The 57,671-nt window shown below is 55.2% G+C and carries 49 protein-coding genes (2 of these 49 only partly in view); 37 read left to right on the plus strand and 12 right to left on the minus strand.

Features of this window, described 5'->3' with window-relative positions; translation table 11 throughout:
• The 13 genes from ABD851_RS04095 to ABD851_RS04155 all read left to right on the plus strand — a co-directional run.
• Positions 1-609 carry the 3' portion of a M1 family metallopeptidase gene (locus ABD851_RS04095; protein ID WP_344975748.1) on the plus strand. The gene continues 1,035 nt to the left of window position 1, outside the view, so the window shows 609 of its 1,644 coding nt (coding positions 1,036-1,644); its start codon lies off the left edge, out of view; it ends in the stop codon at positions 607-609.
• Between the two features lie 79 nt (positions 610-688).
• On the plus strand, positions 689-1,426 hold the full coding sequence (locus tag ABD851_RS04100) for an MlaE family ABC transporter permease (RefSeq protein WP_344975752.1): 738 nt from the start codon (positions 689-691) through the stop codon (positions 1,424-1,426).
• Between the two features lie 32 nt (positions 1,427-1,458).
• Positions 1,459-2,247 (plus strand): ABC transporter ATP-binding protein, encoded by a 789-nt coding sequence (locus ABD851_RS04105; protein WP_344975755.1) that lies wholly within the window; start codon positions 1,459-1,461, stop codon positions 2,245-2,247.
• A 62-nt stretch (positions 2,248-2,309) separates the two neighbouring features.
• Entirely contained in the window at positions 2,310-3,182 is an 873-nt protein-coding gene (sucD, locus tag ABD851_RS04110; protein WP_344975759.1) for a succinate--CoA ligase subunit alpha, read from the plus strand.
• A gap of 158 nt (positions 3,183-3,340) precedes the next feature.
• Positions 3,341-9,364: an alpha-2-macroglobulin family protein gene (locus ABD851_RS04115; protein ID WP_344975762.1), complete on the plus strand. Its 6,024-nt coding sequence runs from the start codon at positions 3,341-3,343 to the stop codon at positions 9,362-9,364.
• Positions 9,365-9,635: 271 nt separating this feature from the next.
• The gene (locus tag ABD851_RS04120; protein ID WP_344975766.1) at positions 9,636-10,184 is read left to right on the plus strand and encodes a glucosaminidase domain-containing protein; all 549 of its coding nucleotides are present in this window, start codon (positions 9,636-9,638) and stop codon (positions 10,182-10,184) included.
• Positions 10,185-10,209: 25 nt separating this feature from the next.
• Positions 10,210-11,610, plus strand: coding sequence for an SGNH/GDSL hydrolase family protein (locus ABD851_RS04125; protein ID WP_344975769.1), 1,401 nt, complete (start codon positions 10,210-10,212; stop codon positions 11,608-11,610).
• A gap of 13 nt (positions 11,611-11,623) precedes the next feature.
• Positions 11,624-12,907: a GDSL-type esterase/lipase family protein gene (locus tag ABD851_RS04130; protein WP_344975772.1), complete on the plus strand. Its 1,284-nt coding sequence runs from the start codon at positions 11,624-11,626 to the stop codon at positions 12,905-12,907.
• 98 nt (positions 12,908-13,005) lie between these two features.
• Complete coding sequence (locus tag ABD851_RS04135; protein WP_344975775.1) at positions 13,006-14,493, plus strand: MBOAT family O-acyltransferase; 1,488 nt, start codon at positions 13,006-13,008, stop codon at positions 14,491-14,493.
• A 221-nt stretch (positions 14,494-14,714) separates the two neighbouring features.
• On the plus strand, positions 14,715-16,508 hold the full coding sequence (gene aspS, locus ABD851_RS04140) for an aspartate--tRNA ligase (protein WP_344975778.1): 1,794 nt from the start codon (positions 14,715-14,717) through the stop codon (positions 16,506-16,508).
• 19 nt (positions 16,509-16,527) lie between these two features.
• A complete protein-coding gene (locus ABD851_RS04145) occupies positions 16,528-17,019 on the plus strand; it encodes a hypothetical protein (RefSeq protein WP_344975782.1) in 492 nt (163 codons plus the stop codon).
• A 110-nt stretch (positions 17,020-17,129) separates the two neighbouring features.
• Complete coding sequence (locus ABD851_RS04150; RefSeq protein ID WP_344975785.1) at positions 17,130-17,657, plus strand: c-type cytochrome; 528 nt, start codon at positions 17,130-17,132, stop codon at positions 17,655-17,657.
• 187 nt (positions 17,658-17,844) lie between these two features.
• Entirely contained in the window at positions 17,845-19,110 is a 1,266-nt protein-coding gene (locus ABD851_RS04155; protein WP_344975788.1) for a replication-associated recombination protein A, read from the plus strand.
• Positions 19,111-19,139: 29 nt separating this feature from the next.
• Here the strand turns inward: ABD851_RS04155 and ABD851_RS04160 are convergent, their stop codons facing one another.
• Complete coding sequence (locus tag ABD851_RS04160) at positions 19,140-19,775, minus strand: hypothetical protein (protein ID WP_344975791.1); 636 nt, start codon at positions 19,773-19,775, stop codon at positions 19,140-19,142.
• 124 nt (positions 19,776-19,899) lie between these two features.
• On the opposite strand from ABD851_RS04160, the gene ABD851_RS04165 reads away from it, so the two are divergent.
• Positions 19,900-20,451 carry a hypothetical protein gene (locus tag ABD851_RS04165; protein WP_344975794.1) on the plus strand — a complete coding sequence of 184 codons (552 nt, stop codon included), beginning with the start codon at positions 19,900-19,902 and terminating at the stop codon, positions 20,449-20,451.
• A gap of 3 nt (positions 20,452-20,454) precedes the next feature.
• Here ABD851_RS04165 and ABD851_RS04170 read toward each other — a convergent pair whose 3' ends face one another.
• A complete protein-coding gene (locus tag ABD851_RS04170) occupies positions 20,455-22,005 on the minus strand; it encodes an ATP-binding cassette domain-containing protein (RefSeq protein ID WP_344975797.1) in 1,551 nt (516 codons plus the stop codon).
• A 237-nt stretch (positions 22,006-22,242) separates the two neighbouring features.
• Here ABD851_RS04170 and ABD851_RS04175 point away from each other — a divergent pair, with 237 nt between their 5' ends.
• Positions 22,243-23,595, plus strand: a complete 1,353-nt coding sequence (locus ABD851_RS04175; RefSeq protein WP_344975801.1) for a M20/M25/M40 family metallo-hydrolase — start codon at positions 22,243-22,245, stop codon at positions 23,593-23,595.
• Positions 23,596-23,926: 331 nt separating this feature from the next.
• Positions 23,927-25,264, plus strand: coding sequence for a hypothetical protein (locus ABD851_RS04180; RefSeq protein WP_344975804.1), 1,338 nt, complete (start codon positions 23,927-23,929; stop codon positions 25,262-25,264).
• Between the two features lie 46 nt (positions 25,265-25,310).
• On the opposite strand, the gene ABD851_RS04185 is transcribed toward ABD851_RS04180, so the two are convergent.
• Genes ABD851_RS04185 through uvrA form a run of 3 tightly spaced genes read right to left on the minus strand, consistent with a single transcriptional unit; the run spans position 25,311 to position 29,506 of the window.
• Positions 25,311-26,132 carry a DUF6048 family protein gene (locus ABD851_RS04185; RefSeq protein WP_344975807.1) on the minus strand — a complete coding sequence of 274 codons (822 nt, stop codon included), beginning with the start codon at positions 26,130-26,132 and terminating at the stop codon, positions 25,311-25,313.
• Positions 26,104-26,592 (minus strand): DUF6452 family protein, encoded by a 489-nt coding sequence (locus ABD851_RS04190; RefSeq protein ID WP_344975810.1) that lies wholly within the window; start codon positions 26,590-26,592, stop codon positions 26,104-26,106. The genes ABD851_RS04185 and ABD851_RS04190 overlap by 29 nt, the downstream gene beginning before the upstream one ends.
• A gap of 28 nt (positions 26,593-26,620) precedes the next feature.
• Positions 26,621-29,506, minus strand: a complete 2,886-nt coding sequence (gene uvrA / locus ABD851_RS04195; RefSeq protein ID WP_344975813.1) for an excinuclease ABC subunit UvrA — start codon at positions 29,504-29,506, stop codon at positions 26,621-26,623.
• Between the two features lie 82 nt (positions 29,507-29,588).
• On the opposite strand from uvrA, the gene ABD851_RS04200 reads away from it, so the two are divergent.
• The 4 genes from ABD851_RS04200 (at position 29,589) to ABD851_RS04215 (ending at position 32,838) form a co-directional block, all read left to right on the plus strand.
• A complete protein-coding gene (locus ABD851_RS04200) occupies positions 29,589-30,248 on the plus strand; it encodes a heme exporter protein CcmB (RefSeq protein WP_344975816.1) in 660 nt (219 codons plus the stop codon).
• 212 nt (positions 30,249-30,460) lie between these two features.
• Positions 30,461-31,123: a cytochrome c biogenesis protein gene (locus tag ABD851_RS04205; RefSeq protein WP_344975818.1), complete on the plus strand. Its 663-nt coding sequence runs from the start codon at positions 30,461-30,463 to the stop codon at positions 31,121-31,123.
• On the plus strand, positions 31,116-31,352 hold the full coding sequence (locus tag ABD851_RS04210) for a CcmD family protein (protein ID WP_344975820.1): 237 nt from the start codon (positions 31,116-31,118) through the stop codon (positions 31,350-31,352). Before ABD851_RS04205 ends, ABD851_RS04210 begins: the two co-directional genes overlap by 8 nt.
• 58 nt (positions 31,353-31,410) lie before the next feature.
• Positions 31,411-32,838, plus strand: a complete 1,428-nt coding sequence (locus ABD851_RS04215) for a Glu/Leu/Phe/Val family dehydrogenase (protein ID WP_344975823.1) — start codon at positions 31,411-31,413, stop codon at positions 32,836-32,838.
• A 61-nt stretch (positions 32,839-32,899) separates the two neighbouring features.
• Here ABD851_RS04215 and ABD851_RS04220 read toward each other — a convergent pair whose 3' ends face one another.
• Positions 32,900-33,334: a type I restriction enzyme HsdR N-terminal domain-containing protein gene (locus ABD851_RS04220; RefSeq protein ID WP_344975825.1), complete on the minus strand. Its 435-nt coding sequence runs from the start codon at positions 33,332-33,334 to the stop codon at positions 32,900-32,902.
• A gap of 53 nt (positions 33,335-33,387) precedes the next feature.
• Between ABD851_RS04220 and ABD851_RS04225 the strand changes: the two genes are divergently transcribed.
• From ABD851_RS04225 to ABD851_RS04235, 3 genes are all read left to right on the plus strand, one after another.
• Positions 33,388-34,158, plus strand: coding sequence for an AMP nucleosidase (locus ABD851_RS04225; RefSeq protein ID WP_344975828.1), 771 nt, complete (start codon positions 33,388-33,390; stop codon positions 34,156-34,158).
• 213 nt (positions 34,159-34,371) lie between these two features.
• Complete coding sequence (gene queA, locus ABD851_RS04230) at positions 34,372-35,421, plus strand: tRNA preQ1(34) S-adenosylmethionine ribosyltransferase-isomerase QueA (RefSeq protein ID WP_344975831.1); 1,050 nt, start codon at positions 34,372-34,374, stop codon at positions 35,419-35,421.
• A gap of 22 nt (positions 35,422-35,443) precedes the next feature.
• Entirely contained in the window at positions 35,444-36,127 is a 684-nt protein-coding gene (locus tag ABD851_RS04235; protein WP_344975834.1) for a 2-C-methyl-D-erythritol 4-phosphate cytidylyltransferase, read from the plus strand.
• A 78-nt stretch (positions 36,128-36,205) separates the two neighbouring features.
• Here ABD851_RS04235 and ABD851_RS04240 read toward each other — a convergent pair whose 3' ends face one another.
• Entirely contained in the window at positions 36,206-37,180 is a 975-nt protein-coding gene (locus tag ABD851_RS04240; protein WP_344975837.1) for a Gfo/Idh/MocA family oxidoreductase, read from the minus strand.
• A 101-nt stretch (positions 37,181-37,281) separates the two neighbouring features.
• Positions 37,282-38,001, minus strand: a complete 720-nt coding sequence (gene radC, locus ABD851_RS04245) for a RadC family protein (protein ID WP_344975840.1) — start codon at positions 37,999-38,001, stop codon at positions 37,282-37,284.
• Between the two features lie 74 nt (positions 38,002-38,075).
• Here radC and ABD851_RS04250 point away from each other — a divergent pair, with 74 nt between their 5' ends.
• From ABD851_RS04250 to ABD851_RS04260, 3 genes are all read left to right on the plus strand, one after another.
• Positions 38,076-38,390: a DUF3467 domain-containing protein gene (locus ABD851_RS04250; RefSeq protein ID WP_344975843.1), complete on the plus strand. Its 315-nt coding sequence runs from the start codon at positions 38,076-38,078 to the stop codon at positions 38,388-38,390.
• Positions 38,391-38,468: 78 nt separating this feature from the next.
• The gene (locus tag ABD851_RS04255) at positions 38,469-39,545 is read left to right on the plus strand and encodes an Ldh family oxidoreductase (protein WP_344975847.1); all 1,077 of its coding nucleotides are present in this window, start codon (positions 38,469-38,471) and stop codon (positions 39,543-39,545) included.
• A 43-nt stretch (positions 39,546-39,588) separates the two neighbouring features.
• Positions 39,589-40,908, plus strand: a complete 1,320-nt coding sequence (locus ABD851_RS04260) for an aspartate kinase (protein ID WP_344975849.1) — start codon at positions 39,589-39,591, stop codon at positions 40,906-40,908.
• On the opposite strand, the gene ABD851_RS04265 is transcribed toward ABD851_RS04260, so the two are convergent.
• The 3 genes from ABD851_RS04265 to guaA form a co-directional block, all read right to left on the minus strand.
• On the minus strand, positions 40,898-41,830 hold the full coding sequence (locus ABD851_RS04265; protein WP_344975852.1) for a YihY/virulence factor BrkB family protein: 933 nt from the start codon (positions 41,828-41,830) through the stop codon (positions 40,898-40,900). The two genes, ABD851_RS04260 and ABD851_RS04265, sit on opposite strands and share 11 nt — an antisense overlap.
• A gap of 29 nt (positions 41,831-41,859) precedes the next feature.
• Positions 41,860-43,179, minus strand: coding sequence for a hypothetical protein (locus ABD851_RS04270; protein ID WP_344975856.1), 1,320 nt, complete (start codon positions 43,177-43,179; stop codon positions 41,860-41,862).
• A 69-nt stretch (positions 43,180-43,248) separates the two neighbouring features.
• Positions 43,249-44,787 (minus strand): glutamine-hydrolyzing GMP synthase, encoded by a 1,539-nt coding sequence (guaA, locus tag ABD851_RS04275; protein WP_344975860.1) that lies wholly within the window; start codon positions 44,785-44,787, stop codon positions 43,249-43,251.
• 189 nt (positions 44,788-44,976) lie between these two features.
• Here guaA and ABD851_RS04280 point away from each other — a divergent pair, with 189 nt between their 5' ends.
• The 11 genes from ABD851_RS04280 to ABD851_RS04330 all read left to right on the plus strand — a co-directional run bounded on the left by ABD851_RS04280 (position 44,977) and on the right by ABD851_RS04330 (position 55,961).
• Entirely contained in the window at positions 44,977-45,387 is a 411-nt protein-coding gene (locus ABD851_RS04280; RefSeq protein WP_344975863.1) for a 6-pyruvoyl trahydropterin synthase family protein, read from the plus strand.
• A 21-nt stretch (positions 45,388-45,408) separates the two neighbouring features.
• Complete coding sequence (gene folE / locus ABD851_RS04285) at positions 45,409-46,011, plus strand: GTP cyclohydrolase I FolE (protein WP_344975866.1); 603 nt, start codon at positions 45,409-45,411, stop codon at positions 46,009-46,011.
• 46 nt (positions 46,012-46,057) lie between these two features.
• Positions 46,058-46,804: a PPK2 family polyphosphate kinase gene (locus ABD851_RS04290; RefSeq protein WP_344975869.1), complete on the plus strand. Its 747-nt coding sequence runs from the start codon at positions 46,058-46,060 to the stop codon at positions 46,802-46,804.
• Positions 46,805-47,000: 196 nt separating this feature from the next.
• Positions 47,001-47,612 (plus strand): SanA/YdcF family protein, encoded by a 612-nt coding sequence (locus ABD851_RS04295; protein WP_344975872.1) that lies wholly within the window; start codon positions 47,001-47,003, stop codon positions 47,610-47,612.
• Positions 47,613-47,669: 57 nt separating this feature from the next.
• Positions 47,670-48,086, plus strand: a complete 417-nt coding sequence (gene mscL, locus ABD851_RS04300; RefSeq protein ID WP_344975875.1) for a large-conductance mechanosensitive channel protein MscL — start codon at positions 47,670-47,672, stop codon at positions 48,084-48,086.
• Between the two features lie 79 nt (positions 48,087-48,165).
• Positions 48,166-49,101, plus strand: coding sequence for a DUF3078 domain-containing protein (locus ABD851_RS04305; protein ID WP_344975879.1), 936 nt, complete (start codon positions 48,166-48,168; stop codon positions 49,099-49,101).
• Positions 49,102-49,286: 185 nt separating this feature from the next.
• Positions 49,287-50,510, plus strand: a complete 1,224-nt coding sequence (locus ABD851_RS04310) for a DUF3078 domain-containing protein (RefSeq protein WP_344975882.1) — start codon at positions 49,287-49,289, stop codon at positions 50,508-50,510.
• A gap of 147 nt (positions 50,511-50,657) precedes the next feature.
• The gene (locus ABD851_RS04315) at positions 50,658-51,425 is read left to right on the plus strand and encodes a segregation and condensation protein A (RefSeq protein WP_344975884.1); all 768 of its coding nucleotides are present in this window, start codon (positions 50,658-50,660) and stop codon (positions 51,423-51,425) included.
• 67 nt (positions 51,426-51,492) lie between these two features.
• On the plus strand, positions 51,493-52,491 hold the full coding sequence (locus ABD851_RS04320) for an NAD(P)H-dependent glycerol-3-phosphate dehydrogenase (RefSeq protein ID WP_344975887.1): 999 nt from the start codon (positions 51,493-51,495) through the stop codon (positions 52,489-52,491).
• Between the two features lie 38 nt (positions 52,492-52,529).
• On the plus strand, positions 52,530-54,767 hold the full coding sequence (gene ggpS, locus ABD851_RS04325) for a glucosylglycerol-phosphate synthase (protein WP_344975890.1): 2,238 nt from the start codon (positions 52,530-52,532) through the stop codon (positions 54,765-54,767).
• A gap of 189 nt (positions 54,768-54,956) precedes the next feature.
• On the plus strand, positions 54,957-55,961 hold the full coding sequence (locus ABD851_RS04330) for an alpha/beta fold hydrolase (RefSeq protein WP_344975893.1): 1,005 nt from the start codon (positions 54,957-54,959) through the stop codon (positions 55,959-55,961).
• On the opposite strand, the gene dxs is transcribed toward ABD851_RS04330, so the two are convergent.
• Positions 55,958-57,671, minus strand: the 3' portion of a protein-coding gene (gene dxs, locus ABD851_RS04335) for a 1-deoxy-D-xylulose-5-phosphate synthase (RefSeq protein WP_344975896.1). It continues 218 nt past the right edge of the window; 1,714 of the gene's 1,932 nt are visible here — the last part of the coding sequence; the start codon falls outside the window, past its right edge; the stop codon is at positions 55,958-55,960. The genes ABD851_RS04330 and dxs overlap by 4 nt on opposite strands.

Genomic DNA, 57,671 nt, shown 5'->3' on the forward strand with positions numbered 1-57,671 from the left:
ACATCCGCCGACATTGCCGATATGTGGATCCACGAAAGCTTTACCAACTATGCGGAAGGGTTGTATACCGAGTGCCGCTTCGGGAAAAAGGCCGGCGCGGAGTACATTATCGGTACGCGGAAAAACATACTGAACGATGTGCCGGTCATTGCCCATTACGGCGTAAACGAAGAGGGTTCCGGGGATATGTATTACAAGGGCGGCAATATGCTGCATACCATGCGCCAGGTGGTGAACAACGATGAAAAATGGAGGGCCATGCTCCGGGGGCTGAACCGCACCTTCCGGCACCGGATCGTGAATGCCGCGGATATCGAAGGATATATCAACCGGGCATCGGGGATCGACTTCAGCAAGGTTTTTGACCAGTACCTGCGCACCGTAAAAATTCCGGTGCTGGAGTATAAAGTAAAAGAAGGACAGCTGTTCTTTCGCTGGACCCATGTGGTGCCCGGGTTTCATATGCCCGTGCGGGTGACCCTGAAGGCGGGACGGTATGATTTTATTTATCCTACGGAGCAATGGAAATCCGTTGCCTTCCCGCTGAAACGCGCGGACCGGTTCAGGATAGATGAAAACTTTTATGTAGACAAGCAAAAGGCGGATTGAGCTAAAATCGCTAACTTGAGCCGGTTTTGCAGGCGGTGATCCCGGCGTACCGGCCGCCTTTCATTTAATCGAGGCATATATGTTGTTTGCACATATCGGTAAGTACCTGTTGATGCTGAAGGACATGTTTTCCCGGCCGGAGAACTGGAAAATGTACTGGAAGCAGTTTATGCAGCAATGCGTGGATATCGGCGTCGGGTCGCTGGGGATCGTCCTGATCATCTCCGTGTTTATCGGCGGCGTATCCACGGTGCAGACAGCATACCAGCTGGTCAGCCCGCTGATCCCCAAATCCACCATCTCTCAGGTGGTGCGGGATACGATGATCCTTGAATTTTGTCCCACCATCACCTGTATCGTGCTGGCAGGGGTAGTGGGTTCCAAGATCGCTTCGGAGCTGGGGAATATGCGGGTATCCGAGCAGATCGACGCGCTTGAGATCATGGGCATCAATACCAAAGGATACCTTATCCTGCCCAAGATCGTGGCTTCGCTGCTGACCATTCCGATACTGGTGGTGATCTCGGGCTTTGTAGGCATCTGGTGCGGGGAGCTGGCCGGCGTTTTTACCGGCATCCTGTCCTCTCAGCAGTTTATGCAGGGCCTGGTATCCGAGTTCAAGCCGTTCAACGTTGCCTTTGCGCTGATCAAGGCGTATACCTTTGCTTTTATCATATCCTCCGTGTCCTCCTATTTCGGCTATAACGTGGAAGGCGGGGCTCTGGAGATCGGACAGGCCAGTACAAAAGCGGTGGTGGTGAGCTGTGTGTTCATCCTGCTGGCGGATTTCGGACTGGCGGCCCTGCTGCTGAAATAGCCCGTGGCCCTGCTGACAAAAAACGATTATCGATGATTGAGCTTATCCATATAAAAAAAGGTTTCGGAGACAAGGTGGTGCTGCATGACGTCTCCGCAGTAATGGAAGCCGGGAAAACCAACCTGATCATCGGCAGCAGCGGCAGCGGTAAAACAGTGCTGATGAAATGCATGGTCGGCCTTTTTGAGGTGGACGAGGGTCAGATCAAGTACGGCGATCAGAACTTCACGGCCATGAGCGATGTGGAGCGAAAGCCCATTCGTCAGGAGATCGGCATGCTGTTCCAGGGTTCAGCGCTGTTTGACAGCATGACGGTGGAGCAGAACCTGATGTTTCCGCTGGATATGTTTTCCAATATGCGGCTCCGGGAGAAGAAAAAACGGGTGAATGAATGTCTGGACCGCGTAAACCTGAAAGAGGCGCACAAGAAATTCCCTTCCGAGATCAGCGGCGGGATGAAAAAAAGGGTAGGCATTGCCCGGGCGCTGGTGCTGAACCCGAAATACCTTTTCTGCGATGAGCCCAACTCGGGGCTGGACCCCCAGACCTCCATGGTGATCGATAAGCTGATCCATGAGCTGACCGTGGAATACGAGATCACCACCATCATCAACACCCACGACATGAACTCGGTAATGGAGATCGGGGATCATATCGTGTATATGTACCAGGGCAACAAGCAGTGGGAAGGCAGCAGCAAGGATATCGTTTTCAGCAAAGACGAGAAGCTGAACGACTTTATCTTTGCTTCCGAGTTCCTCAAGGATGCCAAGGAAATGCGGCAGCTGGAAATGAGCCGGGGGAAGCAGGAGGGGAGCTGACCGGTTGGGGAAACTCAACTTTTTCACGTAGGTTTGCACAGCTTAAAGAAGATCAAACAGCCATGAGTGTTTTAGTTAATAAGAAGAGCAAGGTGATCGTACAGGGATTCACCGGTACGGAAGGGACTTTCCATGCCACCCAGATGATCGAATACGGTACGGAAGTCGTGGGCGGTGTAACGCCGAACAAGGGCGGGCAGACCCACCTGGAGCGGCCGGTATTTAATACTGTGGAAGAGGCGGTCCGGCAGACCGGAGCCGACGTGTCCATCATCTTTGTGCCCCCGGGCTTTGCGGCCGACGCCATTATGGAAGCTACCGAAGCCGGCATACGGCTGGTGGTCTGCATTACGGAAGGCATACCGGTGCAGGATATGGTAAAGGTAAAAAACTACCTCAAGGGAACGGATACACGCCTGATAGGACCTAACTGTCCCGGTGTGATCACCGCGGGAGAATGCAAGGTGGGCATCATGCCGGGCTTTGTATTCACACCCGGTCGTATAGGCGTAGTCTCCAAATCGGGCACCCTTACCTATGAAGCGGCCGACCAGGTAGTAAAGGCCGGACTCGGCATATCCACGGCTATCGGTATCGGCGGGGATCCCATCATCGGTACGCCTACCGTGGAAGCGGTGGAGCTGTTGATGAAGGACCCGGAAACCGACGGCATCATCATGATCGGCGAGATCGGCGGCAGCATGGAAGCCGATGCGGCCCGCTGGGTAAAGGAAAACGGCACCAAGCCGGTAGTAGGGTTCATTGCCGGGCAAACCGCGCCTCCCGGACGACGGATGGGCCATGCCGGCGCCATCGTCGGCGGCGCCGAGGATACGGCAGCTGCCAAAATGAAGATCATGCGCGAATGCGGCATCCATGTGGTAGACAGTCCCGCCGATATCGGGAAGACCATGCAGGAAGTGCTGCATAAATAAAGTCATAACCAAAAGATAACAGAAGGCGTCTCCTGCAGGCGCCTTTTTTATTTCCTTCGCCCCGGTTTGGAAAAAATGTTTTATTTTCCTTTATGGAAATTGCAGCGGATTTCGTCTATCTCTGGTCTTGATAGATAAAAGCGATTAACTGTTAGATTATGAAAATGCTTCGACGTTGCCTGCCCCTTTTCCTTTTATTGCTGATCAGTAAAAAGATGCTGGCCCAGTCATTCGACTATGATGCCGCCTGGAAGCGTGTAACCGAGCTGGAAGCGAAAAACCTGCCCCGCTCTGCCTGGGACGCGGTAAAGCTGATCTATCAGCACGCCAAAAAAGACCGGCAGGAAGGACAGCAGATCAAGTCCCTGATCCATCAGCTTAAATACCGCGAGCAGGTGGAAGACAGCGCACAGCAGCAAAATTTTGCCGCCCTGGAAGCCGAGATAAAAGCCGCCGACGCGCCCGCCCGCCAGATACTCGAAAGCATGCTGGCCGAGCTCTACTGGGATTATCTCCGGCAGAACCGGTATAAGCTATACAACCGTACAACCGTACAGAACAATCCCGGGGACGACATCAGCACCTGGGACGCCGCCCAGCTGAACCGCGCCATTGCCGTTCATTACCAGGCCTCTTTAGTGCCCGCTGGGCAGCTGCAGAAAACAGCCATAGATACGCTTCCCGAGCTGATCGAAAAGGGGGAGCATACCGCCGCCCTGCGGCCTACCCTGTATGACCTGCTCGCGCAACGCGCGCTGGATTATTTCCGGAATGATGAGAATGGCATCACCCGGCCCGCAGACGTTTTTTCCCTCAGCGACCCGGCCGCTTTTGCCCCGGCCCGCGAATTTGCCCATACGGATTTTAATACCACAGATACCGCGGCTCCGGCTTACCGCGCCCTCCTGCTGTTCGGCCAGCTGATCGCCGTCCATCTGGACGACAGCCGTCCCGATGCGCTGATCGATGCGGATATCCAGCGACTGCAGTTCGCCTGGGAGAAATCGGTTTCACCCGATAAAGACAGTCTTTATGAACACGCCCTGCAGCAGCTGATACAGCAATATCCCCGGAATGCCACCGCCTCCCAGGCCTATTACCTGCTGGCGCAGCAGTATTACAGCCGGGCGCAGCAGTATCATCCGCTGACGGATACCCTTCACCGTTATGATGCGCTGAAGGCAAAAGCCCTGGCGGAAGAAGCAGTAAAGACATTTCCCCATTCCGAAGGAGGGATCAGCTGCGCAGCGCTGCTGCGCGAGATACAGCGGCCGCAGATCACCCTGCAGAGCGAGAAGGTAAATGTGCCGGATAAGCCGTTCCGTACGCTGGTGGAATACCGGAACATAAAAACAGCCTTCTTCCGGGTGGTGAAGGCGGATGCGGACGGGCCGGAAGCGCAGACCGACAGCGGCTACTGGAATAAGATACTGCATCAGCCCGTACTGAAGCAATGGCAGGTATCCCTGCCGGATACCCGGGATTACCAGGAGCATGCGGCCGAAATAAAAGTGGAGGGACTGCCCCCCGGAAGCTACCTGCTGCTGGCAGCCGATGAGGCCGGCTTTTCCCGGGAGACGGCCACCTTGGCCTTATCCGTATCCGACCTCTCCTATACCGGGGATAACAAGGGAAATTACTGGGTGCTGCACCGGGAAACGGGAAAGCCCCTCAAAGACGTGCAGGTGAAGGCCTGGGTATCGCGGTACGACAACAAAGCCCGCAAAAACATAAAATCCCTGCAGGGAAAATATGTCACGGATGCCAACGGGCATTTCAGAGTGACCCGCAAAGAAAAGGACTATGCCGGCATAATGCTGGAGCTGACCCTGGGGAAAGATCATCTTTCTTCTGATAACTATCAGTATATCCCCTATAACGTCAGCGGGAATACGCCGGAGAAAAAGCGTAAGCCCAGGTTATTCTTATTCACCGACCGCTCCATTTACCGGCCGGGCCAGACGGTATATTTCAAAGGCCTTGTCACGCAGCAGCCGGCGCCGGGCGGAAGCTGGCATACGGTCGAAAACTATAAGGGCAGCATATACCTCTATGACGCCAACCACCAGGTGGTGGATTCACTTCCGGTGACCACCAATGCCTACGGCTCCTATGCGGGACAGTTTAAGCTGCCGGAAGGATCGCTGAACGGGAATTTCTCGCTGCAGGACGACAGTCTCGGCGGAACGCAGTATTTCTCCGTGGAAGAATACAAGCGCCCCAAATTTTATGTGGAGCTGCAGCCGCCTTCTTCCGCCTACCGTCTGAACGACTCTGTAAGGGTTCAGGGTAAGGCGGTCAGCTATGCCGGCGCCAGCGTAATGAACGGAACGGTAAAATACCGGGTGGTACGCCGCGCCCGCATTATCCCGCTGGGCTTCCGGTCTTATCTTCCGATACGGCCGCTGCCCCAGCAGGAGATCGCCCAGGGTGAAGCCACTACCGACGCGGAGGGGAATTTTTCGGTGCCTTTCGTCATGCGTCCGGATGAGAACGTGCCCCGGGAGCAGCAGCCCGTATTTCATTACCTGGTATATGCCGATGTTACCGATATCAGCGGGGAAACGCGCAGCGGCACGGCCGATCTGGCTGCCGGCTACCAGTCGCTGGTGCTGGAGCTCGATATCCCGGAAAAGCTGTCATCCGACAGCCTGCAGCGTATCCGCATCCATAGCATGAGCGTCAGCGATACGTTCCGTCCGGCGGAAGTGCAGCTGTCTGTAAAGCAGCTCGAAGCGCCGGACCGGGAGCTCCGCAACCGTTACTGGCAACAGCCCGATCAGTTTGTGATTTCCGAATCCGAATACCACCGCGATTTTCCGTACGATGTTTACCGGGATGAGGACGATCCTGCCCGATGGGTAGTTCTGAAAGAGGTCCTCAGCAAACGGGACAGCAGCCATGCCGACGGGCATTTCCTGGACCGGGCTGCGGGACAGCAGCTCCCGTCAGGATGGTACGCCGTTACCGCGACGGCGGAAGACAAAGACGGTAATACGGTAAAGGCCATACGTTATGTTCAGGTGTATGGCAGCAAAGACAGGAAGCCGTCCGGTCCCGCCGTTTTCTGGCATACGCTTTCCTCCGGCGAGGCCGCCCCCGGCGATAAGGTGGAGCTGCTGCTAGGCAGCGCCGGCGACGGCTATGTGCTGCTGCGGCAGAAAAGCGGGCGGCAGCCAAAAGAGGATCAGCAGCTGGTTTCATTACGCAATGAAATAAAGCGTATATCCGTTCCTGTTAATGAGTCGGACAGGGGAGGCATCCTCCTGAGCTACCTCATGGTAAAGCACAACCGCATCTATAGCGGAGATACGCTGATACGGGTGCCCTGGACAAACAAGCAGCTGCAGCTGAGCTGGTCTACCTTCCGCGATAAGACGCTGCCGGGGGAACAGGAGAAATGGCGGCTGAAGATCGCCGGCCCCGGCGGGCAGCAAGCCACCGCCGAGCTGCTGGCCGCCATGTACGATGCTTCCCTGGATGTTTTCCGGTCGCATAACTGGGCTACGCCCGCTACCTTGTATCCGACGCTTGCGGAAGGCAATGCATGGCATACGGACAATAATTTCAATGCCGTCCGGTCCCGGGATTATTACCGTCCGGATACGGCTGTACAGGATAGCTATGAAAAAACCTATGCGCAGCTGAACTGGTTCGGGTATCCGCATTCCCGTCGCATTGGAATTATGCTCCGGGGCCAGGCGGCAGGCGTGATGGCAAAGAGCGATGCAAGCCCGGCACCGGCACAGGAAGTGGTTGTCGTCGGCTACGGCGCCCAGGAGAAGAAAGCCATCACCGGTTCCGTTGCCATGCCGGCGCCTGCTCCGCCTCCTGCCATGCAGGTCCGGAAGAACCTGCAGGAAACGGCGTTCTTCTTTCCGCAGCTGCATGCCGACGCGGAAGGAAGTATATCGCTGGAATTTACCATGCCCGAAGCGCTGACCCGCTGGCGGCTGATGATGCTGGCCCATACGCCGGACCTGGCCTATGGCTATGCGGAAAAGGAAGTGATCACCCAGAAAAAGCTGATGGTGACCCCCAACCTTCCCCGCTTTTTGCGCAACGGGGATGAGATCAGCATCGCCGCCCGCATCGATAATCTTTCGGAAGCAACGCTGAGTGGCAAGGCCCGGCTGCAGCTGCTGGATGCGGAAACCCTGGAGCCGGTAGGCCGCCTGTTCGGACAGGACAGCGTACAGTCCTTTTCGGTAGAAGCCGGCCGGAGCAGCGCGGTGCGGTTTGCCCTGAAGATACCGGAGGATTTTCACAGCGCGCTCACCTGCCGTATTACGGCCGACGCCGGCACCTACAGCGACGGGGAGGAGAATGTGCTGCCCGTGCTGAGCAACCGTATGCTGGTCACCGAGACCCTGCCGCTGAATATGCCGGAAGCCGGGACAAAACATTTCCGCATGGATAAGCTGCTGCAGAGCGGCGCATCCTCCACGCTGCAATCCTATAGCCTTACTGCGGAATTTACCACCAATCCCGCCTGGTATGCCGTACAGGCGCTTCCCTACCTGGCGGAGTACCCCCATTCCTGCGCTGAACAGCTTTTTAACCGCTATTATGCCGTTTCCGTCGGACGGCATATCGCGCAGACGCAACCCAACATTGAAAAAGTATTTGACACCTGGCGCAAGGACACTTCCGCGCTCCGGAGCAACCTGCAGAAAAATGAAGACCTGAAATCCGTACTGCTGGATGCCAGCCCCTGGGTGCGGGATGCCAAAAATGAAGCCGAGCGGAAACAGCAGCTGGCCGGATTCTTTGATACCGTCCGTCTGCAGGCCCAAAGCACACAGACCCTGGAGCAGCTGCAGCAGCTGCAGACCCCCAACGGGGGCTTCAGCTGGTTCGGGGGTATGCAGGACGACCGTTACATCACCCAGTATATCCTGAGCGGCATCGGTCACCTGCAGCAGCTGGGCATACCCCAGCAGAGCAGCATCATCCGGGGAATAACCACCCGCGCGCTGCCTTATCTCGATCAGCGTATCCGTGAAGACTATCAACGGATACTGCAGGATAAGACGAAAAAGGACGACGATCACCTGAGCAATCTGGCCATCCAGTATCTCTATATGCGCAGCTTTTTCCCTTCGATACCGGTGGGCGACAGCGCCCGGACCGCGTACAACTACTTCATGGCGCAGGCGCAACAGCACTGGACCCGGCAAAGCATATACATGCAGGGCATGATAGCGCTGGTGCTGCACCGCAGCGGATCGGAGAAAACGGCTACCGACATTATCCGCTCCCTGAAGGAAACGGCTACCTATTCCCCGGAGATGGGCATGTATTGGAAAAAGATGAAAGGCGGCTTTTACTGGTATGAAGCCCCCGTAGAAACACAAGCCCTCCTGATCGAAGCCTTTGCGGAGATAGCCCGCGACACCCGGACGGTAGACAGGCTGAAGACCTGGCTGCTGAAGCAGAAGCAGACCCGCAACTGGCCCTCCACCAAATCCACCGCCGATGCCTGCTATGCCTTGCTGCTGCAGGGGAGCAACTGGCCGGAGCAGCAGCCGGAGGTCCGGCTTGCCCTCGGTAAGGAGACCGTTGATTCCCGGAACGAAAAAACGGAAGCCGGTACGGGATATTTTCAGAAAAAATTCCCCGCAACCGCTGTCCGTCCGGAAATGGGGGATATTACCGTACAGCTGGAATCGGGTTCCGCCGCCGGCCCGGCCTGGGGCGCCGTTTACTGGCAGTATTTCGAGAACCTGGACAAGATAACCGGGGCCGCCACCTCGCTGAGCATTCAAAAAGCGCTGTACCGGCAGGAAAATACCGCGAAGGGCCCGGTGCTGGTGCCGCTGAAGGACAATGAAGTGCTGCATGTGGGAGACCGGATCGTTTCCCGGATGGTGCTGCGCACGGACCGGGACCTGGAATATGTGCACCTGAAAGATATGCGCGCTTCCTGTTTTGAGCCGCTGCAGGTGCTGAGCGGTTACCAGTGGAAAGAAGGCGCGGGTTATTACAGCGAAACCAAGGACGCCAGCATGAATTTCTTCTTTGATCATCTGCCCAAAGGAACCCATGTGCTGGAATATCCGATGGTGGTCGGCAGCGCAGGCGATTTTTCAAACGGCATCAGCACAGTACAATGTATGTATGCGCCGGAGTTTGCCGCTCATGCCGGGGGGCAGCGGGTCCGCGTCGAAGAACGTAAATAAAATATTTTTCTTATATTTGCGCCGTCGGGATGACCGGGTTGTCTGCAGGACAGATCCGCCCGTTCGCCGGTCATCCTTTTTTGCTCCGGAAAAAAACCGGAGCCCATTTTTGGAACCATTTTTGCAGAGAAGCGGCGGAACGGCACCGGAATGGCTTTCCATTAAAAATACATAATCTTTAACCTTTTGATAATTAATGGTTTCCGGTTTTGAGAAAAGGGGACTGTAGTATAATTTCCCCGTCCTAACCAGACCGTCAATATCTTGGGAGATGAAATTTTTTGCAATTGTATGCGGGATAGCGGTTTTATTGCTCGGCGGGCAGGGGGTTACCCATGCCCAGCAGCAGCGCTTTACCCCCAAATCGTATATCCGGGAGCATGCCCCCATTGCACAGTCGCTGATGGAAAAGAGCGGTATCCCGGCCAGCGTGATCCTGGGGATTGCCATGCTCGAGTCCGCCAACGGCAACAGCCGGAATGCCCACCTGCTCAATAACCATTTTGGCATCGTAGGCCCCAATCATCTGGATGAAAAAAATACCACCTATCGTTCCAGATACAAAGGATATACCAGCGACGAAGCTTCTTATCAGGATTTCTGCAAGAAGATCCAGAAAAAGAACATTTACCGGCAGCTGAAAGGTAAATCTGACTATCTTTCCTGGATCAAAGGGCTGTACAGCTTCGGTTATGCGGAGGCAGGCGTTGTCTGGATGCAACGCGTGCTGCGGACCATACGGACTTACGACCTGGACCAGTTCGACCAGGCTGCTGATGAGGACGAGGACGGAATGCCCGGAGATGTGACGGCAAAATAGTTCGGATCCGATTTTAACCTATAGTATGTCTTCTGCAGATAACAGGTCTTCTGTTCCTTTTCTTCTTGTTTTTTTTACCCTCATCATTCTCGTTGCGCTGACCTATATACCTACCGGCTTTTCGCTGTGGGGCTGGTCTTTCAACAAGGTAGACCTGCTGTCCGAAGTGCGCAGAAAGCCGCCGTCTGCGGCTCCCCGCGCGGCGGCTCCGGTGACCCGGATGGTGGATTCCCTGAAGAAAAAGGCTGCTTCCGAAGTGGTGGCGGACAAGACGCACATCAAGCGCGACTTCATGACCTATACCGGCATTATCCAGTATGGGGATACCGGCAGCGAAGCATCCGGTATGGTGCATTTTTACCAGGCCCTGCACGATCTGAAAACCGGGAAACGGAAAAAGGTAAGGATCGCCTACTTCGGCGACTCCATGATCGAGGGGGACCTGATCACCGGTACGGTGCGACGGCTTTTGCAGAATTATTTCGGGGGCAACGGCGTTGGCTTTGTGCCCGTCACCAGTATCGTGGCCGGGTTCCGGAATACGGTGGTGCACACCTTTTCCAAGGACTGGGAAGAATACAACTTTAAGGATAAGGAAGCTGGGGGGCGGGACCTCGGTCTCTCCGGTCATGCCTTCTACCCGGAAGCCGGCAGCTGGGTCCGGCTGGCCCCCGTGCACCGGCCTCATCTGGACGAGCTGCACGAGATCACCTTGTTTTACGGTCCTGCTGAGGAGCATCCCTGCCGGGTATCTACGGGGGGAGCCACCTTCGAGCTGGACGGCAGCCACCGGGTAAATGAGCTGGAGCTGAAGGCAGATTCGGCCGCCACGGCGGTCCGCTTTCAGTTTGATCCCACGGGACCGGTGGATATTTACGGTTTTTCCCTGGAGAGCGACAGCGGCATTTTCCTGGATAACTATGCCTTCCGGGGGATCAGCGGGGTGGAGCTTCCCCGCATACCGGAACAGGTGACGCAGGGCATGCAGTCCGTTCACCCTTATGACCTCATTGTCCTGCATTATGGTCCCAACGTGCTTTTTAACCCCCGTATCACAAAGTTCGGCTGGTACGAGCGGCCGATGAAAAAGACCATGGCCTACCTGCGCAGCAATTTCCCGAATACCAGCATCCTGCTGGTGGGAACGGCAGACAAGGCGGCCCGCGTGCAGGGAGAATACCAGACACAGCCGGGCGTGCTCACCCTGCTGGACCTGCAGCATCGCCTGGCCGAGGAATACGGCTGTGCCTTCTGGAACCTGTTCAGCGCCATGGGCGGGGCGGGCAGCATGGTGCAATGGGTGGAGGGTGATACCGTGTATGCCAACAAAGATTACACCCACCTGAACTTCCGCGGGGCGGAGCGCGTAGGAGCGCTTTTGTATAACAGTATGATCAAGGATTTTGAAAGTGAACGCTATAAATAACAGGTTGCGTCATGTGCAGTGGCTGCTATGGCTGGGGATTTGTTGGGCGGGGAAAGCACAGGCGCAGACCCCTTCGGTGGATCAGCACCAAAACTATATCCATAACGACACGGCGCTGTATGATTTCTTCGGGAAGCTGCAAAAGACCGACAGCAATGTGGTAAGGATCCTGCATATCGGGGACTCCCACCTGCAGGCCGGCTTTTTCCCCGGCGAAGCCCGGAAAGCACTGCAGCAGACCTTTGGAAACGCCGGACGGGGTTTTGTATTCCCCTACCACCTGATGAAGACAAACGGTCCCGATGGCTATCGCTGGCACAATACCGGCTACTGGAGAGATGTGAACCTGCTGGGCACCGGCGTCCGCGCCGGGAGCATCGCCGAGGATATACCGGTAGGGCTGGGAGGGTATACCCTGTACAGCCAGTCGTCCGCCGCCGCTTTGGAATTTACCTTTACCGGTGCGGCTGCTGCCGGGGAAACCATCCGCTCAGCCGTGCTGCTCACGGGCGGAGCCGCCGCCGATACCCTCGATATTCCTTACCGTCATGTGACGCTGCCCCGGGGCGTGGCCGCCCTGCAACCGATACAGACGGACAGCCTGGCGGATTTCCGGTACGACAGCGTTTCTTTCTCCACCCCTTCGCGTTCGTTCGAGATCAGCTGGAAGGGAAAGGGTGCGGCGAAGACACCGCTGGAATTTTACGGCGCGGTCCTGTACAGCGGAGAACCCGGGATACTCTACAATGCCACGGGCGTCAACAGCGCCCGTTTCAAGGAATACAACGAAAGCTGGCTCTTTTTCCGTCAGCTTTCCTATGCGAAGGCGGACCTGATCATCATATCCCTGGGTACCAACGAAGGAATGGGAAGGGTGGACCTGACGGAGCTGAAAGAGGACATAGACCGGCTGGTCACCCGCATACATACCGCAGCCCCCGGATCCGCCCTGCTGTTTACCCTGCCGGGCGACGTGATGCTGAGGCGTTACCGGACCGTCACGCGGAAGACCTCCAAGGGGCCCCGCCGGTACCGCAGCAGCGTGCTGGTACACGATCCTTATATAGCCGCGGTACGGGATGCGATGACTGCCTACTGCCGGGAACACGGGCTGGCCTACTGGGATATGTACCGGGTGATGGGCGGTGCGGGCAGCTTTTCCCGCTGGCGCAGCCGCGGGCTGGCCGCCTCCGACGGCGTGCATTATACGGTAAAAGGATATGAGATGCAGGGTGGGCTGATGGCCGCCGCCATCAAAAAGGCCTATGGGCATTTCCTGCTCCGGCAGGGAAAATGATCCGGATCCGCCTGTCTTACGGACAGATGCTGAAATAAACAGCGTGTTTATTAAATTGCACGTTTTTATCCTTTACGCCGGGAAGCCCTGACTGTTATATGAATATCGATCTGCATAAGCTGACCGCAGCCCTGTTGTACAATCCGCAGGACCCGATCCTGTTCAACAGCGGGTTCTTTCTGTATTTTTTTGCCGCATTGCTGCTTTGCTACCAGTTCGTACACCGTTCTCCACGCGGTCGCGTCTGGTTGTTTACGCTTTTTTCCCTCTACTTTTTTTATAAGGCCTGCGGCTATTATGTGGGGCTGGTCATCCTCGCCGCTATTGTGGACTTTAACCTCTCCCGATGGATCTATTATTCGGAAAGCCGGGCGAAAAGAAATGCCTTGCTGACCTTCAGCATCGTGGTGAACCTGGGCCTGCTGTTCTATTTTAAATACACCGATTTTTTTATCGGCATATTGAATGACCTGGAGCTGGGTCATTTCCGGCCCCTGAAGCTGCTCCTGCCGATTGGCATATCCTTTTATACCTTTGAGAACCTCAGCTATACCATTGATGTCTACCGAAGGCATTTCAAACCGGTAGACCGTTTTATGGATTACCTGTTTTTCCTTTCTTTTTTTCCGAAGCTGATGATGGGGCCGATCGTACGGGCGGCCGATTTTATCCCGCAGATCGACAAACCGTATCATGTCACCTCCGAAGATATCAGCAAGGGGTTGTATCTGATCATTGCAGGTCTGTTCAAAAAAGTGGTGATCTCGGATTACATCTATGTGAACTTTGTACAGTATGTTTTTGACGACCCGAGCAAGCACGTGGGGCTGGAATGTCTGATGGCGGTATATGGATATGCGATGGTCATCTACTGCGATTTTTCGGGTTACTCTGATATGGCCATCGGCATCGCGCGCTGGATCGGATTTAAGATACCGCCCAACTTCGACTCGCCCTACCAGAGCAGCTCCATTACGGAGTTCTGGCGGCGCTGGCATATTTCCCTTTCCAGCTGGCTGAAAGATTATCTCTATATCCCGCTGGGCGGTAACCGAAAGGGAAAGACGCGCCAGTATATCAACCTCATGCTCACCATGCTGATCGGCGGATTCTGGCACGGCGCCAACTGGAACTTTATCTTCTGGGGCGGCATGCACGGGCTGGCGCTGGCGGCGGACAAGAAACGGATGGAATGGGAAAAACGGAGACAGCGGCCTGTAAGTCCCGCCTGGCGGACCGTCAAGAAAATCGGCGGCATACTCTTTACCTTTCACCTCGTTTGCTTCTGCTGGATATTTTTCAAGGCCTCCTCCTTCTCGGATGCCTGGACCATGCTGCACCAGATCTTTCTGAACTTCGACGGCGGCACCTGGTCCGCTTTTTATGCGGGCTACAGCACCGTGCTGTGGGTCATGCTACTGGGATATGTGCTGCACTTTATCCCCGCACGGACGGAAGAGCGTGCGGTCCGTGGGCTGCAGTGGCTTCCCTCCTGGAGCTATGTGTTTATCCTGACCGGGCTGATCTGGGCGATCATCCAGGTAAAGACTGCCCAGCCGGTCATGCCGATCTACCTGCAGTTTTAACCCAACCCCCTAAAGGGGGCGTAAGAGGCAAAAGGTGAAGGGTGAAAGGTGAAGGGCAAAAGGTAAAAGGTGCTCCCCTGGCCCGCCTTAGGCAGGGGAATGCAGACGAAGGATAAAAAAACAAACATCTGATATCCTATAAATTCCCCTTCAGGGGTTAGGGGTAAACTGTTTATCTTTGCCGGATTTAACGGTTGTTTTTCCGATTTTTGACGAATCTCATGTACAGAACACATACTTGCGGAGAATTACGAATGTCGCATTGCGGGAGCGACGTGGTGCTTTCGGGCTGGGTGCAGACGGTAAGGAAGCTGGGCGGCATCACCTTTGTGGACCTCCGCGACCGGTATGGCATTACCCAGCTGCTTTTCGGAGAGGAGCTCAACAGGGCGCTGGAAACAAAGCCCCTGGGACGGGAGTTTGTGATCCGGGTGAAAGGTACCGTTACCGAGCGGAGCAACAAAAACGCCCAGATACCCACCGGCGAGATCGAGATCGCGGTGGCATCCTACACCATCCTCAACGCCTCGCAGATCCCACCCTTTACGATCCAGGACGATACCGACGGCGGCGACGACCTCCGGATGCGGTACCGCTATCTGGACCTGCGCCGCAACGTGGTGAAGCAGAACCTGGAGCTGCGCTATAAGGTCAGCCGCGCTGCCCGGAGCTACCTGGACCAGCAGGGCTTTATGGATATCGAGACCCCCTTCCTGATCCGTTCCACCCCCGAAGGCGCGCGCGACTTCATCGTGCCCTCCCGGATGAATTCCGGTCAGTTTTATGCCCTGCCGCAGTCGCCCCAGACCTTTAAGCAGCTGCTGATGGTGAGCGGGTATGACCGCTACTACCAGATCGTAAAGTGTTTCCGCGATGAGGACCTCCGGGCCGACCGGCAGCCGGAGTTTACGCAGATCGATTGTGAGATGAGCTTTGTGGAGCAGGAGGATGTGCTGCAGACCTTTGAGGGGATGATCAGGCATATCTTCAAAACGGTAAAGGGCATCGATTATACCGGGCCGGTGCAGCGCATGACCTGGGAGGAGGCGATGCGGGATTACGGTAACGACAAGCCCGATATCCGCTTCGGCATGAAGCTCAATGACCTTGGCGCGGTGACCCGCGGGGCCGGCTTTAAGATATTCGACGAGGCGGAGCTGGTGAGCGGCATCGTAGCGGAAGGATGCGGGGGCTTTACCCGCAAACAGCTGGACGAGCTGACCGAATGGGTAAAACGCCCCCAGATCGGCATGTCCGGTCTGGTATATGTGAAATGCAATGCCGACGGCACCTTTAAAAGCAGCGTAGACAAGTTTTTTGACCAGGACGGCCTGAAACGGATCGCTTCGGCCTGCAAGGCAAAGGCCGACGATCTTATCCTGATCCTGTCCGGGCGGGAGGCCCTGACGCGCAAGGCCATGAGCGAGCTCCGGCTGGAAATGGGAAAGCGGCTGGGACTGCGGGATAAGGCCGTATTCAAATTATTATGGGTGGTGGATTTCCCCCTCTTCGAATACGTGGAGGCTTCGGAGCTGGCCAGCCATGGCCAGCATGATGTTTCCGGCGGGAAAAGCGGACGCTGGGTAGCCCGCCACCATCCCTTTACCGCGCCCAAGCCGGAACAGACGGCCTTGCTGGGCGATCCTTCCCGGTTTGGGGAGATCAAAGCCAATGCCTACGATATGGTGCTCAACGGCAACGAGATCGGCGGCGGCTCTATCCGGATCTTCCAGCGGGATCTCCAGGAAAAAATGTTTGCTGCCCTTGGTATGGACAGTAAGGAGGCGCAGGAGAAATTCGGCTTTCTGCTCGGCGCTTTTGAATACGGCGCGCCGCCGCACGGGGGCATTGCTTTCGGCTTCGACCGCCTCTGCGCTATCCTGGGCGGCAGCGAGAGCATCCGCGACTTTATCGCCTTCCCCAAGAACAATGCAGGCAGGGACGTCATGCTGGACGCTCCTTCCCCGGTGGATCCCGCCCAGCTGGATGAGCTGGATCTTTTGATAAAAAAATAAAAGACAGAGGAAAAGATTTATGGAAGACAACAGGTCAGGCGGCTTCTGGACATATCGTATACTGGGCATTTTTAATAACTTTATTGCCGTACTCTTTTTGTTCGGCGTGATGGTAAACTTCGGCATTGCGGGTTTTCAGCCCTCCCTGCTGCTGCCTTTGTTTATCGCTTTTTCCATCCTGCTGTATACCAACCTTTCTGTCGTTTTTGCCCGGCAGGTGCTCCAGGCCCGCAAATATCTGCGTACCCGTCTGAAGGACTGGATAAGGGTCAATGCCTATGTGACCCTGATCTACTCTGTATTCCAGTTTTTGCTGCTGCTGGTGGTGCTGACCGGGAGCAATGTGCTGGAAACCATGGGAGAGCGGCTGGGCATGAGCGTGGGCACCGTACGGGGCGTTGCCCTTTTCTGTATGGCCAGCTCGGTATTGCTGGGGGTACATGTGGTGCTCTCCTTCCGGTATCTGCGGCGCTACGGCGCGTATTTCCAGGACCCTCCCGCGGAGCAATAGCGTAATGGGCCGTCCGGCCTTTAAAAAACAAATATTAACGGCTGAAATCTTTTAAAAAAAGGAATTATACCTTAGCTTTACCCCGCAAAAATCGAAAAACACTTGTTCCTATGAAGACAATTCTGAAAGTGGCGCTCCTGTGTGTAGGAGCAGGGTTGTATGCCTGCGGAGGCGGAAGCTCTTCCAATACTAATACCGATAGCAGCAGTGCGCCTGTGAGCAACGCGGGCAGCGATGAGAGCAGCACTACCATGAACAACGCGTCCAGCTCCCTGGACCTGAATGCCAAAAGCGACAGCAAAGGGGTGGGGAAATACACCGACAAGGAAATAAAGCTGGGTCCCCTGGATGCTGCTTTGGCCAAGAAAGGGAAAGACCTTTTTCAGACCAAATGCGCCATCTGTCATAAGCCCACAGATGAGCGGCTCATTGGCCCGGGTTTGAAAAACATTACCAATATCCGGACGCCCCAGTGGATACTGAACATGATGTCCGATCCCACGAAGATGACCCAGGAAGATCCGATCGCCAAGGCGCTGCTGGATGAATTTAAGACCCAGATGACCTTCCAGGGCGTGAACGAGGAAGAGTGCCGGGCTATCCTGGAATTCCTGCGCCAGAATGACGGCGCCAAGTAAGAAAGACGTAACCGTTTTATAAAAAGGCTGCCCCTCCCCGGGCGGCCTTTATTTTTTAGGAGACGTTTGTCATGCCGGGCTCTTTACGGCTTCCGGCCAAGCGCCGGATCAATCGTGGTGCATCCTTTTTCCGGGTCGTTCCGGACAGCGGGTTTTTTGTACATTCGCGAAAAGCGCGGAGGAGGATATGTCTGTTACACAAATGCCCCTGGCGGAACGCATGCGTCCGCATACCCTGGATGACCTGGCCGGACAGGAGCACCTGACCGGAGCGGGAAGCGTTTTACGAAAAGCCATCGCCCAGGGCCATATCCCTTCCATGATACTTTGGGGCCCGCCGGGGGTCGGCAAGACTACCATCGCCCATATCATCGCCCAGGCGCTGGAGGTGCCGTTCTACACCCTGAGCGCCATATCCTCCGGAGTAAAGGAAGTGCGGGAGGTCATCAGCCGTGCCGGGGAAGAAAGCGGCGCCATTCTTTTTATTGACGAAATACACCGTTTTAACAAGGGACAGCAGGATGCCCTGCTGGGCGCCGTGGAGAAAGGGACCATCACGCTGATCGGGGCCACCACCGAAAATCCTTCCTTTGAGGTAAATGCCGCCTTGCTTTCGCGTTGCCAGGTCTATGTATTAAAGCCGCTGGACGAGGAGCAGCTGCTGCGGCTGCTGCACAAAGCGCTGGACGGGGATGAGCGGCTGCGGGAAAAGCAGCTGCAGCTGCAGGAGCATGCCGCCCTGCTGAACCTTTCGGGCGGGGATGCGCGGAAACTGCTGAACCTGCTGGAGCTGGTAGCGGAAACGCTGGACAAGGGCGCGGAGATCACCGATGAGCAGGTCATGCAGATCGCGCAGCAACGCATAGCCCTGTACGACAAGGGAGGAGAGCAGCATTATGATATCATCTCGGCCTTTATCAAATCCATCCGGGGCAGCGATCCCAATGGGGCGGTGTACTGGCTGGCGCGTATGATCGAAGGAGGAGAGGATGTAAAATTTATTGCCCGCCGGATGGTGATCCTGGCTTCCGAAGATATCGGCAATGCCAATCCTACCGCGCTGGTGCTGGCCACCAATACCTTCCAGGCAGTGAACCTCATCGGTTATCCCGAAGCCCGTATCATCCTCTCGCAGTGCGCCACCTACCTGGCCAGCTCACCCAAGAGCAATGCCAGCTATATGGCCATCGGCCAGGCGCAGTCGCTCGTCGCCCGGCAGGGCGATCTGCCGGTGCCCCTGCATCTGCGGAATGCGCCTACTAAGCTGATGAAGCAGCAGGGCTATGGCAAAGGATACCAGTACTCACACGACTATGTCCAGAGCTTTTCCCCGCAGGAGTACCTTCCCGATGCGCTGGCCGGCACGAAGCTCTATGATCCGGGGAAGAACCCGCGGGAAGAGGAGCTGCGAAAGTTCCTACGCAGCCTTTGGCAAAAGAAGTACGGGTATTGAAAAATAGGAACGTTCTGAACAGGGGCGCCTTATTGCCCATCCTGCACAGGAAGAGAATCGAGCACAGGAGTGGAGGCCAGGCGTTCCATATCTTTTCCACGAACCCTTACGATTTCAGTCCGCACGTTTTTTGCTTTTTGACCGTTCCGATATACGATACCGGAGGTGGGAGTGCGATAGATATCGTACCGGGCAACAATGCCATTGAATCCCGGAATAGTATCCTGATCAAAGTTTTTCAGCAGGAAGTCGATATTGTCCCAGACGTCATAGTTCTGTCCTATGAATTCTACCATTCCGCCGTCTATAATGTGGTGATTGGAGACGGGGAATACAAAAAAGCGGCCGAAGCCCCTGTTGATGTACCGCATCGGTGGGGCGGAGGATGCTACCACCAGCATAACGACGCCGCGGGATGTCCGGATCATCCGGGATTTTTCCCATTCCGGCGGGAACTCCCGCTTGACCTGTTCCGGTGGAAATATCTGTGAAGCAGAGGGATGGTTAAGATGATCCGAACACCATTTTTTTGCCGATGCTATCAGCGCCCCTGGTGCTTCCGTTGTTTCATTGGCTGTCAGATCGCTAATTTCCTTGCTGCAGGAGACGGCCAGTAGAAGCAGCGCCAGACAAGCGGCTGCCAGAAGGTGGAGAGATTTTCTCATACGAATAGCATGATAATAATGACGAATATAAATATTTTTTCTTGACAGGATTGGTTTTTTATATGGAAATAATATCTCGTTGGAATCTTAGATGAAAATCTGACTGTTTTATAGACGCAGCATCGTGAAAACAAAAAATGCAAGCCTTGCGATGGCTACCTTATTTTGTATGATGAGCAATAGTCTTTTAGGTCAGGCTATTCAAAAGCCTGGACAATATAAGGTGGGCCGGCATATTATTTCCGTGGAGGAAAGCAGCACTTATCATTCATTATGGATTACGGAAGACGGCAACATTATTTCTGATATGCTGAAGAATCCCAGAAGCCTGATACGGTTTGAAGGTATGAAATTCTCCGGCCGGGAAACTATCAATAGTACATTCGTGCGCGTATTGGGAATTAGCCGGATAAAGGAATTAATATACGATCCTAAGCAGGTAGATATTCTTGTTATCCTTTATGCAGTCGCCAGTCAGGGAAACGGAAAAGTAGTGGGAGTACAATTTATGATTCCTTCCAGACAGAAAATCCGGCTTACCTCCAAAGAACTCGTTGATCTTACGATCTTTATGAAAAGGCATATTACGCTTTCGCTTCCTCCTAATGTAACCGCAGGTTCCAGGATTGCGCCCTTTTCCCAAACGGTAAAATTCAGCAGATTGCTGAATGAATAAAAATTAGATAACCAGCCGGTCGATCTTCCCGTTCTTCAGCTGCAACGAGCGGGTGACGCAGGCGGGGATTTCCTCCCGGTAATGCGATACGTAGATGAGCGTTTTACCGGGACGGTCGCAGACCGCTTCGATGATCTTTTTAAAGCGCGCCTTCTGCTCCTGATCCAGCCCCTGGCAGGGCTCGTCGAGGATCAGCAGGGGCGGGTTCTTGACCAATGCCCGCGCCAACAGCACCAGCCGCTGCTCGCTGGCGGACACCTGTCTGAATTTCTTTTCCGAAAGGGATGCAATGGCCAGCAGCTGCATCCATTCTTCAGCAAGCCTGACCTGTTCCTCCGTCGGCTTATGCTGCAGCCCCATGGTATCAAAAAAACCGGAAAGCACTACATTTTTGCAGGTGTTGGCCGAAGTGAAATACTGGTGGAGCTCAGGGGAGACAAAACCGGTTTTGCGTTTCAGCTCCCAGATGCTTTCTCCGCTGCCCCGCCTTCTGTCAAAAAGATAAATCTTATTCGCATAGGCCTGGGGGTTATCACCGGTGATCAGGCTGAGCAGGGTGGATTTTCCCGCTCCGTTGGGGCCGGTGAGCGCCCACTTGGAACCCCTTTCCACTTTCCAGCTGATATCGTCAAGGATCATAGTATCGCCGTATTTCACCTTTACGTTCTCCATACGTACGGCAAAGGAAAACCGGTGATCTTCGTTTCCGGCAGGGGTCAGCTTTTCCAGCTGTACCGGATCGATGAAAGGGCCTGTTGCTGACGCTTCCCGCTGCGCTTCCCGGAGTTGCAGATACTGCTTACGTGTAAAAGCGCCTTTCACCTTACCGGCGTCCAGCTCCAGCACATGGGTAATACAATCCGGGAGCTCCTGGGGGGTGGTAACCAGGATGATGGTGATGCCGGCGGCAATGAATTTTTCCAGCAGCTCATGAAAGAAAGCCCGCGTCTGCACATCCAGCCCGGTAAACGGACTGTCCAGCAGCAGCAGCTCCGGCTGCTGCATCAGCGCTGCCGCGATCATCAGCCGGCGCGTTTCACCATTGGAAAGCTTGATTAAGGTCTTGTCCAGCAGCGGCGTCAGCAGCAGCAACGTTTCGATGTCTGCCGGGGTAAAGCGGGGCCGGAGACCGGCTACCTGCCGGCTGACCCTGTCCGCGGTTTGTTCGAGGAACGCACGAACAGTAGGCGCGTCGTCGGAATCATAAGCATGAAAGCGTTGCTGATAATAGAAATCCGTGGTATGGGAGAGGTTGCGGAAATGATGATGATGGGATACTACAGCGATCAGGTTGCGGAAGTTGAACAGCGGATCCGTGATGGTATGGCGGGCTGCATAGTCCGCAAAAAAAGGATAACGGATGCCGCCTCCCGAGATGTTGTATTTGCCGAGCAGGGTATTCAGAAAAGTGCTTTTGCCCGATCCGCTGGGGCCGGTGACCGCCCACTGCTCCCCCCGGTTTAGCCGGAAAGACAGGTCTTCGAACAAAACCTGGTCTGTATAGCGGACCGTAAGGTGATCCATAACGAGAAGGGCTGTATGATCTGTCTGCATGTGGCGTCTTATGTGGAAATTCTTCCGGGAATAACGGCCTCAAACCTATAGCAGGGCAGGGAAAGAGGGTAATTTTATTTGAAAGGGATTACGATGGCTAAATGATGTAGAAGTTTTATAATAATCTGATTTATAGATGATTAGTCAATATGCCTCCCGTTGTTCACCGCCCCTCTTTTGCGGACTGCGCGGTTGCTGCTGTGGTAATAATGGGTAACTTTATCGCAAAAATCAAATATGCGCTGCACGGTGACGGCTGTTTTCGTTTTCCTCCTGGCGGGCCTGAAGACCGGTATGGCACAGGAATTGCCGGATGACAGCGGCATAAGCGCGCTTGTCCGTGCCGTATCGGCAGACAGTCTGAGATCCTATGTGGAAAAGCTGGTCTCTTTTGGCACCCGCCATACCTTAAGCAACCGTACAGACCCGGAGCGTGGCATCGGCGCGGCGCAGCACTGGCTGCTGCAGCAATTCCGCAGCTTTTCCGCTGAAGGCAAAGGCAGGCTGAAGGTGACGCTGGATACCTGGCAGCAACCCGCAGACGGCAAAAGAGTAAACCGTCCCATCGTAATGGCCAATGTAATGGCCGTACTGCCGGGCACGGATACGGCGGACCACCGTGTTTTTATCATCACCGCTCACCTGGACAGTCGCCGTACAAATGTCATGGACAGCACCGGCGATGCCCCCGGCGCCAACGATGATGCCAGCGGGGTGGCCGCCTTGCTCGAAATGGCCCGCGTGATGGGTTCTCATCCCCGGGCAGCTACCATAATGTGGGTAGCGGTAAGCGGTGAGGAGCAGGGATTGCTCGGGGCCGCTCACCTGGCGGAAAAGATGAAACAGGCGCATCGCGAAGTGGCTGCGATGATCAACAACGATATGATCGGACAAAGCACAGCGGGCGGCACGGACCTGCAGGACAATACCCGCGTCCGGGTGTTCAGCGAAGGCATTCCCCGGGCAGAAACGCCTGCGCAGGCCGCCCTCCGCCGGGCCACGGGCGGGGAAAACGACAGTCCCTCCCGGGAGCTGGCGCGGTATATCAAAGCCGCTGCTGATCGCTATGTGGATAATCTTACCGTGAAGCTGATATACCGGAGCGACCGTTTTTTGCGGGGAGGCGACCACTTGCCTTTTACCGAGCGGGGCTATACAGCCGTACGGATCACCGATTATTATGAGAATTATACGCATCAGCACCAGGATGTCCGGAAGGCGAACGGTATAATTTACGGGGACCTGACCCGTTTCATGGACTTTGCCTATCTGCGGAAAAATACCGGTTTGAACCTGGCGGCCGTTGCCGAGCTGGCCGCGGCGCCCTCGGTACCGCAGGAGGTAAAGATGGATGTGCGCGAGCTTTCCAATAAAACGCGGCTGTACTGGAAAGCGCCGGCTCACGGCCGGGTGAAAGGATATTATGTGCTGATGCGTGAAACCGATCAGCCGATGTGGCAACGGCGGTTTTTTACCAGCAGCGAAACATTGATCCTTCCTTATTCAAAAGATAATTATTTCTTTGCGGTACAGGCGATAGGGGAAGACGGCAGCCGCAGCCTGCCGGTGTTTCCCGCGATAGGAAGGTGAAAGGCGGGTTCCCTGACCCCTAATAGGGGAAGAGGTAAAAGATAAAAGGTGAAAGGTGAAAGGTAAAAGGTAAAAGGGCGAAAGGCATATAGCAGTTTAAAGTCTAAGGTTCAAAGTCTAAAGTTCATTTTCGGACAATCAACCTTGGATGTTAAATGCGCAGCATTGGCAACGAAGTTGATTTATTTTTAAATAGTGTTGCCGAACTGCGTTTCACTGAGACCTATGAAAAACATTGTACGCGAAGTAAACTTTGGACTTTGGACTATTGAACCAGAAACCTCAAATCAGAAACGTCAAACCAGAAACCTCGAAACCGGATTTTAACGACATGCGAAAATATCTGTTCATAACGTTTTGCGGATTGTTGGGTATGCTGGATGCGTCTTCTTTGCATGCGCAGGGGATGGCGCTGCCGCAGACTGCAGCGACGGAAAGCGTGGTGATCGCAAAGAACACTACCGCTGATTTCCGGCAGCGGTTTTACGAAGGATTGCTCAAATGGAGCATCCTGAAAAATATTTCCCTGCCGCTTACGGATGCGGACAACGCCTATGACTTCCGGGGCAGCTTCTGGCCCATGGAGCTGATCCTCTATCATACCGATTATGCCCGCGAACGGCTGAAGTATGCTTTTTCCATGGTCGACCGGCAGAACGCAGATTTTCAGCGGGCGCTGGTGGAAGTGGTATATACGAATTTTCCCACGGCCTTCCGGCCCGAGGTGATCCGGCTGATGCAGCGGACCACAAACGCCAAGGTTTTTGCTATCTGCGCCAATTATCTCTGGCGGGGCGGGACAACGCCGGATGCGCTGCCCGCCATTCTGGAAGGACTGCGCAGCCGGTTTGATACGGCGCGGGACAACCCCGTGATCATGATGCTGAAAGCCGATCTGGGAAGAGCGCGGCACGCGCCGCCGCCGCTTCCCGATCTCCGCGACCTGCTGGGGCTGCAGTTTGCGCCGGGCCTGCCGGTGCTGTACAGCTTCCAGCGGCGCAACCGCGATTATCCGGGTATGGTCGTCGTGCGCGGGCCGGACGGGCGCTTTGTCCGCAATGGCGACGGAAGTGTTTTCGCCGTACCCCAGCTGGCGCGTTCCATCTCCAACCTGCCTTTTTACCTGACCAACGGCAATACGCCGCAGGGCGTCTACCGCATGTCGGGGTTCGCCGTTTCCCGCAGCCAGTTTATCGGCCCTACGCAAAATATCCAGCTGTCGCTGCCCTACGAGATCCCGGTGGACAGCTTTGTGATCAACTATATCGGGGCAGACAGCTGCTGGCAGAAGGAGGCCTACCACGATCTGCTGCCCGCTTCCTGGCAGTCGTACCTGCCGGTATACGATGCCTTTTATGCCGGTAAGGCGGGACGTTCGGCCATCATCGCGCATGGTACCACTATCGACCCTTCTTTTTATAAGGGCCAGGTATATTATCCGCAGACGCCTTCCGAAGGCTGCCTGTGTGCGCTGGAAACCTGGTCGCCGGCCGACGGCAGCCGCACCAGCAGCTACCAGCAGCAGCTGGTGGATGCGCTGAAAAGCACCGGAAGTCCGGTGGGTTATGCGGTAGTGATCGAGCTGGACGATAAAGCCGGCCCGGTTCAGCTAAACGAATTGCTGCCTTTCATCCGCAGAGCGGAAAACACAGGAGCCGCTGCTCCGTAATAAGCTTCTTTTTTTCTGCTATGCCATGCTCCGGCAGCATGCGTAGTTATGCCGGCGGGGGAGGCTGCAGCGGCGCTTTCGTGGAGTCCGCCGGTGTTGCCGGCGTGGTCGGTGCCGGCAGCAGTTCCGCCGGACCTTCCGGAGGAGCAGTCTCTTTCTTCGATGGTTTGGGCGCCTTTGGCCTTGGTGTCCAGAGCGGAATTTTATAGCTGATGCTGTAATTGAAATCGAATATGGCGTTGTGCATGCCCTTGCCGTAACCGGGGATGACGTAGGGCCGTACCTGTTTGTCCACATTCGGAGTGGCCAGCACCCGCAAGCGCAGGCTCCACCCGAGGAACAGGTTTTGCAGCACTTCAGCCTTCATACCTACCACCGCTTCCACCCATTGCGGCATCAGCGTGCGCTTGTCGAAGCTGCCCTCCGTATTGCCCCAGTAGGGGTCGGTAACCAGGTAATAAGGAATGGTTCTTTGCATGCGGGCGATGCCATAGCGGAAGCCGACATAAACGATGCTGTTTTCGAAAGGAAACTGGGGCTTGAGCATGTTGTAATCGATCCCGAAACGGCCGAAGATACCGCTGGAGCGGTAGGCAAACTCGGGTTTGTTATCAACATGCGTCCGGTTCCAGCCGGCATCGACAGCTATGTACAGGTTGCTGTCTATCCGCGCATCCCCGTTGATCTCCACATCCGTGCGGGCAGGTTGTACATAATGCATGGCAATGCGGCTCAGATCGGCCCCGATGCGTATGCCGTATTTCAGGTCGGAGGGATACTGGGCATAGCCCTTCCCCGCCGCAAGCAGCAGCGCGATGGTCAGCAATGCAGGCAGACCTTTAAAAATAAAGTTTAAGGTTTTCGACATTGCTGGTAGTGATATCGGGTCGGTTTATCCAAACGGAATCAATATAGTGCCGGGTAAAATGTACGGAATCCAGCGTATAGTTAGTAGAAAATCCGCATCCGGGCGATATGAAATGTAAGCTGCGTTTATACATTACCGTTATCGTATCGCCTCCGTGGCTTGTGGAATCGGTCTGCAGATAAAAGCGGGTGGTGTCCGCGGTTTGCTTCAGCGGCACAAAAACGCTGTTGACAGGCTGGTTGAGCGCGAGCAGGCTGTCTTCCCGGCCTATGCCGTACATGGTAAGGGCGGGCAGTGTGGTATCGGCTTCCCTTTCATCATCTATCATATAATGAAAGGTAATACCCAGGAAGCTGTCCACCGGCGCATTGCAGCTTTTTGAGTCGTCACAGGACGACAGGCCGCTGATGCCGGCAAGCAGCAACAGGATAGCCGGGATATGGAATAGCTTTATTTTCACGTCGGGCTCAGACTGTTTCGGCTGCAAGTTAGCTTTTATCTGCTTTTAATTCCGTCTTCAGGAACCGGGCCGTATGGCTGGTCTTGTGGCGGGCCACCGCTTCCGGCGTACCGGTGCAGAGGATGGTGCCGCCGCCTTCCCCGCCTTCGGGTCCCAGATCGATGAGATGATCCGCCACCTTGATCACGTCCATGTTATGCTCGATCACCAGCACGGTGTTGCCTTTGTCCACCAGGGTATTGAGCACATTCAGCAGCAGCTGTATGTCCTGGAAGTGCAGGCCGGTGGTCGGTTCGTCGAGGATATAGATGGTTTTCCCGGTATCTTTCTTGGACAGCTCGGTGGATAGCTTTACCCGCTGGGCTTCCCCGCCCGAGAGGGTTACGGCGGACTGACCCAGGGTAATGTATCCCAGCCCTACCTCCTGCAGCACTTTGACCTTGCGGAGCAGATAAGGCACCGGCTCAAAAAATTCCACAGCTTCATCCACCGTCATGTTGAGCACATCCGAAATGGATTTTCCCTTGTACCGGATCTCGAGCGTTTCCCGGTTGTAGCGCCTGCCGTTGCATTTCTCGCAGGGTACATATACATTGGGCAGGAAGTTCATTTCGATGACCCGCATGCCGCTGCCTTCGCACACGTCGCAGCGCCCGCTTTTGACGTTGAAGGAAAACCGGCCGGCGTTGTAGCCCCTGATCCTGGCTTCGGGTACCTGGGCAAAGAGCTGGCGGATATCGGTAAAAAATCCGCAGTAGGTGGCCGGGTTGCTCCGTGGAGTGCGGCCGATGGGAGACTGGTCTATCTCGATGACCTTGTCCACATACTCCAGCCCGCTTATACTGTCGTAGGAGAGCGGCTGCAGCTTTGAGTTGTAGCAGTGGCGGGCCAGTATGGGATAAAAAGTGTCTTTGATGAGGGTGGACTTGCCGCTGCCGGATACGCCGGTCACGCAGATAAAGGTGCCGAGCGGGAAGCGGGCGGTAACATTTTTCAGGTTATTGCCGCGGGCCCCTTTCAGCACCAGCTCATGACCGTTGCCTTTTCGCCGGACAGCGGGTACGGCAATCTCTTTTTTCCCGCTGAGATAGGAAGCGGTGGGCGTTTTCAGCTTCAGAAAATCTTTGGGACTGCCTTCGCCCACGATCCTGCCCCCGTGGATGCCCGCGGCGGGACCGATATCCACGAGGTGGTCCGCCTGCAGCATAATGTCTTTGTCATGCTCTACCACGATAACGGTATTGCCGGTGTCCCGGAGGTTTTTCAGGGCATTGATAAGGCGGTGGTTATCGCGCTGGTGCAGCCCGATGCTGGGCTCATCCAGGATGTAGGTGATGCCGACCAGCTGGGAGCCGATCTGGGTGGCCAGACGGATACGCTGCGACTCTCCCCCGCTGAGGGTCCTCGTAGGGCGGTTCAGCGTAAGATAATTCAATCCCACGTCGAGCAGGAAGCTAAGGCGGTCCCGGATCTCTTTGAGCACGTCTTTGGCAATGGTCACCTGTTTGCGGGACAGCCGCTTTTCTATGTCTTCGAACCAATGGAATAGTCCCTGCAGGTCCTGTTCGCCCAGCTCGTGGATGTTTTTCCCGTCGACGAGAAACCAGAGACTTTCCTTTTTCAGCCTGGCGCCCCCGCACTCGGGGCAGGGAGCCATTTCCATAAAACCTTCCGCCCAGCCGCGGAGGGCATCCGAGGTGGTGTCGTTAAAAAAGCGCTTTACGGTGTTGACCACTCCTTCGTACTCGGTGGTATAGACGGAGGAGCCGTTTTCGTCAAAGTCCAGCTCCATATCCACGCTGGCGTTTTCATCACCGAAAAGCAGGAGGTTTACCACCTTCTCCGGCAGCTTGCTGACCGGTACGGAAAGGGAGAACTTGTATTTCCGCGCCAGCTGCTGAACCTGCCGGAAGGCAAAGGTTTCCCGCGCTTCGCCCAGCGGGGCGATACCGCCTTCGTTGACAGATTTGCTCCCGTCGGGCAGCACTTCCTTCAGGTTGACCTGGTAAATGGTGCCCAGCCCTTTGCAGCGGGGACAGGCGCCATAAGGCGAGTTGAAGGAAAAGGTATTGGGGGAGGGCTCTTCGTAAGAAATGCCCGTATCCTCACACATCAGCTGCTTGCTGTATACCGTATCTTTTTCTTTTTCCTTCCCTTCGGCCAACACGTTTACAAACATCAGGTCCTTGCCCAGCTCAAGCGTTTTCTGCACGCTCTGGCTGATGCGGGCGCGGGAAGGAGGGGTTACCTGCACACGATCCACCACCAGCTCTATATCGTGCACTTTGTACCGGTCCACCTGCATACGGGGGGCCAGGTCTTTTATCTCTCCGTCCACGCGGACCTTCAGATAGCCCTGTTTGCGAAGCTGCTCAAACAGCTCCCGGTAATGACCTTTCCGGCCCCGGACCACGGGCGCCAGCAAGGTGAGCTTGCGTCCGGGAAAATGTTGGTAGAGGTGCTCTACGATCTCTTCCTCGGAGAAGCGTACCATCTTTTTGCCCGTATTATAGGAATAGGCCTCCCCGATACGGGCATACAGGAGGCGCAGGAAGTCGTAAATCTCAGTGACGGTGCCTACGGTAGAGCGGGGATTGCGGTTGGTGGTTTTCTGCTCGATGGAGATCACGGGAGAAAGACCGGTGATCTTGTCCACATCGGGACGCTCCATGTCGCCGATAAACTGCCGGGCATAGGCCGAAAAGCTTTCCAGGTAGCGGCGCTGCCCTTCGGAGTAAATGGTGTCGAAGGCCAGCGATGATTTGCCGCTGCCGCTGATGCCGGTAACGACCACCAGCCGGTTTTTGGGCAGGCGGATACTGATATCTTTCAGGTTGTGTTCCCGCGCCCCGTATACGGCTATGCTTTCATTATCAGGGGCAACAGGGTTTGGGGAACGGGATTGTCTGGGCATAATGTCACTTCAAAAGACTGTAAAGTTAGGGAAACCGCAAACATCTCTATCTTTGGGTCCATTTATAACAACAAATCCCGGGATGCGTTCACTGTCACAGGTCATGACCCTGGTCCGGAAGGAGTTCCTGCTGGAATGGCGGCAGCAGTATGCCTTTTACGGCATCCTCCTGTATGTCACCTCCACGGTGTTTGTCATGTATATTGCCATACGGCAGCCGGAGGCGAAGATATGGAATGCCCTGTTCTGGGTGATCCAGCTGTTTATCACGGTGAACACGGTGGCCAAAAGTTTTCTTCAGGAAAGCCCGGGCCGGATGCTGTATTTCTATACCCTGGTGGGGGCGACAGAGTTTGTGGCGGCCAAGCTGATCTACAATGTGCTGCTGATGCTGCTGATGAGCGGGCTGAGCCTGTTGCTGTATATGATGTGGTTGGGGAATCCGCTTATCAATATCCCGTTTTTTATCGGCATGGTCTGCCTGGGGGGCGCCGGGCTGGCGCTGACCTTTACCATGCTGGCGGCCATTTCGGCCAAGGCGGGACAGAATGCGGCCCTGATGGCTATCATGGGCTTCCCGTTGGTGATCATCCAGGTGATGATCCTGGTGAACGCCACGCAGTCGGCCTTTCTCTCGGTTTATCAGCCGGGTCTGACCCGGATGATCGTTTTACTGGCCGGTATGGATGTACTGGTAGTAGCCCTGTCGGTGATCCTCTTCCCCTTTTTGTGGAAAAATTGATTTTTGTGCAACCCGTCATACGCTTGTTTTGATTTTATACAGGCATATTTCCTCTTTTGGCTTACTTCTTCTAAAAAGCCGCCTCCTTTGGGGATTTGGCAAATTTCGTGTACGTTTGCAAAGTCTTTTTCAGCCGGGGATTAGCCGTTGCCTGGCAGGTTTTTTAAAGAAATGATGGCCTTTTGAAAAAGGATGAAAACGGATATTGACGGATGAAATACTGGTGGAAAATTCTTTGCGTTGTCCTGTTGCTGTATACCATTATCGGTGGTCTGCTGATGCCGGTGCCGGCGCTTGAGATCCTGCACGAAACCATCCGGAACCTGTACTACCATGTGACCATGTGGTTCTGCATGCTGATCATCTTCTTTGTTTCCTTTGCCAGCGCTATCGGTTACCTGCGCAATCCGCAGCCCGCCCGGGACATTGTGGCGGTAGAGGCGGCCCGCGTGGGGCTTCTGTTCGGCACCCTGGGTCTGATCACCGGTTCCATATGGGCCCGCTTTACCTGGGGGGAATTCTGGAGCAATGATCCCAAGGAGCTGTGCGCCGCTATTGCCTGGCTGATTTACCTGGCCTATTTCATCCTGCGGAATTCTTTTACGGATATCGACAAACGTGCCCGCGTATCCGCCGTATACAACATCTTTGCCTTCATCCTGATGATCCCGGTGCTGTTTGTGATCCCCCGTATGACGGACAGCCTGCACCCCGGTAACGGAGGCAACCCCGGGTTTAATACCTATGACCTGGACAGCGATCTGAGGATGGTGTTTTATCCTGCCATTGTCGGATGGACGCTCCTGGGGGCATGGTTGCTGGATCTGCGGGTCCGGATGAAAAAGATTGAATTAAACCGAATGATCCATGCGTAAGCTCAGCGTTCTGTTTCTGTTGACTTTGTCCCTTCTTCCGGCCGCCCTTCCTGTGCTGGCTCAGTCCGGCGCTTCCCCGCAAATGGACAGCGCCCTGCAGCAGAACGGCAAGATCTATGTGGTAGTAGCCGTTCTGGTGGTTATCTTTATCGGCATCGTACTGTTCCTGATCCGCATGGAGCGCCGCATCAGCCGTATGGAAAAAGACCAGCGTTCCGCTTCCTCCTGAGCGGAGGAGCCGGTACGGCATTCCAAACTATCCTGTCCATCTTCCAAAACCATTATGTATGGCCACCAAAGCGCAAGGCTCTGCGTACAGCTTCTTTGAAGGCGTGGAGAAGAACTTCGACAAGGCTTCCCGTTTTACCCGTTGGGAAAAAGGCATCCTGGAGCAGATCAAAGCCTGCAACGCGGTGTACCGCATGCGGTTTCCCGTGCAGGTGGGGAAGGATATCCATGTTATCGAGGCCTACCGTGTGCAGCATTCCCATCACAAGCTGCCCTGTAAAGGCGGCATCCGCTTCAGCGAGGAAGTCAATCAGGATGAGGTCATGGCCCTGGCTTCGCTGATGACCTACAAATGCGCTATCGTCAATGTTCCCTTCGGAGGCGCCAAGGGCGGTATCCGCATCAATCCCCGGAACTATACGCCTTATGAGCTGGAGAAGATAACCCGCCGCTATACCTCAGAGCTGGTAAAAAAGAATTTTATCGGACCCGGCGTGGATGTGCCGGCGCCCGACTACGGCACCGGCGCCCGGGAGATGAGCTGGATACTGGATACCTACCAGAGCCTGCGCCCCGGAGAGATCGATGCGATGGGCTGCGTTACCGGCAAGCCCGTTTCCCAGGGCGGGGTCCGCGGCCGGACAGAAGCCACCGGACTCGGTGTATTTTACGGGCTGCGGGAAATCTGCAACAGCCCTGAAGAAATGAAGCAGGTAGGGCTGTCGACCGGCCTGGAAGGGAAGAAGGTGGTGATCCAGGGGCTGGGCAATGTGGGTTATCATGCCGCCAAATATTTTCATGAAGCCGGCGCCATTGTCATCTGTCTGATAGAATGGGACGGGGCCATCTATAACCCCAAAGGACTGGATCCCACGGAGGTGCTGAAATTCCGCCAGGAAACGGGGTCCGTCACCGGGTTTCCGGATGCCAAAAACCTGAAGAAGAACACCGACGGGCTGGAGCTGGAATGCGATATCCTGATACCGGCTGCGCTGGAAAGCGTGATCGACGCCCATAACGCGCCCCGTATCCGCGCAAAGATCATCGGGGAGGCCGCCAACGGACCGTTGACGCCCGAGGCCGACGATATCCTGCACCGGAAAGGCATTACCGTGGTGCCCGATGTATTCCTGAATGCGGGCGGGGTAACGGTATCCTATTTCGAATGGCTGAAAAACCTGAGCCATGTCCGCTACGGACGCCTGGAAAAGCGGTTCAGCGAAAACATGAATGTGCATATTATGAACAACATAGAGTCGCTCACCGGTAAAAAGATATCGGAACAGGAGCGCCGCTTTATCGCGCATGGCGCCGACGAGGTGGACCTGGTCTATTCGGGGCTGGAGGAAACCATGTGCGCCGCCGTGCAGGAGATACGCGCCATCCGGAACAGCGACCCCAAGATAAAGGACATGCGTACGGCGGCTTTTGTCTGCGCTATCGACAAGGTCGGCGAGGCTTACGCCCAGCTGGGCATCTTCCCCTGATACCGGCCCGCTTCTTTTTGGCGATGCCCCGGTCCGGCAACCCGGGGGGGCGTCTGGCGCTTCACCCGTATGCCGGCAGCCGGTCCAGGAAAGCCCAGTCGGCCGGGCTGCGGCGGATACAATAGGTCCGCTTCCCGTTGGTAAGGACCAGGTATTCCACCGGCAGGGCCATGTTGTAACGCAGGATCTGCTCCAGCGTGGCCGGCGTGATCTCCACCGCTGCTTCCTTGCATTCCACCATCATCCAGGGCCGGTCGTCTTTGTAGACGATAATGTCGTACCGCTTGTTGAGGCTGCCCAGCTGCAGGGCTTTCTCGATACTGATCAGCGCGGCGGGATATCGCAGCGCGAGCGTCAGGTAGGCGATGAAATTCTGCCGTACCCATTCTTCGGGACTCAGCAGGACCATCCTTTTGCGGATGCGGTCGAAGATATAGGTCTTGCCGTTTTCCTCGCGGACAGTGAAATCGGGTTCGGGAAAGGGAATATGGATCATAGCAGGGACCGGTGTAAATAAAATACATTATTTTTAGATGCCCAAAAAGTAGCATGAAAACCAAGGAAGAAATCGTCAGCAACTGGCTGCCCCGGTACACCGGGGAGCGGCTGGATCGTTTCGGGAAATATATCCTGCTCAGCAATTTCAGCAATTATGTCTATCTTTTTGCCGAGCAGCACAAGGTGAAGGTAAAGGGGGAGGGCCGTCCCATGCAGTGCGCCACGGCCGAAGGCATCAGCATTATCAATTTCGGGATGGGCAGCGCCAGCGCCGCCACCATCATGGACCTGCTGAGCGCCGTCAGCCCCAAGGCGGTGCTTTTTCTCGGGAAATGCGGCGGGTTGAAAAAGAAAAACAAGATCGGTGACCTGATCCTGCCCATTGCCGCGATCCGCGGGGAGGGCGCGTCCAGCGATTATTTTCCCCCGGAAGTACCTGCGTTGCCGGCCTTTGCCCTGCAAAAAGCCATCTCCACCACCATCCGGGATCATGCGCTTGATTACTGGACGGGCACCTGCTACAGCACCAACCGCCGGGTATGGGAGCATGACGGTGTTTTTAAAAAATACCTGCAGCGTATCCGCGCCATGGCCGTGGATATGGAAACCGCTACCGTCTTTACCGTGGGCTTCTATAATCACATCCCTACCGGCGCCCTGCTGCTGGTATCCGACCAGCCGATGGTGGCCGAAGGAGTGAAGACCACCGAGAGCGACAAAAAGGTGACTTCCGAATATGTGGAAACCCATCTCCGCATCGGTATCGACTCGCTGAAGCAGCTGATCAACAACGGCCTTACCGTAAAGCACCTGCATTTTTAACCCCTCTAAGGGGAAGTTTAAAGTTTAACGTCCAACGTCTAAGGTTTCATTCCACAGGTCAACTTTAGACATTAGGCTTTGGACTTTAGACTACTGAACCTCAAATCAGAAACAAGAAACCGGAAACTTCCGTTCCGGCTCCGCAGGTAAAATAAAATCCGCTTCATTGGCCGGAATCCCGTACCTTTGCAGACTTAAAATTCATTCCGTAAAATGAAGTTATCCCAGTTTAAGTTTGACCTCCCCCTGAATCTTATTGCCCAGCACCCCAGCAAAGCCCGCGAAGAAGCCCGCCTCATGGTCGTGCACCGGGATACCGGTAAAATTGAGCACAAGATATTCCGCGATGTCATGAACTACTTCGACGATCAGGATGTCATGATCGTTAACAATACCAAGGTATTTCCTGCCCGCCTGTATGGACGGAAAGAAAAAACCGGCGCCAAGATCGAGGTGTTCCTCCTTCGTGAGCTGAGCCGGCAGAATCGTCTCTGGGACGTAATTGTAGACCCCGCCCGGAAGATCCGCGTCGGAAACAAGCTGTATTTCGGAGAAGACGACAGCCTGGTGGCCGAGGTGATCGATAATACCACCTCCCGGGGACGTACCATCCGCTTTCTGTACGACGGTCCGGATGAGGAATTCAAAGACCTGCTCGATGCGCTGGGGGAAACCCCGCTGCCGAAATACATCAAGCGTAAGCCGGACGACACCGACAAGGAAAGATACCAGACGGTATATGCCAAATACGAAGGCGCTGTGGCCGCCCCGACGGCCGGCCTGCATTTCAGCAAGGAGCTGATCAAGCGGCTGGAGATCAAAGGCGTGAAGTTTGCAGAAGTGACGCTGCATACCGGCCTTGGCACCTTCCGGCCCATAGAGGTGGAAGACCTCAGCAAGCACAAGATGGATGCCGAATATTTCCGTATTGACGAGCAATGTGTAAAGATCGTCAACCAGGCCAAGGAGACCGGGCACCGCATCTGCGCCATCGGCACCACTTCCATGCGGGCGATAGAGTCGTCGGTGACCGCAAGCAGTCTGCTGAAACCGGATGAGGGCTGGACCAACGTGTTTGTGCATCCGCCCTATAAATTTTCCATCGCCAATGCGCTGATCACCAACTTTCACCTGCCCAAGACCAGTCTCATCATCATGGTGTCCGCCTTTGCCGGCTATGAGCTGATCATGGAAGCTTATCAGGTTGCCATAAAAGAGAAATACCGGTTCTTTAGCTACGGCGACGCCATGCTGATCATATAGCCCGCCGTTTGCGCTGTATACCATGTCTGCAAGAAAACGGATCGCTGTTATCGTAGCCGGGGGCAACGGCACCCGGATGGGCAGCGCCCTGCCAAAGCAGTTTCTGCCGCTGTGCGGGCGACCGGTTTTGTATCACACATTGCGGACTTTCCTGGATGCTTACGGGGATATGACGATCGTGCTGGTCCTGCCTGCCGAGCATAGGGAGCATGCCGACGATGTCCTGAAGATGCTGGACCATACGCCGCGTATCCGGCAGGTCGCCGGCGGCGATACCCGTTTCCAGTCTGTGAAGAACGGTCTGGGAGAGATTAAGGATCCTGCCGTGGTTTTTGTACATGACGGCGTGCGGCCGCTGCTGAGCGTGGCGCTGATCCACCGCTGTTATGATCAGGCGCTTACGGGTGGCAGCGCCATCCCTGTGGTGCCCGTCAGGGACAGCATCCGCAGAAAGGAAGATGGCCGCAGCGAGGCGGTGGACCGCGATAAATTCTGCCTGGTGCAGACGCCGCAGACCTTTCTTTCCGAGATACTCCTGCCGGCCTTTGCACAACCCTATCAGCCGCACTTTACCGATGAAGCTACTGTTGTGGAAGCCGCCGGGCATACCCTGTGCCTGGTATCGGGAGAAGAGCGGAACATAAAAATCACTCATCCCACCGACCTGCTGATCGCGGAGCGTCTGCTGGCCACCCCCAACCCCTAAAGGGGAAGGTTAAAGGTGAAGGGTCGTAAATGATGTGCTAATTGCTTCATCATCAAATCTCCAAATCATCAAATTAGCTTATTGACTATAGCTCTTGTTGATCTTTTCGAGGATCTGATGGGCAATGTCCAGCGCCTGGAAGCCGTCGAAGACGCTTACGGCCACGGGCTTGTTGTGCAGGATGCTGTCGCGGAAAAGCTCCAGCTCCATCCGGATGGCGTTGGTTTCCTTTACCGGGGGATTGGCCAGTGAAATCGCCCTTTTTCCCGAACCGGTTTCGATCTCAAAGGTAAACAGGCCCTTTGCCTCTCCCGGCGCGCTCAGCTGGATCACTTCCGTTTTCTTGTCCAGGAAGTCGATGCTGATATAGGCGTCTTTCTGAAAAAGCCGCATCTTCCGCATCTTTTTCAGGGAAATACGGCTGGAGGTCAGGTTGGCCACGCAGCCGTTGTGGAATTCGATACGCACGTTGGCGATATCCGGAGTGTCGCTCATCACCGCCACACCGCTGGCCGATATCCGGTTGATCGTGGAATTGACCACGCTCAGGATGATATCGATATCGTGGATCATAAGGTCCAGGATCACGCTGACGTCGGTGCCCCGGGGATTGAACTGGGCCAGGCGGTGCACTTCGATGAACATGGGCTGCAGCGGGGTATCCTTCAGCGCCAGGAAGGCCGGATTGAAGCGTTCCACATGTCCCACCTGGAACTTCACATTGGCTTCGGATAACAATTTCATCAGCATCCGTCCTTCTTCGGTGGTATGCGTCATGGGCTTTTCCACAAAGACGTGCCGGCCATGCCGGATGGCCTGCTCACATAAGCTGAAATGCTGGGTGGTGGGCGCTACGATATCCACGGCATCGCAAACCTGTATAAGGCTGGCCGGGTCGGTAAAACGCTTCAGCCGGTATTGCTCTTCAACGGCGGCGGCATTGGCATCGTCCGGGTCGTAGAAACCCGTGATCTCCACGCCCTTCAGGGAAAGCCATTGGGTAAGGTGGATCTTGCCCAGGTGTCCGACCCCCAACAATCCGATCTTTAACATGTACAAAAATAACGGGTGAAAGAAAACGATCCCTCTCAGGGTCATAAAGGGATGCAAGTTAAGCGCTTGTGCCTGAAATAGGAAATAAATCGACGGCTGTCCTACAGCAGCCCTTCGTCGGCAAAGCTGAAGAAGCCGCTATGGGAAACGATGATGTGATCCAGCACTTTTATATCGAGCAGGGCGGCGGCGCTGGCGATCTTTTTGGTAAGGTGGTGGTCTGCGCCGCTGGGCTGGAGGCTGCCGGAGGGATGGTTGTGCGCCAGCAGGATGCTGACGGCGTCATGCTCCAGCGTTTTCCGGAGCACGATCTTGGTGTCGACCACGGTACTGGTGGTGCCGCCGTTGCTGAGCACTTCGAAATGCCCGACCCGGTTGGAGCGGCTGAGGAACAATACGGCGAATACCTCGTGTTTCAGATCGGCCAGCAGCGGCTGCAGCATCGCGGCGGCGTCGCGGCTGGTGCGGATCACGGGCTTGTCCAGCAGGCTCCCGGCCTGTCTCCGCCGGCCCAGCTCCAGGGCGGCGGCTATGGTAATGGCCTTGGCGGAGCCGATGCCCTTTTTCTTCATGAAATCTTTTACCGGTATACGGCCCAGCAGCACCAGCTGCTGCTCCACATCCGCCAGGAGCTCGCGGGCCAGGTCCAGCGCTGATTTCCCGCGGTTGCCGCTGTTGATCAGGATGGCCAGCAGCTCCGCGTTGCTGAGCGCCTGGGGGCCTTTCAGCAACATCTTTTCTCTTGGTCTGTCGTCTTTTGCCCAGGTTTTGATGCCCGAGAGGGGTTTTATGGCGGGCGGTTGGAGGATATCTTCGGCCATAGCAAAAGCTTTCTTTAAAGCTAATCAAAATTTCACATTTACACTACCTTTGTACCCTTAAATTACTTACCCTGATGGAAAATACCCCAAACCAGGAACAGCAGCTGAATATAGAACTGAGCGAGGAGATGGCGGAAGGAACATATGCCAACCTTGCGGTGATCACCCATTCCACGGCTGAATTTGTGGTAGATTTTATTAATGTAATGCCCGGTCTTCCGAAAGCAAAGGTCAAGTCCCGCATTATCCTGACCCCGCAGCATGCCAAGCGTTTGCTGAAAGCCCTGGCTGATAATGTCAAAAAATACGAATCGGTGAACGGTACCATCCAGGACCAGGATCCCATCAATATTCCGATGAACTTTGGCGGACCTGCGGCCCAGGCGTAAGCCCTGCGGCGGGAACGGGCTGCCGCGTTCCGGGTTACTCCCGGTTTTCAGCATTGTCTTTTATTCTCATTATACCTGATGGAAATACGGTTTTCTTATTCCCGGCTGCTGAGCTTTAGCGAGAGGGTGTTCTGCGCGATGGGCTGCTCCGAGGCCGACGCCGCGTTGGCGGCGGAGGTATTGTTGTCGGCCGACCTGCGGGGAGTGGACTCCCACGGGGTGGCGCGGCTCTCCGGCTATGTACGGCTATGGGAAGCCGGCCGCATCTGTGCCACGCCGGATATCCGCATCGTCCACGAAACGCCTTCTACCGCTACGGTGGATGGCGGCGGCGGACTGGGGCTTGTGGTAGCCCCCTTTGCCATGCGGGTGGCCATGGACAAAGCCCGGCAAACCGGAAGCGGCTGGGTAAGCGTGCGAAACTCCAATCATTTCGGGATTGCCGGCCGCCATGCCATGCAGGCCCTCGGGGAAGATATGATCGGCATTGCCATGACCAATGCCAGTCCCCTGGTGGCGCCTACCTTTTCCCGGGAGCGGATGCTCGGCACCAATCCCATAGCGGTAGCCGTTCCGGCCGGGGAAGAACCGCCCTTTGTAGCGGACTTTGCCACCACCACAGCTGCCAACGGCAAGCTGGAGATGCTACAGCGCCGCGGGGAACAGGCGCCCCTGGGCTGGGTGCAGGACGCCGCGGGGCAGCCCAGCACGGACCCGCATGTGCTGAAGCAGGGAGGGGCCCTGCTGCCCCTGGGCGGAGACCGGGAGCACGGAAGCCATAAAGGCTATTGTATGGGAGCCATAGTTGATCTATTTTCGGCCGTGTTTTCAGGGGCGAATTACGGTCCCTGGGCGCCCCCTTTTGTAAGTTTTCTGCCCCTTGCCGACGATCCCGTGGGAGAAGGGCTGGGTCATTTTTTCGGGGCCATGCGGGCGGACGGTTTCCGCCCGCTGGAAGATTTTAAACAGCATATGGACAGGTGGATCCGCCGCTTCCGCAGCGCCACCCCGGTAGCCGGGCAGGAACGGGTATTGATCCCGGGCGATCCCGAACGCGAAGCCGAGGGGGTTCGCCGGGAAGCCGGTATAGCACTGCTGCAACCCGTGGCGGCAGACCTGGGGCAGCTCGCGGAAAAGTTCGGTCTGGAATTATAGGGAAAAACACTTTAAAAGTTCAAACAGGAAATCCATACACAAAATGAAGATTTTAAAATTTGGCGGAACATCGGTAGGGGCGCCCGAACGTATGCATGCTGTGGCAGCGCTGATCACGGCAGAAAAAGAACCCGCCATCGTGGTGCTCTCCGCGCTCTCCGGCACCACCAATGCGCTGGTGGAGATCGGTCATGCGCTCGCCGAAGGCGACAAGCAGCGGGCCAACCGGCAGATCGATGCCCTGCGGGCGCATTACGATAAATTTGTGGCCGCGCTGGTCAAAACGCCGGCAGCGCTGGAAAAGGCAAAGGCCATCCTCGAAGAGCACTTCGAGTTCCTGCATATCATCCTGAAAATATCCTACAGCGAGGCGCTCAACAAGGATATCCTGGCCCAGGGAGAGCTGCTTTCCACCAAGCTGTTCAGCACCTATCTCCAGGAGACCGGCGTGGAAGCCGTGTTGCTGCCGGCGCTGGAGTTCATGCGTATCGACGAAAACGACGAGCCGGACATACCCCTGATCAAGACCAGGCTGAACGCCCTGCTGCGTGAGCACAAGGATGCCAGGCTGTTTGTGACGCAGGGCTATATCTGCCGGAACGCCAGGGGAGAAGTGGATAACCTGAAGCGCGGAGGAAGCGATTATACCGCATCGCTGCTGGGCGCCGCCATCCATGCCTCCGAAGTGCAGATATGGACGGATATCGACGGCATGCACAACAACGACCCCCGCGTGGTAAACCACACCGTTCCCGTGGAACAGCTTTCTTTTGAAGAGGCCGCCGAGCTGGCCTATTTCGGAGCCAAGATCCTGCATCCGGCATCCATCTGGCCGGCCCAGCATTTCAATACCCCGGTGAAGCTGCTGAACACCATGCAGCCGGATGCCAAAGGCACCCTTATTACCGAGCTGCCGTCGGGCGACGGCGTAAAAGCCATTGCCGCCAAAGACGGGATCACGGCCATAAAGATCAAATCCAGCCGCATGCTGCTCGCCTTCGGTTTTCTCAGGAAGATATTTGAGGTTTTTGAAAAATACCGCACGCCCATCGATATGATCACCACTTCCGAGGTGGCCGTATCCCTCACCATCGACAACCTCGTCCGCCTCGACGACATCCTGAAAGAGCTGGAGCCTTTCGGGAGCATAGAGCTGGACCATGATCAGACCATCGTAAGCATCGTGGGAAATGAGGTGGCTTCCACGCCCGCTATCCTGAAAAACATCTTCGAATCGCTCCGCGACGTGCCCCTGAGGATGATCTCTTACGGTGGCAGCAGACACAACATCTCCCTGCTGGTGGGCAGCAGTCATAAGGTACAGACGCTGCAGCAGCTGAACAAGGGACTTTTTAACCTGTAGCGCCGGGAGGCTCGGGCTTTACCTCGGTGGTCTGCACCCTTATGGCATAACGGTTGGGTATAATACCTCCGCCGTAAAGCCGTGCATATACCTTGGTCAGCTCTGCGCCAAAATAGAGAATGGCCGCGGAATAGTATACCCAGGCCAGCACGATCACCAGGGAGCCGGCAGCGCCGTAGCTGTTGTTGAACTTGCTCCGGCCGATATAATAGCTGATGGCGAACTTGCCCAGCAGAAAAAGCAGGGCTGTGGCCGTGGCCCCGACCAAGCCGTCTTTCCAGCGCATATGCGCATCGGGCAATACCTTGAAGATAATGGCGAATAACAGTGTGGTAATGCAGAGCGTGATCGCAAAGTTCAAGGTATAGGTGAGGTAGATGGTGGTTTCAGGCAGCAGCCGGCCGAGCTGGTTCAGCAGCAGGTCCAATACGGTATTCAGCAGCAGGGACACCAGCAGGATAAACCCCAGGCTGACCACCATCGAAAAAGAGAGCAGGCGGTTGAGCAGCATTTTTAAGAATCCTTTTCCTTTTGGGGGTTGGGCTTTCAGGTGCCAGATATGGTTGATGGAATCCTGTATCTCGGCAAAGATGCCCGTGGCGCCGAAAACAAGGGCCACCACCCCGATAAGGGTAGCTGCGCTGAAGCTTCCGGTAACGGAGGCGTTGGTGATGATGGACTGGATCTGGAGGGCGGCATCGGGGCCGACCAGGTCCTTGATCTGTTCGTAGACAGTGCCGGTGGCTGCTTTTTCGCGCAGGAAAATACTGCAGAGGTAGGTGATCACGATAAGCATGGGGCCGATGGAGAAAATGGTATAGTAGGCTAATGCCGCGCTCATCCGCATCACCTTATCTTCCAGGAATTCGGTGAATGCCTGCCGGAGCACGCTGCCTGTTTTGGAGAACAGTTTGCTGCGCATGGCTATAGGGTTGAATGATCGGTTATCGTTCAGTTCGCCCGGCTAATGACTCCGTCGCGGATCCGGATAAAATACAGGTGCTTGTTCTCGAAGTAATCGGGAACCTGCTCATCCGATGCCGCTTCTTTTTCCCTGTATACGGGCTGAAAATTATACTCGGTCGCGAAGCGCCCGGCATTTCCGTTCATCTCGGGGTTGAAATATAGCCCGTCTTCCTGTAGCCGGGAGCCAAAATAAAGGAACGTCTCAAAGCCCTTGAAGGCCATGTCCGAAGGGCGCGCATGGTATTGCTCAAAAAAGCGGAGCATAAAGTCGCGGCTCAGGGCGTCGTTCCGGATGTCGGCATAAGGTGTGGAGTAATAGATGGAAAGTCCTTTATAGACCGGCTTCAGCAGCTCCCGCTGCGCGGCAAGCGTAGGCATGCCAATGACGTTGATCGTGTATTTGCCGGTAAGCTCAGCCAGTTTTTGCAGGATCGTTTCGGCCTCGTCGACATACAGGGCCGTAACGATAACCACGTTGTTCTTCTCGGCAGAAAGCATGGCTGCCAGCTGCCCGGTGCTGGTGCTGTCGTCCCAGTCCATGCTTTTTACCGGTACCTTACGTCCGAATTTCATCTGCTGCCAGGCGTCCCGGATGTATGACATGTTTTGCTTTTCCTGGGCAGTATTGCGGTGTAGCACCAGTATCTGCTGGTTGCTGAATTTTTGCTGGGCAAAATCCTGTATGGCATAGCAGTGCGTGCGGAGGGTGCTGTTGATGATGGTGAGAAAGGGATTCTCGGTAATGGCCCCGTCGTTGGGATAGGTGGCCGATATGAAGTTGATCTCCCGCTTCAGCGCAAATCCGGCCAGGCGCTGGAACTCATCCGCATTTACCGAACCGATGATCAGGTCGGTGGAGTCCAGCTGTCCCTGCAGCACCTGCTGCATGGAAGGGCGTAGGGATTTGGTGTCGTAAAGATGCAGCTGCAGGTTAAGCCCTCTTTGCCGGAGCGAGTCCATGGCGATGAGTGCGCCTTCATAAAACTCCAGTCCGGGGAGCGCGTACCGCGGCACGGCTTTGCCGCCCGCAAAGCCGCTGTCGGCCGTCACCCTGTCGAGATACAGGGGGGAGAACAGGGCGACGCGATAAAGCGGTTTGCGTACCTCCCGGGCAAATGCCGGTACGTTAAAAGGAGCCCGGGCAACCGGGTTTTTATGGGGCTTTTCCTGGGGAACCGGTTTTTTCTCGCGCGGCGGCGGAAGACTTTCGCTGATACCTTTGCCGGCTTTCCGGAAGAGCGAGCAGCCCGTCATGAAGATGACGAAACCCAAAAGCAGCAGACTGTAGGCAGCAGTTTTTTTCATCCGTTAATTTTTTGTCCTTTAATGACTGTCCGCTTTTTTCTCAAATATCCCCCGTGCCTTGTTCAAAAATCATTCCCATTCGATGGTAGCCGGCGGTTTTGAGCTGATGTCGTATACCACCCTGTTGATTCCTTTTACCCTGTTGATGATATCGTTGGATACCTTGGCCAGGAAGTCGTAAGGGAGGTGGGCCCAGTCGGCCGTCATGCCGTCGTGGGAAGTCACCGCCCGCAGGGCCGCCGTATATTCATACGTGCGCTCGTCGCCCATCACACCCACGCTTTGCACGGGCAGCAGGATGGTGCCGGCCTGCCATACCTGGTGGTAATTTCCGCTGTCTTTCAGGGAGCGGATATAAATATCATCGGCCTCCTGCAGCAGCGCGATCTTTTCGGGGCTGACGGCGCCGAGGATACGGATGGCCAGACCGGGGCCGGGAAAGGGATGCCGTTCCAGGATAGCTTCGTCCACGCCGATTTCGCGCCCGATGCGCCGTACCTCGTCTTTAAAAAGAAAACGCAGGGGCTCTATCAGCTGCAGGTGCATCTTCTCGGGCAGCCCTCCTACATTGTGATGGGATTTGATGGTGGCCGAGGGGCCGTTTACAGAAACGGATTCTATAACGTCCGGATAGATGGTACCCTGACCCAGGAAGGCAATGTCTTTTATCTTTTCGGCCTCTGCCTGGAAGACGTCGATAAAGAGTCCCCCGATGATCTTTCTTTTTTCTTCGGGACTGGATACATCCCGGAGCTTTTCGTAGAAGAGGGCACTGGCATCCACGCCCCGGATATTCAGGCCCATATGGCGGTAAGAATCCAGCACCTGGTCAAACTCGTTTTTACGGAGCAGCCCGTTGTCCACGAATACGCAGTACAGGTTGGGACCGACGGCTTTGTGGATGAGGGTGGCGGCCACGGTAGAATCCACTCCTCCGCTGAGGGCCATGATCACCTTCCGGTCTCCGGCCTTTTCCCGGATATGGTTCACGGTTTCGGCTACGAAGGCGGCGGCGGTCCAGTTGCGGGAACATCCGCAGATGGCTGTCAGGAAATTTTCAAGGATCTTTTTGCCTTCTGTAGAGTGGGTAACTTCGGGATGAAACTGCAGGCCATATAGCGGGTAAGCTGCAGCAGTAGTGCTTTTGAAAGCGGCAACGGGGATGTCGTTCGTTATGGCGGCCACCCCGAAATGGTCCGGCAGGCGGGTGATGGAATCGCCGTGACTCATCCAGACCTGGCTGCTGGCGGATACCCCGCGGAACAGGGGCTCCTCCGGATCGGGGTGCTGCAGCGAAGCGCGGCCGTATTCCCTTATTTTGCTCCGGGCCACCTCGCCGCCGAAGTCTCTCGCCATCAGCTGCGCCCCATAGCAGATACCCAGCACCGGAACGCGGGCCGCCGCCATGGGTATGTCCCACGAGGGAGCGGCTGCATCGTTGACCGAAGCAGGGCTGCCGGAAAGTATGACGCCTTTCACCCCGCTGTCCGGGACAAAAGGCTGCAGGCAGGGGATGATCTCGCAGTAGACGTTTAATTCCCGGACACAACGGGCAATTAATTGCGTATATTGGGAACCGAAGTCGACGATAATGATCTTTTCTGTCATGGTGCTGCAAAACTACAAGATTTATTGTCATTTTCGGGTAACCTGATCCGTCTCCTGCGCCGGTTGGCCTTTCCGCGCTGTGTTTTTCTACCCTGCGCGACCAGCGCCGGCAGGGTGCCGGAAGCCAGGGCCCGGCGCTGCCGCCCGCCTTTATCCCGGATTTGCTAACTTTGCGCTAAATACCCGGCTATGATCTACCTCACGAGGAAGGAACATTTCAATGCGGCGCACAAGCTCTATAACCCGGCCTGGAGCCGGGAAGAGAACGAGGCGGTATTCGGCCTTTGCGCCAATGAGAACTGGCATGGCCATAACTATGAGCTGTATGTGACCGTAAAGGGAACGATCAGCCCGGAAACGGGGTTTGTGTACGACGCCAAAAAGCTGAGCCAGCTGATAAAAACGTATGTGGTATCCAAAGTGGATCATCGCAACCTGAACCTGGATGTGGAGTTTATGCAGGGACGAATCTGCACCACGGAGAACTTTGCCATGGCCATCTGGGATCAGCTGGCGCCTCATATAGACGGAGGGGCCAGCCTTCATTGTATAAAGCTTATGGAAACCGAACGGATATACGTCGAATATTACGGCAAATGATTCACTTCACATTTTATTTACATGCCATATACGCATATTGAACAGTACGACGAAGAAACCACTTCCGCGCTCAGGGATCATTATCAGCAGCTCATCGGGCTGCTGGGAGAGGATCCGGATCGCGACGGCCTCTTGAAGACGCCCGAGCGCATGGCCCGGTCCATGCAATACCTCACACAGGGCTATCATATGGATGCTCATGCCATCCTGAACGCTGCCAAGTTTACCGAGTCCTACAGCGAAATGGTGATCGTAAAGGATATCGAGCTGTATTCCCTTTGCGAGCATCACCTGCTTCCCTTCTTCGGGAAGGCCCATGTGGCTTATATCCCCAACGGCTATATTACGGGCTTAAGCAAGCTGGCCCGGGTGGTGGATGTCTATGCCCGGAGGCTGCAGGTGCAGGAGCGGATGACCCACCAGATACTGGATGCTATCCAGGAAACGCTGCAGCCGCTGGGAGTAGCCGTTGTAATTGAGGCACAGCATTTGTGCATGATGATGCGTGGGGTACAAAAGCAGAATTCGGTGACCACTACCTCTGCCTTCTGCGGCCAGTTTGAAGATGAGCGTACCCGTTCGGAATTCATTCGCCTGATCGGCGCTAACCTCACGCGGAGATAACGCGCGGGGGGATGCGCCCACCCACTAACCAATACCATACTCCTCCATGGAAAAGTTCAGTTTATCCAAGATATCCACCCGGGCTCCGAAGAAGGCCGATAAGGAAACTTTTAAAGCAAAGACAGCCAGGCTCCTGGAGCAGCTGGACGAGCTGCAGTATCTCCTCTATGCCGAAAGAAAACACGCCTTGCTGGTCATCCTTCAGGGCATGGATGCCGGCGGTAAAGACGGCGCCATCCGGCACGTATTCGGGAAGCTCAACCCCCAGGGCGTGCAGGTACAATCCTTCAAGGTGCCCACCTCGGAGGAGCTGGAGCATGATTTTCTATGGCGCATTCACCGTTATACCCCCGCCAAGGGAATGATCCGCATATTTAACCGCTCTCACTACGAGGATGTGCTCGTTACCCGCGTCCATAAGCTGATCAGCGACAAGACGGCCCATCAGCGGATGGAGGATATCAATCATTTTGAAAAGCTGCTGCAGCATAACGGCACGCATATATTAAAGTTTTATCTTCACATATCGAAGGAGGAGCAGGCCGAGCGTCTCCAGGAACGGATAGACGACCCGAGAAAGCAGTGGAAATACAATGCCAATGATTTTAAGGAGCGGCAGCGCTGGCACGATTATCTGGGTTATTATGAAACGGTCTTTGAACGCTGCGGTCCGGATATCCCCTGGACCATTGTGCCGGCAGACCAGAACTGGTATAAAGAATATGTGATTGCCCGGACGGTATACGACACGCTGAAGAAGCTGCATATGCGGTACCCGGGGCTGAAAGGATAATAATAGATTTGATGATTTGATAATGTGCTGATTTATTTCGTGCACAATGATCTTTAGAGGTCTCAATGAATGCTAAGCATTTGATAATTATTCCACCGTCAAATCAACCAAATCATCAAATTAACCTTAGGCCCAGGGTTGCCGTGACCAAAAGCAGGTCCCGGCGGGGGCGACCAGCGGCTGATAAACGACGGTTATGTTGTATGATATAGGGATAGCGCTGGCAGGGGCCGGGTTGTTTCTGGTGCTGTTGGTAGCGGGCTGCTTTTACGGAGTAAAGCGGTTTGCAGCTCCTTTTTTATACGAAGCGGCAGACGATCTGGCCGCTGAGAGAACGGGTCTGGTGCTGGGCACTTCCCGGCTGTTGCGGGGGAGTGCAGCGGTAAACCGGTATTACCGTTACCGTATGGACGCCGCCGAAAGGTTATACAAGGCCGGAAAGCTGCCGGTGATAATCGTAAGCGGGAGCGGCCGGCAGGCCGCAGATATGCAGCGTTCCCTGGTGGAACGGGGTGTTCCGGAGCCTGTGATCCTGCCGGACAGGGCGGGCAGCCGCACCTGGAAATCTTTGAGGAACTGTAGCGCCCTGAGCGGTGAGCGGGGGATAACGGTGATCTCCCAACGTTTTCATAACGAGAGGGCGGTCTTTATCGGCAGGATGCTGGAAATGGATGTTATCGCCTTTGCCGCCTCGCCGGTAACCGGTATGCCGGCTGTTAAGATGTTTGTACGGGAGCTGCTGGCCCGTGTAAAATGTGTGGGAGAAGTGTTATGGTGGCGGGCATTCCGCCGCAGCAGGGAGAAATGAACGAGAGGTATTCATTTACGTCATTTACTTATCTTGCATAACCTTAAAACGTAAAACATGTCGCTATTAAAAGAATTCAAAGAATTTGCCATGAAGGGCAACGTGGTTGACCTGGCGGTAGCCGTTGTCATCGGTGCCGCCTTTGGCAAGATTGTCACCTCGCTGGTCAACGACATCATCATGCCACTGGTAGGGCTGCTCACGGGAGGGATGAACTTCAGTGATAAGAAGGTCATCCTGTCACAGGCCGTGACCGACGCTGCCGGCAAGGTGATCAAGCCGGAAAATGCTATAACCTACGGGGTATTTATTCAGTCCGTTATTGATTTCCTGATCGTTGCCTTTGCCATTTTCATGGCCATAAAGGCCATGAACAGCCTGAAACGGAAAAAAGAAGAAGCGCCCGCTGCTCCGCCGGCTCCGACCGCTACCGAAGCGCTGCTTACGGAAATACGCGATCTGCTGAGAAAATAATATTCTTTTCATCATCTTCGCCCTGGTCCGGCCTCAGGCCGGACCAGGGATTCATTTTTTCATCAAAAATCTTATGATCATGAAGAAGTTTTTTTTCATCAATGCCCTATTGTTATTAGGCCTGTATACGGCCCGGGCGCAGGACCAGACGGTGCAGGGCCTGAAAGACGCCGCCGGCAAGACCATTGCCATCGATGATACCTCCCACAAGACCTGGCGAACCGGAGGTATCTTTAGCGTGAACATCGGCCAGGGCGCCCTGTCCAACTGGGCCGCCGGCGGAGACAAGTCCACCTTTGCCCTGAACGCCCTCCTGAACGGGTACGCCTCCTATCAGAAAGGGAAGCACCTCTGGGATAACATGGCAGACATGGCCTATGGTTTTCTGAACACCAACAGCCAGGGGAGCCGGAAGAGCGACGATCACCTCTACCTGACCTCCAAATACGGGTACAAGGCGGCCAAAAAATGGTATTATACCGCCCTGGTCGACTTTAAAAGCCAGTTTACCCGGGGCTATCTGTATGACGATGCGGGAAGGACCTATAATTCCAATTTCCTGGCCCCCGCCTATGTGCTGGTTTCCCTCGGCATGGACTTTAAGCCAAACGATAATTTTGATCTTTACCTGTCGCCCATCTCCTCCCGCTGGACGATCGTCTCCGACGATACCCTTTCCGCCCAGGGGAAATACGGGGTTACGCCGGGTAAAAAAGTGCTGAACGAGATCGGCGCCTTTGTATCGGCCAATTTTCACAAGGACCTGAGCAAAACCATCGCTTATAAAACACGGCTGGACCTGTTCTCCAATTATAAACGCAATCCCCAGAATGTGGATGTGTACTGGACGAACCTGCTGACCATGAAGATCAGCAAATACCTGGCTACCACCATCTCGCTGGATATGATCTACGACGATGACGTGAAGTTTCCCGGGAAGAACGGCGAAGAGCCGGGTACGGCCAAGCTACAGCTGAAAGAGATGCTGGGCGTCGGGTTTTCTTATAAGTTCTGATCACCCTGACCCCGGTACAACTCCGGCCGGAAAACAGCGGCTGTCCGGCACCCGGCTGCCGCCGGTACCGTCTCCTGCGATAGATGTCTGCAAAGCGTGGACGAATAAAAGCTATTTTGTATCTTTAGCCCTTATTTTGGAATAGATATTGCTTTTGATCGTTGATCTGCAATAACATACAGGAGATGAAAAAATATATTGCGTGTGTGGCTATACTGTTGTTTCTCGGGCCGGTCTTGTCCGCCCAGGTGATCAACTACCCTCCGGCGACATCGGAGGATAGCGGCTATGGAGATACCACCGGATTGCCGGTACCGCAGGAGATGCCGATAGATACCCTGCAGCTGAATGCTCCTATAGAAGAGGCCCCTTCAGGGGGCTTTGTGCCGATGATCGAGGGCCGGCATACTGAAATTAAGCAACAGCCAAACTATGATCCCCGCGCAGTGATGACGGAGTTGAATAAGGGCAAATACGGGAAGCCCATCGATACTTCCAAGGAAAAGATTCACTGGCGCAAGGGCGGGACCTTTGCGTTGAACATCAGTCAGGGCAGCTTATCCAATTGGGCGGCCGGGGGCGATCATTTTTCCATTGCGGCCGGATCGGTGGCGAATCTCTATGCCAATTTTGCAAAAAAGCGGCATTCATGGGATAATAATATCGACCTCGCCTTTGGTTATCTCAATACAACCAGTCTCGGCACGCGCAAAAGCGATGATAAGATCGACTTTTACAGCAAGTACGGCTTCCGTTTTGCCAGGCACTGGTCTTACAGCGCCATGATAAGCTTTCGCAGCCAGTTTGCCAATGGTTATCAGTATCCCGACGACAGCACGGTTATTTCCCACTTCCTTGCGCCGGGTTACGTACTGGCCTCGCTGGGTGTGGATTTCCGTCCCGCGCCTTATTTTTCCCTCCTGCTGTCCCCGCTTACCTCGCGTTTTGTCATTGTAGCCGATCAGCGTCTGGCCAACCAGGGCGCTTATGGGGTGGACAGTGCGCATTATATCTATCTGCCGGGTGGTAATTCGCGGCTGATGCTGGAAAAGGGCAAGATGCTCCGTTATGAGTTCGGCGCCTTTCTTTCCGCGCAGTTCAACAAGGAGATCATGAAAAACATTACCTGGGTATCGCGGCTGGATCTGTACTCCAATTATTTTGTAAATCCGCAGAATATCGACGTGGACTGGACCTCCCTGCTTACCCTGAAGGTGAACAAGTATATCACCGCCACGCTCAATACCGAGCTGATCTACGATGACGATGTAAAGTTTATCACCTATGCCACCAATGCAGACGGATCCATTATCAAGGACCCTGAGACAGGGGAGGGCATCATCCTGCGAAAAACGGCCCGGACGCAGTTTAAAGAGCTGATCGGGCTGGGATTTGCGTATACGTTTTAGCCTTCCATGAAGGTGAAGGGCAAAATGTGAAAGGTAAAAGGTGAAGGGTGAAAGGTGGAGGGCATTTAAGTTTAAACTTTAGACCATTGAACTTCAAACCAGAAACCGAAAACTGAACCGGAAGCTAAGAAACCAGAAACTTACCCCGTGAGCGAACCTACCAGTTATAAGATCGTCCTGCCCCAGTTTGAAGGGCCCTTTGACCTGCTTTTGTTCTTTATAGAACGGGATGAGCTGGATATCTATAACATACCCATCACCAAGATCACCAACGATTTCCTGGATTATATCCATCAGATGGAGTCGCTGAACATAGAGCTGGCCAGCGAATTCATCCTGTTTGTATCCATTCTCATGCGGACCAAAGCCCGCATGCTGCTGCCGCGTAAGGAGCTGGATGAGCAGGGCAATGAAATAGATCCCCGGCAGGAGCTGGTGGATAAGATACTGGAGTATAAGCAATACAAACAGGCGGCGCAGGAGCTGGCAGAAAAGGAAGCCATTCGTCTTCTCCAGGCCAAACGCGGCAATATCCGGCAGGAGCTCACCGCTATCGGCGAAGCCGCCGGCGAGGGTACCGAAGTGCAGACCCTTACCCTGTTCAAGCTGATGAAGGCCTTTGAAAAGGTCATGCAGCGTATGAAGGAGCGGCAGGAGCGACCCGAGCATGTGGTTTTCCGGTATAACTATACGATGGAAGAGTCGCGTGAGGACATGCTGGAGATGGCCCGCCGGGAAAAGACCCTTCCTTTTGGTAAGATATTTGAAACCTGCCAGGACCGGCTGCATGCTATTTTTCTGTTTCTTTCCCTGCTGGAGCTGGTACAGCAGGATGCGCTGGCCATCATGGTAGGAGAGGGACGGAATAACTTCATCGTGGAGTACGTACCGCCCGCCGTTTTGCCTTCCCCCTGAAAAAACGTACCTTTGCAACAGCAATTTTGCTTTACAGACTTGGAAAAGCACTGCAAAACAGTACATTTTGAACATACTCAACCGCCTTACTGTTATTGGGGGAGGGAGTTGGGCGACAGCACTGGTTAAGATATTTTCTGAAAGCAGGGTGTCCGTCAAGTGGCATCTGCGTTCGCCTGCATATGCGGACCATGTCCGGCAGCAGGGCCGGAATCCGAATTATTTGAGTTTTTTGCAGCTGAGAACGGATCATGTGGATCCGACGGCTGACCTGGAAGAAGCCATTCTTGCCTCGGATTATATTTTATTTGCCGTACCCTCTGCCTATCTCGAAAATACTGTTGCCGGCATTCGTCCCGAATGGATGGAAAATAAGAAGCTGATCCTTTCCATCAAGGGCATCGTTTCCGGACGCCGCCAGATCCCTTCTGATTTTCTGGGACAGCAATTTGGTATCGGCGCCGACGACCAGCTGGTGATCGGCGGCCCCTGTCATGCCGAAGAGATCGCCCTGGAGCGGAAGACCTATATGACGGTCGCTTCCGGACAGGAGGCCCTGGCCCGCAGCGTGGCAGACAGCATCACGGTGCCTTATGTGAAAACCATCGTCAATACCGATCCGCTGGGCGTGGAGCTTTGCGCCATCCTCAAAAACATCATCGGCATCGCCTGCGGCATCGCCCGGGGACTGAACTACGGGGATAATTTCCAGGCCGTGATCGTGGCCAATGCCATGCGCGAAATGCGGCATTTTTTGCGGGCGGCAGATCCTGTGGAGCGCGACCTGACGCACTCTGCTTATTTCGGCGATCTGTTTGTAACAGCCTATTCTGAGTTTAGCCGTAACCGTACTTTCGGCCAGATGATCGGCCGGGGGTATTCGGTGCAGTCCGCCCAGCTGCAGATGAGCATGGTGGCCGAGGGGTACTATGGGGTCGAAGGCATTTATGAAATGGCCCGCCGGCTGAAGGTGGAGATGCCTGTGGTCGCAGCGGTGTACCGTATTCTGTACGACCGGATATCGCCTTTTGTGGAATTCAGGCTGCTCGAGAACAAGCTGGTCTGAAATGCCGGTCTGCTTTACTTTTTAAAATCAAATTGACTATGATGTTACTGGCAACTGACCTGGACGGCACTTTTCTTGGCGGTAAAAATGTAGCCAAGCTGAAACTATACCGCCTGATCCGGGAAAATGCGGATATACGTCTGGCGTTTGTTACCGGCAGGGGACTTGAAACAGTGATGCCCCTGCTGAACGATCCGATTATTCCCAATCCCGATTTTATCATCAGCGATGTCGGCGCCACCGTGATGAACGGCCGTACGCTGGAACCGGTACAGCCGCTGCAGTCGCAGATCGAGAAGAAGTGGCCCGGTCCGCTGGTGATCCGTAAAAAGCTGAGAAAGGTAAAAGGCCTGCAGCTGCAGGAAGTGCCCCAGCAGCGGCGCTGCTCTTACTATTTTGACGAGAATACCGATATCGAGCAGATACGCGGCCTGGTGGCTGAATACGGCTGCGAGGTATTGCTGTCTGCCAACCGCTACCTGGATATCCTGCCGGGCGGGGTCAACAAAGGGTCTACGCTGCAGCAGCTGGTAAAGATGATGAACTTTTCGGAAAAGCAGATCCTGGTAGCCGGTGATACGCTGAACGACTATTCCCTTTATGAAACGGGATACCGCGGGGTGGTGGTAGGCGCCGCCGAAGAAGCGTTGTTAAAGGCTACCCGCGATAAGCCGCATGTCTACCAGGCAGAACAGGCCGGCGCGGGCGGCATCCTCGAAGCCATGGAGCACTTTCCCGAGTTCCGGGAATTTTACAGCAAGGCCCGCCAGGAGATAGAGCGTTTCCCGCATTCGGGCGCCACGCAGCTGGTCATGCTTTATCACCGTCTTCCCTATGAGCTGCGCGAAACGGGTGGTCGCATCGAGCGGACAAAACCCAAGAGTCCCAATGGTATCATCCCTTCCCTGCTGGGCTTCTTCAGCGCAGGGCGGTCCGGTGTCTGGATAGCCTGGGAAGAAGCCTCGGGGAGAAAAAGCGGCCCCCTGAAAAACGTCTATATCGATGAGGAGGCGTATCCCAACCTGGTAGCCTCGCGGCTGCCCCTCAACAAAAAGGAAGTGGATATCTTTTACAAGGTTTTTTCCAAGGAGGCTTTCTGGCCCGTTATCTTTTCCTTTATCGACAAGGCCCGGTTCAACCATGACCACTGGGAGCATTACTGCCGTATCAACCGTCTGTTTGCCGAGCGGGCGGCGGCGGAAGCAGATCATGGCGCCATCGTGTGGGTGCACGAGTATAACCTGTGGATGGTGCCGGCCTATCTGCGGCAGCTGCGGCCGGATGTCAAGATCGGCTTCTTTCATCATACCGCCTTCCCGCCTGCGGACGTCTTCAACGTGATCCCCTGGCGGCGCGAGATCATGGGCAGCCTGCTGCAATGCGATTATGTGGGATTTCATATTCCCCGCTATGTGCAGAACTTTATCGACGTGGCCAAAAGCCATACCCCGCTGGAGGAGCTTTCCCAGGTCAACTGTGCTGAGCGTTTCCTGACCTACAGCTGTGCGCTGGGGGTGGACAAGATGACCAGCGAGATCGATACGGGGCAGAAAAAAATCCGGCTGGGCGCCCATCCCGTTGGGGTGAACGTGTCATATATCAAGCAGATATACAAGGAAAGCCATACCCAGGACGCCATCCGGGAGCTGGCCAGAAGCACCGAAGGCAAAAAGACGATCGTATCCATAGAACGCCTGGATTATGTGAAGGGCCCTCTCGAAAAGATACAGGCCTTTCACCAGTTCCTCAACGATTATCCCGAATTTCACGGGAAGGTGGAGCTGATCAATATCTGCACTCCGCCGGCGCAGGGCATGCGTATATACGAACGGATACAGACCGAGCTGGAACAGGCGGTGGGTAAGATCAACGGGAAATATTCCAATATAAACTGGACGCCTATACGCTTTTTCTTCCGATCGGTTCCCTTCGAAGAGGTGGTCACCTATTATGCCATAGCGGATATCTGCTGGATCACCCCGCTGCGCGACGGGCTCAATCTCGTGGCGAAGGAGTATGTGGCGGTGCAGGGGCAGAAGGCCCGGCCCGACGGCGTGCTGATCGTTTCCGAATTTGCCGGCGTATCCGTGGAGCTGCCCTATGCTATCCGGACCAACCCTTACGACAGCAAAGACCTCAAGGAGAGCCTGCTTCACGCCCTCACCCTGGATGAGAACGAAAGGGTGCTGCGGATGAAGCGGCTGTATGATATCGTAAACCACTACGACATCGAACAATGGAGCGGGGAATTTATGCAGGAGCTGGAACGGCTCTGAACACTTTTAAGTCTAAGGTTTAAAGTTTACTTCGTGCACAATGTTTTTTCATAGGCCTCAGCGAAACGCAGTTCGGCAACACTATTTAAAAATAAATCAACTCCGTTGCCAATGCTACGCATTTAAGGTCTAAAGTTGGTTTGTCTTACGAAGACCTCATCTCAGACCCGGGCCATTCAAATTTTCGTTATGCGGAAATATATCGTTTTGCTTTCCGGACTGCTGCTGTGCGCAACATTGGATGTATGCGCACAACAGCCATCGCAGGTGCAGCCCATGGGAACGGCTATGGAAAATTATGCTTATCCCTATCCGGTGCACTATCTCCCCCTGCATATCCAGGGGCAGGATCTGGAGATGGCTTATATGGATGTAAAGCCGGACAGCTGGAACGGCAAGACTTTTCTGCTGCTGCATGGTAAGAACTTTTTTGCCGCCTACTGGAAGGACGTGATCCGGGCGCTTACGGCGCAGGGATACCGTGTAGTAGCCCCCGACCAGGTCGGCTTCGGGAAATCTTCCAAACCCGATATTCATTATTCCTTTGAGCTGCTGGCCTCCAATACCCGGCAGGTGCTCGATACCCTGGGTATCCGGCAGGTATTTGTCGTCGGTCATTCCATGGGCGGGATGCTGGCTACCCGTTTTTCGCTGATGTATCCGGAGCGCGTGCAGAAGCTGATCTATGAGAATCCCCTCGGTCTGGAAGACTACCGGGAGAAGGGCGTGCCTTACCGTTCCATTGCCGATGAGTACCAGGTGCAGCTGCATCAGACCTTTGAGCGGCTGGTCAATTACCAGAAAAAAAATTATTTCTACCGCTGGAAGGATGCCTATAACGAATGGATCGAGCCGGTCTTCCGCTGGACGCTAAGCCCTGAATACCCCCGCATTGCCATGGTGTCGGCGCTGACCTACGAGATGATCTACACCCAGCCTGTATGTCATGAGTTTAAGGACCTGAAGATGCCGGTGTTGCTGATGCTGGGGCAAAATGATCATACGGCGCTGGGGAAGGACCGCGTCAGCCCGGAAGTGCTGAAAACCTTAGGCAATTTCCCGGAGCTGGGTAAAAAGCTTTCCCGCGAGATACCGGACTGCAAATACATTCCCATCCCGGAATGCGGACATATCCCGCATCTGGAGCATTTCGACCTTTTTATGAAAGCGGTGCTGGATTTTGCGGCGCATTAGACCTTCACGACCGACTTTACCTTTACGCCAAGCATGGTCCTGACGGCAGCGGCAATGCTGGCCGGATCAAATCCGGCTTCATGCTGCAGCGCTTCGGGCTTGCCCTGTTCGATCACCCGGTCGGGTATGCCGAGCATCTTTACCTGCGCGTGATAGCCGCGGGCAGCCATAAACTCCAGCACGGCGCTGCCGAAGCCGCCCATGATGCAGCCGTCCTCCACGGTGACGATCTTGTCAAAACTGTGGAACACCTCGTCAAGCAGGGCCTCGTCCAGCGGCTTTACAAAGCGGAGGTCATAATGCGCGGGGCATATGCCGTCGGTCGTCAGCTCGCGGCAGGCTTCCGTTACGAAGTTACCCGGATGTCCGTAGGAGAGTATGGCGATCTCCCGGCCCCCGGCGATCTTCCGGCCGGTGCCGATGCGGATCTCCTCAAACGGCGTTTCCCATTCGGGCATCACGCCCGTTCCGCGGGGATAGCGTATCACAAAAGGATGGGTGGTAGATGGCAGCTGCGCGGTGTACATGAGGTTGCGGAGCTCCGCTTCGTTCATCGGAGCGCTGACGATCATGTTGGGCAGGCAGCGCATATAAGCGATGTCATAGGCGCCGTGGTGGGTGGCTCCGTCTTCTCCCACCAGCCCGGCCCGGTCCAGGCAGAAGATAACGGGAAGATCCTGTATGGCCACATCGTGCACCACCTGGTCGTAACCCCGCTGCATGAAGGTGGAGTAGATATTGCAAAAGACCTTCAGGCCGTGGGTAGCCATGCCGGCGGAGAGCGTAACGGCATGCTGTTCGCAGATGCCCACGTCAAAGGCTCGGTCCGGCATTTTCTCCATCATGAATTTGAGGGAGGAGCCGGAAGGCATGGCCGGGGTAACGCCCATGACACGGTCGTTCTGCTCGGCCAGCGTAATGATGGTATGCCCGAATACGTCCTGGTATTTGGGAGGCTGGGGACCGGTGACGGGTTTTTTCTGGATTTCTCCGGTCATCTTGTCAAACAGACCGGGCGCATGCCACCGCGTCTGGTCTTTTTCGGCCAGCGCATAGCCTTTGCCTTTTACCGTAACGATATGCAGGAGCTTGGGGCCTGGAATCTGTTTCAGGTCCTGCAGCGTATCGGTCAGCTTCTGGACATTATGCCCGTCGATCGGCCCGAAATAGCGCAGGCGCAGCGACTCAAAAAGGTTGCTTGATTTGGAGACCATGCCCTTGATACCCGTTTCCAGGCGGGAAGCCATGTTGCGGGTAAACTTCCTCCCCACGGGCAGCTTGCCCATGAGGTTCCACACATCTTCCTTCAGCCGGTTATAAGCCGGCGAGGTGGTGATATCGGTAAGATATTCCTTGAGCGCCCCCACGTTGGGGTCGATGGACATGCAGTTGTCGTTCAGGATAATCAGCAGGTTGGCGTTGGATACCCCGGCATGATTGAGCGCTTCGAAGGCGAGTCCGGCGGTCATGGCGCCGTCTCCGATCACGGCAATATGCTGCTTCTGGAAGTCGCCCCGATAGGCATCGGCGATGGCCATGCCGAGCGCGGCGGAGATGGAGGTGGAGGAATGACCGACCCCGAAGGCATCGTATTTGCTTTCCGCACGGCGCGGAAAGCCGCTGATACCCTTGTATTTACGGTTGGTATGAAAATCGTCCCGGCGGCCCGTGAGGATCTTATGGCCGTAAGCCTGATGCCCGACATCCCAT

The organism is Compostibacter hankyongensis, from assembly GCF_039541075.1.
GTDB classification, from domain to species: domain Bacteria; phylum Bacteroidota; class Bacteroidia; order Chitinophagales; family Chitinophagaceae; genus Compostibacter; species Compostibacter hankyongensis.

Bases quoted from the DNA above. Each gene is read 5' to 3' on its own strand.
- ABD851_RS04100 (WP_344975752.1), top strand. From the start codon at position 689: ATGTTGTTTGCACATATCGGTAAGTACCTGTTGATGCTGAAGGACATG.
- ABD851_RS04105 (WP_344975755.1), top strand. From the start codon at position 1,459: ATGATTGAGCTTATCCATATAAAAAAAGGTTTCGGAGACAAGGTGGTG.
- sucD (WP_344975759.1), top strand. From the start codon at position 2,310: ATGAGTGTTTTAGTTAATAAGAAGAGCAAGGTGATCGTACAGGGATTC.
- ABD851_RS04115 (WP_344975762.1), top strand. From the start codon at position 3,341: ATGAAAATGCTTCGACGTTGCCTGCCCCTTTTCCTTTTATTGCTGATC.
- ABD851_RS04120 (WP_344975766.1), top strand. From the start codon at position 9,636: ATGAAATTTTTTGCAATTGTATGCGGGATAGCGGTTTTATTGCTCGGC.
- ABD851_RS04125 (WP_344975769.1), top strand. From the start codon at position 10,210: ATGTCTTCTGCAGATAACAGGTCTTCTGTTCCTTTTCTTCTTGTTTTT.
- ABD851_RS04135 (WP_344975775.1), top strand. From the start codon at position 13,006: ATGAATATCGATCTGCATAAGCTGACCGCAGCCCTGTTGTACAATCCG.
- aspS (WP_344975778.1), top strand. From the start codon at position 14,715: ATGTACAGAACACATACTTGCGGAGAATTACGAATGTCGCATTGCGGG.
- ABD851_RS04145 (WP_344975782.1), top strand. From the start codon at position 16,528: ATGGAAGACAACAGGTCAGGCGGCTTCTGGACATATCGTATACTGGGC.
- ABD851_RS04150 (WP_344975785.1), top strand. From the start codon at position 17,130: ATGAAGACAATTCTGAAAGTGGCGCTCCTGTGTGTAGGAGCAGGGTTG.
- ABD851_RS04155 (WP_344975788.1), top strand. From the start codon at position 17,845: ATGTCTGTTACACAAATGCCCCTGGCGGAACGCATGCGTCCGCATACC.
- ABD851_RS04160 (WP_344975791.1), bottom strand. From the start codon at position 19,775: ATGAGAAAATCTCTCCACCTTCTGGCAGCCGCTTGTCTGGCGCTGCTT.
- ABD851_RS04170 (WP_344975797.1), bottom strand. From the start codon at position 22,005: ATGCAGACAGATCATACAGCCCTTCTCGTTATGGATCACCTTACGGTC.
- ABD851_RS04175 (WP_344975801.1), top strand. From the start codon at position 22,243: ATGCGCTGCACGGTGACGGCTGTTTTCGTTTTCCTCCTGGCGGGCCTG.
- ABD851_RS04180 (WP_344975804.1), top strand. From the start codon at position 23,927: ATGCGAAAATATCTGTTCATAACGTTTTGCGGATTGTTGGGTATGCTG.
- ABD851_RS04185 (WP_344975807.1), bottom strand. From the start codon at position 26,132: ATGTCGAAAACCTTAAACTTTATTTTTAAAGGTCTGCCTGCATTGCTG.
- uvrA (WP_344975813.1), bottom strand. From the start codon at position 29,506: ATGCCCAGACAATCCCGTTCCCCAAACCCTGTTGCCCCTGATAATGAA.
- ABD851_RS04200 (WP_344975816.1), top strand. From the start codon at position 29,589: ATGCGTTCACTGTCACAGGTCATGACCCTGGTCCGGAAGGAGTTCCTG.
- ABD851_RS04205 (WP_344975818.1), top strand. From the start codon at position 30,461: ATGAAATACTGGTGGAAAATTCTTTGCGTTGTCCTGTTGCTGTATACC.
- ABD851_RS04210 (WP_344975820.1), top strand. From the start codon at position 31,116: ATGCGTAAGCTCAGCGTTCTGTTTCTGTTGACTTTGTCCCTTCTTCCG.
- ABD851_RS04215 (WP_344975823.1), top strand. From the start codon at position 31,411: ATGGCCACCAAAGCGCAAGGCTCTGCGTACAGCTTCTTTGAAGGCGTG.
- ABD851_RS04220 (WP_344975825.1), bottom strand. From the start codon at position 33,334: ATGATCCATATTCCCTTTCCCGAACCCGATTTCACTGTCCGCGAGGAA.
- ABD851_RS04225 (WP_344975828.1), top strand. From the start codon at position 33,388: ATGAAAACCAAGGAAGAAATCGTCAGCAACTGGCTGCCCCGGTACACC.
- queA (WP_344975831.1), top strand. From the start codon at position 34,372: ATGAAGTTATCCCAGTTTAAGTTTGACCTCCCCCTGAATCTTATTGCC.
- ABD851_RS04235 (WP_344975834.1), top strand. From the start codon at position 35,444: ATGTCTGCAAGAAAACGGATCGCTGTTATCGTAGCCGGGGGCAACGGC.
- ABD851_RS04240 (WP_344975837.1), bottom strand. From the start codon at position 37,180: ATGTTAAAGATCGGATTGTTGGGGGTCGGACACCTGGGCAAGATCCAC.
- radC (WP_344975840.1), bottom strand. From the start codon at position 38,001: ATGGCCGAAGATATCCTCCAACCGCCCGCCATAAAACCCCTCTCGGGC.
- ABD851_RS04250 (WP_344975843.1), top strand. From the start codon at position 38,076: ATGGAAAATACCCCAAACCAGGAACAGCAGCTGAATATAGAACTGAGC.
- ABD851_RS04255 (WP_344975847.1), top strand. From the start codon at position 38,469: ATGGAAATACGGTTTTCTTATTCCCGGCTGCTGAGCTTTAGCGAGAGG.
- ABD851_RS04260 (WP_344975849.1), top strand. From the start codon at position 39,589: ATGAAGATTTTAAAATTTGGCGGAACATCGGTAGGGGCGCCCGAACGT.
- ABD851_RS04265 (WP_344975852.1), bottom strand. From the start codon at position 41,830: ATGCGCAGCAAACTGTTCTCCAAAACAGGCAGCGTGCTCCGGCAGGCA.
- ABD851_RS04270 (WP_344975856.1), bottom strand. From the start codon at position 43,179: ATGAAAAAAACTGCTGCCTACAGTCTGCTGCTTTTGGGTTTCGTCATC.
- guaA (WP_344975860.1), bottom strand. From the start codon at position 44,787: ATGACAGAAAAGATCATTATCGTCGACTTCGGTTCCCAATATACGCAA.
- ABD851_RS04280 (WP_344975863.1), top strand. From the start codon at position 44,977: ATGATCTACCTCACGAGGAAGGAACATTTCAATGCGGCGCACAAGCTC.
- folE (WP_344975866.1), top strand. From the start codon at position 45,409: ATGCCATATACGCATATTGAACAGTACGACGAAGAAACCACTTCCGCG.
- ABD851_RS04290 (WP_344975869.1), top strand. From the start codon at position 46,058: ATGGAAAAGTTCAGTTTATCCAAGATATCCACCCGGGCTCCGAAGAAG.
- ABD851_RS04295 (WP_344975872.1), top strand. From the start codon at position 47,001: ATGTTGTATGATATAGGGATAGCGCTGGCAGGGGCCGGGTTGTTTCTG.
- mscL (WP_344975875.1), top strand. From the start codon at position 47,670: ATGTCGCTATTAAAAGAATTCAAAGAATTTGCCATGAAGGGCAACGTG.
- ABD851_RS04305 (WP_344975879.1), top strand. From the start codon at position 48,166: ATGAAGAAGTTTTTTTTCATCAATGCCCTATTGTTATTAGGCCTGTAT.
- ABD851_RS04310 (WP_344975882.1), top strand. From the start codon at position 49,287: ATGAAAAAATATATTGCGTGTGTGGCTATACTGTTGTTTCTCGGGCCG.
- ggpS (WP_344975890.1), top strand. From the start codon at position 52,530: ATGATGTTACTGGCAACTGACCTGGACGGCACTTTTCTTGGCGGTAAA.
- ABD851_RS04330 (WP_344975893.1), top strand. From the start codon at position 54,957: ATGCGGAAATATATCGTTTTGCTTTCCGGACTGCTGCTGTGCGCAACA.